The organism is Xenorhabdus beddingii (assembly GCF_002127545.1).
Taxonomy (GTDB): Bacteria; Pseudomonadota; Gammaproteobacteria; order Enterobacterales; family Enterobacteriaceae; genus Xenorhabdus; species Xenorhabdus beddingii.
This window is the reverse complement of sequence record NZ_MUBK01000013.1, coordinates 1-57,671: the sequence shown is the minus strand read 5'-3', so window position 1 is coordinate 57,671 and position 57,671 is coordinate 1. Positions and strand designations below refer to the sequence as shown.

General features: G+C 41.9%; 47 protein-coding genes. 23 read left to right on the top strand and 24 right to left on the bottom strand.

All coding sequences use genetic code 11. The features are described 5' to 3' along the window. Positions 1 to 138 precede the first annotated feature (138 nt). The 5 genes from oppA (at position 139) to oppF (ending at position 5,748) form a co-directional block, all read left to right on the top strand. A complete protein-coding gene (gene oppA, locus Xbed_RS09410; RefSeq protein ID WP_086112678.1) occupies positions 139 to 1,782 on the top strand; it encodes an oligopeptide ABC transporter substrate-binding protein OppA in 1,644 nt (547 codons plus the stop codon). An 86-nt stretch (positions 1,783 to 1,868) separates the two neighbouring features. After that, complete coding sequence (gene oppB, locus Xbed_RS09405) at positions 1,869 to 2,789, top strand: oligopeptide ABC transporter permease OppB (RefSeq protein WP_086112677.1); 921 nt, start codon at positions 1,869 to 1,871, stop codon at positions 2,787 to 2,789. A gap of 14 nt (positions 2,790 to 2,803) precedes the next feature. After that, complete coding sequence (gene oppC / locus Xbed_RS09400; protein WP_086112676.1) at positions 2,804 to 3,712, top strand: oligopeptide ABC transporter permease OppC; 909 nt, start codon at positions 2,804 to 2,806, stop codon at positions 3,710 to 3,712. Positions 3,713 to 3,721: 9 nt separating this feature from the next. After that, positions 3,722 to 4,750 carry an ABC transporter ATP-binding protein gene (oppD, locus tag Xbed_RS09395; RefSeq protein WP_086112675.1) on the top strand — a complete coding sequence of 343 codons (1,029 nt, stop codon included), beginning with the start codon at positions 3,722 to 3,724 and terminating at the stop codon, positions 4,748 to 4,750. Continuing rightward, positions 4,747 to 5,748, top strand: coding sequence for a murein tripeptide/oligopeptide ABC transporter ATP binding protein OppF (gene oppF, locus Xbed_RS09390; RefSeq protein WP_086112674.1), 1,002 nt, complete (start codon positions 4,747 to 4,749; stop codon positions 5,746 to 5,748). The genes oppD and oppF overlap by 4 nt, the downstream gene beginning before the upstream one ends. A 147-nt stretch (positions 5,749 to 5,895) precedes the next feature. Here the strand turns inward: oppF and Xbed_RS09385 are convergent, their stop codons facing one another. Both Xbed_RS09385 and cls read right to left on the bottom strand, forming a co-directional pair. Further along, positions 5,896 to 6,225 carry an HI1450 family dsDNA-mimic protein gene (locus Xbed_RS09385; protein ID WP_208612220.1) on the bottom strand — a complete coding sequence of 110 codons (330 nt, stop codon included), beginning with the start codon at positions 6,223 to 6,225 and terminating at the stop codon, positions 5,896 to 5,898. Positions 6,226 to 6,327: 102 nt separating this feature from the next. Continuing rightward, complete coding sequence (cls, locus tag Xbed_RS09380) at positions 6,328 to 7,788, bottom strand: cardiolipin synthase (protein ID WP_086112672.1); 1,461 nt, start codon at positions 7,786 to 7,788, stop codon at positions 6,328 to 6,330. A 354-nt stretch (positions 7,789 to 8,142) separates the two neighbouring features. Here cls and Xbed_RS09375 point away from each other — a divergent pair, with 354 nt between their 5' ends. From Xbed_RS09375 to Xbed_RS09365, 3 genes are all read left to right on the top strand, one after another. Continuing rightward, the gene (locus Xbed_RS09375) at positions 8,143 to 10,764 is read left to right on the top strand and encodes a YdbH family protein (protein ID WP_086112671.1); all 2,622 of its coding nucleotides are present in this window, start codon (positions 8,143 to 8,145) and stop codon (positions 10,762 to 10,764) included. An 89-nt stretch (positions 10,765 to 10,853) separates the two neighbouring features. Beyond that, positions 10,854 to 11,039 carry a YnbE family lipoprotein gene (locus Xbed_RS09370; protein WP_244182455.1) on the top strand — a complete coding sequence of 62 codons (186 nt, stop codon included), beginning with the start codon at positions 10,854 to 10,856 and terminating at the stop codon, positions 11,037 to 11,039. 10 nt (positions 11,040 to 11,049) lie between these two features. After that, on the top strand, positions 11,050 to 11,370 hold the full coding sequence (locus Xbed_RS09365) for a YdbL family probable chaperone protein (RefSeq protein WP_086112669.1): 321 nt from the start codon (positions 11,050 to 11,052) through the stop codon (positions 11,368 to 11,370). A 61-nt stretch (positions 11,371 to 11,431) separates the two neighbouring features. Here Xbed_RS09365 and Xbed_RS09360 read toward each other — a convergent pair whose 3' ends face one another. Continuing rightward, complete coding sequence (locus Xbed_RS09360; RefSeq protein ID WP_086112668.1) at positions 11,432 to 12,067, bottom strand: FMN-dependent NADH-azoreductase; 636 nt, start codon at positions 12,065 to 12,067, stop codon at positions 11,432 to 11,434. Between the two features lie 282 nt (positions 12,068 to 12,349). Here Xbed_RS09360 and hrpA point away from each other — a divergent pair, with 282 nt between their 5' ends. Continuing rightward, complete coding sequence (gene hrpA, locus Xbed_RS09355) at positions 12,350 to 16,264, top strand: ATP-dependent RNA helicase HrpA (protein WP_086112667.1); 3,915 nt, start codon at positions 12,350 to 12,352, stop codon at positions 16,262 to 16,264. A gap of 233 nt (positions 16,265 to 16,497) precedes the next feature. Here hrpA and Xbed_RS09350 read toward each other — a convergent pair whose 3' ends face one another. From Xbed_RS09350 to ydgH, 7 genes are all read right to left on the bottom strand, one after another. Beyond that, complete coding sequence (locus Xbed_RS09350) at positions 16,498 to 17,499, bottom strand: fimbrial protein (RefSeq protein WP_086112666.1); 1,002 nt, start codon at positions 17,497 to 17,499, stop codon at positions 16,498 to 16,500. A 53-nt stretch (positions 17,500 to 17,552) separates the two neighbouring features. Beyond that, positions 17,553 to 20,120 (bottom strand): fimbria/pilus outer membrane usher protein, encoded by a 2,568-nt coding sequence (locus tag Xbed_RS09345; RefSeq protein WP_086112665.1) that lies wholly within the window; start codon positions 20,118 to 20,120, stop codon positions 17,553 to 17,555. Between the two features lie 85 nt (positions 20,121 to 20,205). Further along, positions 20,206 to 20,871, bottom strand: coding sequence for a fimbrial biogenesis chaperone (locus tag Xbed_RS09340; protein WP_422641349.1), 666 nt, complete (start codon positions 20,869 to 20,871; stop codon positions 20,206 to 20,208). A gap of 155 nt (positions 20,872 to 21,026) precedes the next feature. Continuing rightward, positions 21,027 to 21,551: a fimbrial protein gene (locus Xbed_RS09335; protein WP_086112663.1), complete on the bottom strand. Its 525-nt coding sequence runs from the start codon at positions 21,549 to 21,551 to the stop codon at positions 21,027 to 21,029. Positions 21,552 to 22,483: 932 nt separating this feature from the next. Beyond that, a complete protein-coding gene (locus tag Xbed_RS09330) occupies positions 22,484 to 23,875 on the bottom strand; it encodes a basic amino acid/polyamine antiporter (RefSeq protein WP_086112715.1) in 1,392 nt (463 codons plus the stop codon). A 271-nt stretch (positions 23,876 to 24,146) separates the two neighbouring features. After that, the gene (locus Xbed_RS09325) at positions 24,147 to 25,250 is read right to left on the bottom strand and encodes an SGNH/GDSL hydrolase family protein (protein WP_086112662.1); all 1,104 of its coding nucleotides are present in this window, start codon (positions 25,248 to 25,250) and stop codon (positions 24,147 to 24,149) included. A 269-nt stretch (positions 25,251 to 25,519) separates the two neighbouring features. Then, the gene (gene ydgH / locus Xbed_RS09320; protein ID WP_086112661.1) at positions 25,520 to 26,473 is read right to left on the bottom strand and encodes a DUF1471 family protein YdgH; all 954 of its coding nucleotides are present in this window, start codon (positions 26,471 to 26,473) and stop codon (positions 25,520 to 25,522) included. Between the two features lie 389 nt (positions 26,474 to 26,862). On the opposite strand from ydgH, the gene pntA reads away from it, so the two are divergent. Continuing rightward, positions 26,863 to 28,413, top strand: a complete 1,551-nt coding sequence (gene pntA / locus Xbed_RS09315) for a Re/Si-specific NAD(P)(+) transhydrogenase subunit alpha (protein WP_086112660.1) — start codon at positions 26,863 to 26,865, stop codon at positions 28,411 to 28,413. 10 nt (positions 28,414 to 28,423) lie between these two features. Next, entirely contained in the window at positions 28,424 to 29,812 is a 1,389-nt protein-coding gene (gene pntB / locus Xbed_RS09310; RefSeq protein ID WP_086112659.1) for a Re/Si-specific NAD(P)(+) transhydrogenase subunit beta, read from the top strand. A 259-nt stretch (positions 29,813 to 30,071) separates the two neighbouring features. On the opposite strand, the gene Xbed_RS09305 is transcribed toward pntB, so the two are convergent. Continuing rightward, positions 30,072 to 30,380, bottom strand: a complete 309-nt coding sequence (locus Xbed_RS09305; RefSeq protein WP_086112658.1) for a hypothetical protein — start codon at positions 30,378 to 30,380, stop codon at positions 30,072 to 30,074. A gap of 239 nt (positions 30,381 to 30,619) precedes the next feature. Between Xbed_RS09305 and Xbed_RS09300 the strand changes: the two genes are divergently transcribed. From Xbed_RS09300 to Xbed_RS09285, 4 genes are all read left to right on the top strand, one after another. Next, complete coding sequence (locus tag Xbed_RS09300; RefSeq protein WP_086112657.1) at positions 30,620 to 31,216, top strand: GNAT family N-acetyltransferase; 597 nt, start codon at positions 30,620 to 30,622, stop codon at positions 31,214 to 31,216. Positions 31,217 to 31,546: 330 nt separating this feature from the next. Next, the gene (locus Xbed_RS09295) at positions 31,547 to 32,368 is read left to right on the top strand and encodes an intradiol ring-cleavage dioxygenase (RefSeq protein WP_086112656.1); all 822 of its coding nucleotides are present in this window, start codon (positions 31,547 to 31,549) and stop codon (positions 32,366 to 32,368) included. Between the two features lie 55 nt (positions 32,369 to 32,423). Then, positions 32,424 to 32,603 carry a type 1 glutamine amidotransferase family protein gene (locus Xbed_RS09290; RefSeq protein WP_086112655.1) on the top strand — a complete coding sequence of 60 codons (180 nt, stop codon included), beginning with the start codon at positions 32,424 to 32,426 and terminating at the stop codon, positions 32,601 to 32,603. A gap of 612 nt (positions 32,604 to 33,215) precedes the next feature. Continuing rightward, positions 33,216 to 34,133 (top strand): tyrosine-type recombinase/integrase, encoded by a 918-nt coding sequence (locus Xbed_RS09285; protein ID WP_422641348.1) that lies wholly within the window; start codon positions 33,216 to 33,218, stop codon positions 34,131 to 34,133. A gap of 97 nt (positions 34,134 to 34,230) precedes the next feature. On the opposite strand, the gene uspE is transcribed toward Xbed_RS09285, so the two are convergent. Both uspE and Xbed_RS09275 read right to left on the bottom strand, forming a co-directional pair. Then, entirely contained in the window at positions 34,231 to 35,175 is a 945-nt protein-coding gene (uspE, locus tag Xbed_RS09280; protein WP_086112653.1) for a universal stress protein UspE, read from the bottom strand. A 127-nt stretch (positions 35,176 to 35,302) separates the two neighbouring features. Continuing rightward, positions 35,303 to 36,058: an FNR family transcription factor gene (locus tag Xbed_RS09275; RefSeq protein WP_086112652.1), complete on the bottom strand. Its 756-nt coding sequence runs from the start codon at positions 36,056 to 36,058 to the stop codon at positions 35,303 to 35,305. A gap of 224 nt (positions 36,059 to 36,282) precedes the next feature. Between Xbed_RS09275 and Xbed_RS09270 the strand changes: the two genes are divergently transcribed. Beyond that, positions 36,283 to 37,221: a DmsC/YnfH family molybdoenzyme membrane anchor subunit gene (locus Xbed_RS09270; RefSeq protein ID WP_086112651.1), complete on the top strand. Its 939-nt coding sequence runs from the start codon at positions 36,283 to 36,285 to the stop codon at positions 37,219 to 37,221. Positions 37,222 to 37,609: 388 nt separating this feature from the next. Then, positions 37,610 to 39,559: a pyridoxal phosphate-dependent decarboxylase family protein gene (locus Xbed_RS09265; RefSeq protein WP_086112650.1), complete on the top strand. Its 1,950-nt coding sequence runs from the start codon at positions 37,610 to 37,612 to the stop codon at positions 39,557 to 39,559. A gap of 100 nt (positions 39,560 to 39,659) precedes the next feature. On the opposite strand, the gene Xbed_RS09260 is transcribed toward Xbed_RS09265, so the two are convergent. Together Xbed_RS09260 and Xbed_RS09255 are read right to left on the bottom strand one after the other, a co-directional pair. Next, on the bottom strand, positions 39,660 to 40,439 hold the full coding sequence (locus Xbed_RS09260) for a class I SAM-dependent methyltransferase (protein WP_167371890.1): 780 nt from the start codon (positions 40,437 to 40,439) through the stop codon (positions 39,660 to 39,662). 196 nt (positions 40,440 to 40,635) lie between these two features. After that, a complete protein-coding gene (locus Xbed_RS09255) occupies positions 40,636 to 41,253 on the bottom strand; it encodes a LysE family translocator (protein WP_086112648.1) in 618 nt (205 codons plus the stop codon). A 121-nt stretch (positions 41,254 to 41,374) separates the two neighbouring features. Here Xbed_RS09255 and Xbed_RS09250 point away from each other — a divergent pair, with 121 nt between their 5' ends. Further along, positions 41,375 to 42,307: a LysR family transcriptional regulator gene (locus Xbed_RS09250; protein ID WP_086112647.1), complete on the top strand. Its 933-nt coding sequence runs from the start codon at positions 41,375 to 41,377 to the stop codon at positions 42,305 to 42,307. 360 nt (positions 42,308 to 42,667) lie between these two features. Then, complete coding sequence (locus tag Xbed_RS09245; RefSeq protein WP_086112646.1) at positions 42,668 to 43,414, top strand: class I SAM-dependent methyltransferase; 747 nt, start codon at positions 42,668 to 42,670, stop codon at positions 43,412 to 43,414. A 154-nt stretch (positions 43,415 to 43,568) separates the two neighbouring features. Here the strand turns inward: Xbed_RS09245 and Xbed_RS09240 are convergent, their stop codons facing one another. The 3 genes from Xbed_RS09240 to Xbed_RS09230 all read right to left on the bottom strand — a co-directional run bounded on the left by Xbed_RS09240 (position 43,569) and on the right by Xbed_RS09230 (position 48,511). After that, positions 43,569 to 43,886, bottom strand: a complete 318-nt coding sequence (locus tag Xbed_RS09240; protein ID WP_086112645.1) for a hypothetical protein — start codon at positions 43,884 to 43,886, stop codon at positions 43,569 to 43,571. Positions 43,887 to 44,031: 145 nt separating this feature from the next. Continuing rightward, the gene (locus Xbed_RS09235) at positions 44,032 to 47,088 is read right to left on the bottom strand and encodes an autotransporter domain-containing protein (RefSeq protein WP_086112644.1); all 3,057 of its coding nucleotides are present in this window, start codon (positions 47,086 to 47,088) and stop codon (positions 44,032 to 44,034) included. Positions 47,089 to 47,728: 640 nt separating this feature from the next. Continuing rightward, positions 47,729 to 48,511 (bottom strand): helix-turn-helix transcriptional regulator, encoded by a 783-nt coding sequence (locus Xbed_RS09230; protein WP_086112643.1) that lies wholly within the window; start codon positions 48,509 to 48,511, stop codon positions 47,729 to 47,731. Positions 48,512 to 48,616: 105 nt separating this feature from the next. On the opposite strand from Xbed_RS09230, the gene Xbed_RS09225 reads away from it, so the two are divergent. The 3 genes from Xbed_RS09225 to Xbed_RS09215 are packed head-to-tail and all read left to right on the top strand — an operon-like array spanning position 48,617 to position 50,956. Further along, entirely contained in the window at positions 48,617 to 50,029 is a 1,413-nt protein-coding gene (locus Xbed_RS09225) for an MFS transporter (RefSeq protein ID WP_086112642.1), read from the top strand. A gap of 24 nt (positions 50,030 to 50,053) precedes the next feature. After that, positions 50,054 to 50,479 carry an N-acetyltransferase gene (locus Xbed_RS09220; RefSeq protein WP_208612219.1) on the top strand — a complete coding sequence of 142 codons (426 nt, stop codon included), beginning with the start codon at positions 50,054 to 50,056 and terminating at the stop codon, positions 50,477 to 50,479. A 39-nt stretch (positions 50,480 to 50,518) separates the two neighbouring features. Next, positions 50,519 to 50,956: a GNAT family N-acetyltransferase gene (locus tag Xbed_RS09215; protein WP_086112641.1), complete on the top strand. Its 438-nt coding sequence runs from the start codon at positions 50,519 to 50,521 to the stop codon at positions 50,954 to 50,956. Between the two features lie 267 nt (positions 50,957 to 51,223). On the opposite strand, the gene Xbed_RS09210 is transcribed toward Xbed_RS09215, so the two are convergent. Continuing rightward, positions 51,224 to 51,820: an NADPH-dependent FMN reductase gene (locus tag Xbed_RS09210; protein ID WP_086112640.1), complete on the bottom strand. Its 597-nt coding sequence runs from the start codon at positions 51,818 to 51,820 to the stop codon at positions 51,224 to 51,226. Positions 51,821 to 51,850: 30 nt separating this feature from the next. Beyond that, complete coding sequence (locus Xbed_RS09205) at positions 51,851 to 52,738, bottom strand: EamA family transporter (protein ID WP_086112639.1); 888 nt, start codon at positions 52,736 to 52,738, stop codon at positions 51,851 to 51,853. 177 nt (positions 52,739 to 52,915) lie between these two features. Here Xbed_RS09205 and Xbed_RS09200 point away from each other — a divergent pair, with 177 nt between their 5' ends. After that, positions 52,916 to 53,413 (top strand): MarR family winged helix-turn-helix transcriptional regulator, encoded by a 498-nt coding sequence (locus Xbed_RS09200; protein ID WP_086112638.1) that lies wholly within the window; start codon positions 52,916 to 52,918, stop codon positions 53,411 to 53,413. Positions 53,414 to 53,484: 71 nt separating this feature from the next. Here Xbed_RS09200 and Xbed_RS09195 read toward each other — a convergent pair whose 3' ends face one another. From Xbed_RS09195 to Xbed_RS19715, 4 genes are all read right to left on the bottom strand, one after another. Continuing rightward, positions 53,485 to 55,485: a TonB-dependent copper receptor gene (locus Xbed_RS09195; protein WP_086112637.1), complete on the bottom strand. Its 2,001-nt coding sequence runs from the start codon at positions 55,483 to 55,485 to the stop codon at positions 53,485 to 53,487. A gap of 111 nt (positions 55,486 to 55,596) precedes the next feature. Continuing rightward, positions 55,597 to 56,049, bottom strand: a complete 453-nt coding sequence (locus Xbed_RS09190; protein WP_244182453.1) for a DUF2946 domain-containing protein — start codon at positions 56,047 to 56,049, stop codon at positions 55,597 to 55,599. A 193-nt stretch (positions 56,050 to 56,242) separates the two neighbouring features. After that, on the bottom strand, positions 56,243 to 56,647 hold the full coding sequence (locus Xbed_RS09185) for a hypothetical protein (protein ID WP_086112635.1): 405 nt from the start codon (positions 56,645 to 56,647) through the stop codon (positions 56,243 to 56,245). Between the two features lie 47 nt (positions 56,648 to 56,694). Further along, positions 56,695 to 57,671, bottom strand: a 977-nt coding sequence (locus Xbed_RS19715) for a hypothetical protein (RefSeq protein ID WP_167371889.1), incomplete at its 5' end; no start/stop codon positions are given.

Genomic DNA, 57,671 nt, shown 5'->3' with positions numbered 1-57,671 from the left:
ACTGTAAAACATAGTGTCTTGCTGTAAACAAAATTGTCTTGCTGTAAATAAAATAGTTATTTTGGATACGTATAATCACCATCCCAATGTGTGGATATGACTGTAAGGTCAGATGATATCAATTGGAGTAAAAATAACATGATAAACACAACAAAGAAAAAACTGGCTACCGGCATTACGATAGCTTTAAGTATGATGATGGGGGGGCAGGTCTTTGCAGCGCAAGTACCGGCGGGTGTGCAACTTGCAGACCCTGCAAAACAGGTGTTGGTCCGCAATAATGGTTCTGAACCTCAATCATTGGACCCGCATAAAACCGAAGGTGTACCAGAATCTAACATTGCTCGTGATTTATTTGAAACTCTGGTGATCAATGAGCCTGACGGGAAAATTATACCGGGTGTTGCAGAAAGCTGGGACAATAAGGATTTTAAAGTTTGGACATTCCATTTGCGTAAAGATGCAAAATGGTCAAATGGTGACCCGGTCACCGCACAGGATTTTGTTTACAGTTTTCGCCGGTTAGTCGATCCCAATACAGCATCGCCTTACGCAAGTTATATGCAATATGCTCATCTTGCTAATGTTGATGATGTCATCAAAGGCAAGCAAAAACCTGAAACTTTGGGGGTGAAGGCATTAGATGACCACACATTACAGTTAACGCTCAGTGAAGCCGTTCCTTATTTAGTCAGGTTGTTTGTTCATACCAGTACTTCCCCCGTCCATCGCGCAACCGTAGAAAAATATGGCGATAGATGGACACAACCCCAGAACTTTGTCGGTAATGGTGCTTATAAACCGAAAAGTTGGGTGATCAATGAACGCCTGGTTCTCGAACGTAATCCTCAGTATTGGGATGATAAAAATACTGTCATTAATCAAATCACTCTCTTGCCAATTTCCTCTGAAATTACGGATGTTAACCGTTATCGCGCGGGCGAGATTGAGATGACTTATAACAACTTACCCGTTGAATTATTCCAAAAACTGAAAAAAGAGATCCCTGATCAGTTAGTTTTTAATCCGAAATTGTGCATTTATTACTATGAAATTAATAACGAAAAACCCCCCTTTAATGATCCAAGGGTACGTACCGCGCTGAAACTGGGGATGGATCAGGATATTATGACGAATAAGGTGAAAAATCAGGGTGATATACCCGCTTATGGTTATACCCCACCTTATATCGCCGATTTTAAAGATGAAAAACCAGACTGGTATGCCAAACTCAATCAGCAACAGCGCAACGAAGAAGCAAAAAAACTTTTGGCTGAAGCTGGATTCACCAAAGATAACCCTTTGAAATTCAAACTATTATACAACACTTCCGATTTGCATAAAAAATTGGCTATCGCTGCCGCTTCTATTTGGAAAAAGAACATCGGTGTTGATGTTTCACTCGAAAATCAGGAGTGGAAAACGTACCTCGATTCCCGCCACCAAGCCAACTATGACGTTGCCCGCGCCGGATGGTGCGCTGATTATAACGAAGCCACTACCTTCCTGAACCCCATGTTATCCGATAGCAGTAACAATACGGCTCACTATAAGAGCAAAGAATTTGATGCGTTAATGAAACAGTCACTCGAAGTCAACAACGATGAAGAACGCGCTGAGATTTATGCCAAGGCCAATGCGCAATTGGATAAAGATTCTGTGATCGTCCCAATCTTTTACTATACCAATTCTCTTTTAGTCAAACCTTATGTGGGGGGTTATACCGGCAAAGATCCTCTGGATAATTACCATACAAAAAATCTGTACATAATAAAACATTAGGAATCAGCAGATGGCGCAATGAATTGGCGCCATCTGCGTGTTAGGTCATTAAAAGCCACGGTTTGGCTAAACAATAGGAACGGGCAATGCTGAAATTTATTTTACGCCGCTGCTTAGAGGCGATCCCGACACTTTTTATACTGATTACTATTTCGTTTTTTATGATGCGGCTTGCGCCGGGTAGCCCATTTACAGGGGAAAGGAAGTTACCGCCAGAAGTGATGGCAAATATTGAAGCGAAATATCATCTTAATGATCCTATCTATAAACAATATTTCAATTACTTAATCCAACTCTCTAAAGGGGATTTTGGCCCTTCATTCAAATATAAAGACTACAGTGTCAATGATCTGGTTGCAGAGGCTCTGCCTGTTTCTGCTAAATTGGGATTGGCTGCTTTTGTCATGGCGGTCGTATTTGGTGTCAGTGCAGGAGTGATTGCGGCATTGAACCAGAATACCAAATGGGACTACACCGTGATGGGATTTGCCATGACGGGGGTGGTGATCCCCAGTTTCGTGGTTGCTCCCTTATTAGTGTTGATATTCGCCATTACATTAAAATGGTTGCCGGGGGGAGGCTGGAATGGCGGGGCACCTAAATATATGCTTTTGCCCATGGTTGCGCTTTCCCTTTCTTATATTGCCAGTATATCCCGTATTACCCGCGGTTCGATGATAGAAGTATTGCATTCCAACTTTATTCGTACAGCACGAGCCAAGGGTTTGCCATTACGCAAAATTATCTTTCGTCATGCGTTAAAACCGGCGCTATTACCTGTTATTTCTTATATGGGACCTGCATTCGTCGGCATTATTACCGGTTCAATGGTGATCGAAACTATTTTCGGCTTACCGGGTCTGGGACAATTGTTTGTGAATGGCGCATTAAACCGTGATTACTCACTGGTATTGAGTTTGACGATTCTGGTGGGGAGCTTGACCATTATGTTTAATGCGATTGTTGATGTGCTGTATGCCGTCATTGACCCCAAAATTCGTTACTAAGACTGGAGCGCGCCATGTTACTGAACAAAAAAAATAGCGAAGCTCTGGAAAGTTTTTCTGAGCAGCTAGAAATTGAAGGTCGTAGTTTGTGGCAAGATGCACGCCGCCGTTTTATACATAACAAAGCGGCAATTACCAGTTTATGTCTTCTGTTATTGATCACATTATTCGTGATTTTAGCCCCGATGCTATCCCAATTTACTTACGATGACACAGATTGGAATATGATGACGATGCCACCGGATTTTGAAGCCAAACACTATTTTGGCACCGATTCATCAGGACGCGACCTGCTGGTACGTGTTGCCATTGGCGGGCGCATCTCATTGATGGTCGGGATTGCCGCTGCCTTGATCGCTGTGTTGTTTGGCACTCTCTACGGTGCGACGTCAGGCTATCTTGGCGGCAAAATTGACATGATCATGATGCGTTTATTGGAAATCCTTAACTCTTTCCCTTTCATGTTCTTTGTTATCCTGCTGGTGACTTTCTTCGGTCAAAACATCCTGTTAATTTTCGTTGCGATCGGCATGGTGTCGTGGCTGGACATGGCACGTATCGTCCGTGGTCAGACATTGAGCTTAAAACGCAAGGAATTCATTGAGGCCGCGTTGGTTTGTGGTGTTTCCAGCCGCCATATCGTCTTGCGTCATATCGTGCCAAACGTATTGGGTGTTGTTGTGGTTTATGCCTCATTGCTCGTACCCAGTATGATCTTGTTTGAATCTTTCTTGAGTTTCCTTGGGCTGGGAACGCAGGAACCACTCAGTAGTTGGGGAGCGTTGTTAAGTGATGGCGCCAATTCGATGGAAGTGGCCCCGTGGTTACTGTTATTTCCGGCAGGCTTTCTGGTCATGACCTTGTTTTGTTTTAATTTTATTGGTGACGGTCTGCGGGATGCCCTCGATCCGAAAGACCGTTAAGGAGAGCCTATGAATCGCGTAGAAACTTCAAAAAATACTGAATCACGATCATCAGTAAAATCATCATCAGCAAACCTATTATCAGTGAAAGACTTGGATGTGATATTCAGCACTCCTGATGGCAATGTGACTGCCGTGAATAAACTGAATTTTGAATTACAGGCGGGAGAAACACTGGGGATCGTAGGAGAATCTGGCTCTGGTAAATCTCAGACGGCATTTGCGCTAATGGGATTATTGGCCAGCAATGGTTCTGTCAGTGGTTCCGCTAACTTTAATGGGCGAGAAATTCTCAACCTGCAAGAAAAAGAGTTGAACAGGATGCGGGCGGAAGAGATCTCGATGATATTTCAAGATCCCATGACTTCCCTGAATCCTTATATGCGGGTCGGTGAGCAACTTACTGAAGTACTGATGCTGCATAAACGTATGAGCAAAAGCGAAGCTGTTGAAGAGTCCATTCGCATGTTGGATGCTGTTAAGATGCCAGAGGCACGCAAGCGAATGCGAATGTATCCGTATGAATTCTCTGGTGGAATGCGTCAGCGAGTGATGATAGCCATGGCACTGTTGTGTCAGCCTAAGTTATTGATTGCAGATGAACCGACAACGGCATTGGATGTGACGGTTCAGGCACAGATCATGACATTGCTTAATGAACTGAAGAGTGAGTTCAATACCGCCATTATCATGATTACCCATGACTTGGGGGTGGTGGCGGGTATTTGTGACAAAGTATTGGTGATGTATGCGGGAAGAACGATGGAATATGGTACAGCGCGTGACCTGTTTTATCATCCGACGCACCCATATTCCATCGGGCTATTGAACGCCGTTCCCCGCTTGGATGGAAACGAATCATCACTGTCAACCATTCAAGGTAACCCTCCCAACTTATTGCGTTTGCCGAAAGGATGTCCATTTCAGCCTCGTTGCCAGTTTGCCACTGAGCGTTGTGTTCACGAAGAGCCGCAACTGGAAAGATTTGACCTTGGGCGCTTGCGTGCCTGCTTTAAACGCCAGGAGGAATTAGTATGAGCACAATCGCTGAAAAACGAGTCCTATTGGAAGTTGATGACCTCAAAGTTTACTTTGATATCAAAGACGGAAAACAGTGGTTCTGGCAGCCGGCCAAGACCTTAAAAGCGGTGGATGGTGTGACCCTGAGGTTATACGAAGGTGAAACACTGGGCGTCGTGGGGGAATCTGGCTGTGGGAAGTCGACACTTGCCAGAGCGGTTATTGGGTTGGTGAAAGCCTCTGGTGGTGCGGTTACGTGGCTTGGGCAGAACTTGCTGGAGATGGGTGACAAACAATGGCGGGAGGTTCGCAACGATATCCAGATGATTTTTCAAGACCCCTTGGCATCACTGAACCCGCGTATGACCATTGGTGACATTATCGCTGAACCGTTGAAAACGTATTATCCCAAAATGAAGGAGGGGGAAATAAAAGAAAAAGTTAAACAGATGATGATGCGGGTAGGATTATTGCCCAATCTGATTAACCGATATCCTCATGAATTTTCAGGCGGACAATGTCAACGTATCGGCATTGCCCGTGCCTTGATCCTGGAGCCTAAATTAGTGATTTGTGATGAACCTGTTTCAGCACTGGATGTTTCCATTCAGGCACAAGTCGTTAATTTATTGCAGGAATTACAGCGGGAAATGGGGCTTTCCCTGATATTTATTGCGCATGACCTCTCTATAGTGAAACACATATCAGATCGCGTATTGGTGATGTATTTGGGGAATGCTGTAGAATTAGGGACTTACGACGAGGTTTACCATAACCCGTTGCACCCTTACACCAAGGCATTGATGTCAGCGGTGCCGATCCCTGATCCAGACAAAGAACGCAACAAACAAATTGAATTATTGGAAGGGGAACTCCCTTCACCGATTGATCCTCCATCCGGATGTGTGTTTCGCACTCGCTGCCCAATGGCAGATGCTGAATGTGCCCATACTCGCCCATTGCTTGAAGGTAGCTTTAAACATGCGGTTTCCTGTCTTAAAGTCGATCCGCTATAGTGAGTGATTAGAGTACTTGGGTTGTTAATATATTGTTAAAATACATTGATTAAAACATATAAAGTGACACGGTCACGGATAAAAAGAATGCCCTCATGATGAGGGCATTCTTTTGGCCAGTAAAATATTCGCAGGGGCGATAGGCTGTTATTTTTTCCATAGGATATGGTAAATAGGGTGCGATTTTTCCCGGCAAATCAAAATGCGGGCAAAAACATCATCAATTTCGGCATCGTCTGATTCTGCCAAACCGATAATGACTTCTGAGAAAAAATCCGGGTTCAAATTAAAATCAACATGCTCAGACCAAATATCTGAAAGCTCCAGTAATTCAGCACCACCCCGTTCTTCAAATTGCAAATTAAACAATAGACTATCAGCCGGATCGAGATGGGTGAGGGCTTGTTCCAGAAAAATATCGTAGGCTCTTTCAAGCGCCTCATCTTCAGTCATTCGGTTGTTAACATCCAATGGCATAGAATGTATCGATTGATTTTCCATGATGGTATTTTCCGAGATTAATAACAGGGCAAAATTAAAACATGTTCGCTATTGAATGCATACTTTTTCTGTCACGAATTATAACAGAGGACTGAAAAAGTAGCATACACGTTCAAGAATACGACTCCAGACCGGGCGTTTTTCCCATTCATGGTTTGCAAGCAGGGTTGAGCGCATAATATAGTCCTGCTGAACCAAGGTTAAATCATTTCCGAAGTGTTCATCATCAATCACCACCGTGATTTCAAAGTTCAACCATAAGCTGCGCATATCCAAATTAACTGAGCCGACCATACTGAGCTGTCCATCTACCAAAACACTCTTGGCATGTAATAGCCCATCTTCAAATTGATAAATTTTTACACCCGCTTCCAATAGTTCAGCAAAAAATGCCCGGCTGGCCCAACGAACAAGAAAGGAATTGTTCTGACTGGGGATGATAATACTGACATCAACTCCGCGCATGGCTGCGGTACAAATTGCGTGCATCAAATCATCACTGGGAACAAAATAGGGTGTAGTCAGAATAAGTTGCTCGCGGGCCGAAAAAATCGCGGTCATTAAGGATTGTTGGATTAACTCATCAGGAAATCCCGGCCCGGAAGCAATCACTTGAGCGGTATGCCCGCTGGCCTGTTCAAAAGGGATGAGGGCGCTGTCTGGTGGCGTCGGAAGATGGCATTGCCCTGTTTCCATTTCCCAGTCAAAAGCGTAGATAATGCCGAGCGTTGTCGTGACCGGGCCTTCCATTCTTACCATAATATCAACCCATTGCCCGACCCCTGCATCCTGTTTAAAAAAGCGGGGGTCAACCATATTCATGCTTCCAGTGTATGAAATATAATTATCGATAAGAATAATTTTTCTATGTTGACGTAAGTCCATACGGCGCAAGAACAAGCGGAAGATATTCACTTTTAGCGATTCGACAAATTCAATACCTGCTTTCCGCATAATATCAGGATATGGGCTGCGGAAAAATTGCCAGCTTCCTGCTGAATCCACCATAATGCGACACTTAACGCCGCGTTTGGCAGCACGCATCAGGGCATCGGTGACCTGATCAACCAATCCGCCGGATTGCCAGATATAAAATACCATCTCAATATTATATTTGGCATTTTCAATATCATTAATAATGGCTTTCAGGGAATGATCATAAGACGTCATTAATTGCATTTTGTTACCCCTGACGCCTTTGATTTGTTGGCGGCGTTCGCACAGTTGAAATAGCGGCGTGGCAACTTCGCTATTTTCATCGGTGAAAATATGGGGGGATTTTTTTAACTCTGCAAGCCATTTGGCGACGGATGAACGCATTTGTTTGGCTTGTTCCACTCTGCGTTTGCCAAGATGCAATTCGCCAAATGACAGATAGGCGACAATTCCCACCAAAGGGAGAATATAAATGATGAGTACCCAGGTCATTGCTGATGTCACGGGGCGACGTTTCATCAAAACACGAATGGTGATACCCGCAATAATCAGCCAGTATAAGAAAATCGCCAGCCAGCTAAGTACAGAATAAAAGGTTGTCATACGTGGCAATCAATCCTGTTTATTTAAGTATTTCTACTGTTATTACCACAAGTTTCTAGAAATTTGGGCAAACTATCAACTTAATACTATTAATTTAACAAAACCATAATTTAACAAAACCATAATTTAACAAAACCATAATTTAACAAAACCATAAGTTAACAAAGAACCCTAATTTAACAGCGAACCCATTTAACAATGAGCTGATAAAGAGGGTTATCGAGGTTATTGTCTTTTATTGATATGCCGAGCTTTTTATGGTTTCGTAATCTACCTTTTATCTTAGAACTGATTCTAATTTATTCTATTTAATGGTGTAAAATCAGTTAATGTACCTATGTATTAGACGTTTTTATGACAAGAATATTCAAAGTGTTTGCAGTAACGATAACTGTACTGATGTTACTGATCGTGTCGGGGTGGTCTACATTGCCGCGCTGGTTACCGCTGGTTGCCAGCCATTGGCTGCCGCAAGGGGTCACTCTTTCTTTGAGTCAACCGAAATGGAGAAAAAACGCACTATGGTTGGATAATCTGTCATTAAAGGCAAAGGCGTGTGAATGGATAAACATATCTGGGGTATCCATAGCGTATTCTCCTCGAGAAAATACTGAAAACCGTGACTGGAATATTCATGTTGCCAATATTGACTCTCAAAGCCAGTGCCTGGCTCAATTGCCTGTTACGGAAAAACAGGTAACTCCATTATCTGTACAGGAAATATTATCTTCCATACCCTCGGTGAGTCTTGTTGTTGATCGCCTTGCTGTCATGCCGTGGCAGGAATTTGCGGGCAGGTTCCAATTTGATTCCTCATCCCAAGCACAAAGAGTCTCTTATCAAAGTGAGAAGTTAAAACTGAATGCACACATTGCAGATAGACAATCGCTCATTGTTAATCAGTTTTTTGTGAAATTGCCGGAACAGGAAATTAACCTGAATGGGGATCTGACCTTGCCGTTAGATATGAGGGCGCTCCCCGGGCAAGGTCAGCTAACCGCCCATCTATCACTGAGCCAATATCCAGAACCATTGCAGCTTGCATTGAAATGGAAAGGACAAAGTGGAGTGTTTTCCGTTATTGAAGCCAAAAAGCAACAAATCCTGGCGGAATTACCTTGGTCATTTGATGCGTCTCAGTTTTTGATCAGTAATGGTAAATGGCAATGGTCGGGAGCCAGCCAACCCTTATCCGGAGGGGTAAATATCAGATTGGATCAATGGAAAAAAGGCTTGGCTGGTCTGTCTGTCAGTGGACGGATCAATTTAGTGACTCAAAATGATCGAGGTAAAGGCAATGTGGTTTTGTCTGTACAACCCACGCCCATCAGCATGACTCATGCCCATATTCCATTTCAGTTAACAGGACAAGTGAATAGCGGACACATGATCATGGCAATGTCATTGCCTGCTGTTGTGACGGGGCCTCTAGTCGCACCTAAAATGACTTTCCAGTCAGGCGCGTTGTTTCGCGCCTGGGGAAAGGTGAGTGAAACTTTTACGGTCAAAGAAGCACGTTTACCTTTGGCCGGCACTCACTTGACTCGTGATGGCTTTACGGGTCGCCTACAGGCGATTGTGAAAGCGCAAGATAGTTATTGGGGAGAATTTAAATTACATCTGGATGGGTATGCAGAGGATTTCATTCCTGATCAGGGACACTGGAAATGGCGTTATTGGGGTAATGGACATCTGCCACCACTGCAAGCCAAATGGGATATTGCGGGGGCAGGAAACTGGAAGCAATCACAGATAACGGTGGATGTTTTAAACACGGGCTTTGACCGCATCGAATATGGTCTTGTGCAGATGAAAGCCCCACGCTTAAAACTGACCAAGCCATTAATCTGGCAGCGTGCGGCAAAAGAACCGACATTAATGGGGAATTTTCAGCTATCCGCGCAAAAAACCGAATTTCGATCGGGGGGTTTTCTACCCCCATTTAATTTCGATGCCGCCGTGATCGGCCAATCACCGGATAATTTTATGCTGAATGGTGAATTGCGTTCCAAAGGTATTGGCTCGATTCCATTTTATGCTCGCTGGGATGGTGAACGATTGAGGGGAGAAGCCCGTTGGCCGCAGCAATCTTTATTGGCTTTCCAATCTTTGATTCCCCCTGATCTGGGGGTAACGGTGCGTAGCGGTAATATTTATGCTCAAGCGGCTTTTTCAGCGGCGAAAGGGCAAGGGTTACGTGCTGGTGGCCACTGGGTTGTGAGAGATGCAAATATGTGGCTGAAAAATGGCAAAGTTGATGGTCTGGATTTTATTTTGCCGTGGCGTTTGCAGGAACATACTTGGCAGTTGGGATTAACATCACCTGTCCGGTTACGCATCAAAGCCATTAAAGGGCTGTTTGAGATGCAGAATGTGACTGCTGACTTGCTGGGTTTTTATCCTCCATCCGAAACTCAGCCGCTGGCACTGACCAACGTGAATGTTGACATGCTGGATGGTAAGTTGGAGATGAATAAGTTACAGCTTCCACAAAAAGACGCGGCCGTATTGCGCTTTAACACGTTGAATCTGAGTAAATTATTTGGCGTACTCAACGTCAAGCAAATGGCCATGTCAGGAAGGATCAGTGGTGAATTGCCGATCTTATTAAATGATGAACATTGGATTATTCAGCGTGGATGGGTATCTAATGAGGGCTACCTGACATTGCGATTGGATAAGGACACGGTTGATTCCATAGGAAAAAACGACTTATCCGCCGGTATGGCAATGGATTGGTTGCGTTATTTAGAAATCAGCCGTTCGAAAGCCTATGTGACCCTCAATAATTTGGGAATTTTAACCTTGCATTCCGAAATCAGTGGAGTCAATCCTGTGGTAGATGGAAAACGTGAGATCAGGCTTAACTACCGCCATGAGGAGAATATTTTTCAGTTATGGCGCAGTCTGCGTTTTGGCAGTAATCTGGAAGAATGGTTACAGAAAAATATCTCTGTAATGAATGAATTCGATTAGGGATACAAACTTATTGGCTTTAGGTTTTTCCTGTAAAATGGGAGTAATAAATGACAACAAAAGTTGGATGCAGATTACCGATTGTCAGGATGGGCATGACATTGGTGAGTATCATGTTAATCAACATTGCATTGGCTGGCTGTGTCAGGCTGGAAGTGGCGACACCCGATAAGCCCATCAATATCAATATGAACGTGAAAATTGAGCATGAAATTCATATTAAGGTCGATCGACAAATTGAAGATATGCTCAAAAATAACTCTAATTTATTCTAAGGGCTAGAATATGAAAAAAGCAGGGGTGATCTTTCTTTTGAGCCTGTTATTTAGCTCATTTGCTATGGGCATGACATTGAATGAAGCAAAACAACAAGGGCTGGTGGGTGAAACATTCAGTGGTTATCTGGCACCCGTAAAAAATACTCAGAACGCTCAAGCCGTGGTTAAAAAAATTAACCATGAGCGGGAAAAAAGATACGCTGAAATTGCCGCTCAAAATAACATGACAACGGATCAGGTCGCGAAAATCGCGGGTGAAAAATTGGTGAGCCGGGTAGCCTCAGGAGAGTATGTTCTTGGTATCAATGGCAATTGGGTGAAGAAATAAGCGCGCCGTTTGGCGCACTTATTCTTTATCAATCCAGTTTTTATCAACCTACGGATCTTTATTAAGCAACCGCTTTTTCGTGTTCCGTTTGTGCTATTTTTTCTATGACATTATTTATCGCATCACGGGCGTCTTGATGTGCCTGACTTGTGGATTCGGCACCGAGTGCCAGACCTTCAGCAAATACAAATTCTACGTCGGTCATACCGATAAATCCGAGAAAAACACGCAAGTAGGGTACTACCATATCGGTTGGACCATTCTTATGAACACCACCACGGCTACTCAATACAATAACCTGTTTACCTTTTAATAAACCTACCGGGCCTTTTTCGGTATATTGAAAAGTCAGTCCGGCGCGGGCAATCAGGTCAAAATAGGCTTTTAGCTGGGTAGGGATTGTGAAATTATACATCGGGGCAGTGATGACAATAACATCGTGTGTTTTTAATTCTGCAATCAATTCGTCTGACAGGGCCAATACTGCTTTTTGGCGTTCGGTCAACTCACCGCCTGAACGCAAGGCTTCGGCCAATTCTCCATCCAGTACCGGGACTGGGCTTTCAGCCAGATCACGTACAGTTATGTTGCTTTCTGAGTGGTTAGCGAGCCATTTTTCGGCAAAATAATCTGCCATTTTATTGCTTTGAGAATATTGCGCCAAAATGCTGGATTTCAGAACCAGTACCTTACTCATTTTTACGTCCTTAGTTATCTATAATGCTATAACTTTGTTCATGGTATCGACTGAGGTTTATTTTATATAGAGACTGGCTCAGTCAATAGCTCAATATTTTGAGGTAAGCATTCAAATTCATTGAATGTCATAACGCTGCAAATTGGCGGGATGAAGGATATATATGGAGTACATGGAATTGCATAAGATATGTTACACTTCTAATATTTAAATCATAAGAAACAATCCTCTTAGCCTGCAAAGTCAGCGCTACTCAGTTAAAACGTCACAAGGATTTATCACGTGGAATCACCTTTGACAGCACCATTTGCTGAATTATTCGCTGAACTTGATCACACATCGCTGCGCGATCAGTTCCGTTTGAGAAAACGCCTGCATGGGGCAGCAAAAATCAAGAGTCCAACCTCCTTGCAGGCGGTGGCGCAATCCATTTCTGCGGATATTGCTACTGCAAAACAGAAAATCATTCATCGTCAGGCATCACGCCCTTCGGTTCAATATCCTGAAAACCTGCCAGTCAGCCAGAAGAAAGACGATATCTATAAAGCGATCCGCGATCATCAGGTCGTTATCATTGCCGGGGAAACCGGTTCAGGTAAAACGACTCAGATCCCCAAAATCTGCCTTGAGCTGGGCAGAGGCATCAAAGGACTAATCGGCCATACCCAACCCCGTCGTTTGGCGGCACGTTCAGTCGCCAACCGCATTGCGGATGAATTGGAAACACCGCTTGGTTCAACGGTCGGTTATAAAGTCCGTTTTAATGATCAGGTCAGTGAAAATACGTTGGTCAAGTTGATGACCGACGGTATTTTGTTGGCGGAATTACAGCAAGATCGTTTGTTATTGCAATATGATACGTTAATTATCGATGAAGCCCACGAACGCAGCCTTAATATCGATTTTATTCTTGGATATTTGCGCCAGTTATTACCAAAACGTCCAGACCTGAAAGTTATTATCACTTCTGCAACCATTGATCCTGAACGTTTCTCTCGTCATTTCAACAACGCCCCCATTATTGAAGTATCGGGTCGGACTTATCCGGTGGAAGTACGTTATCGGCCAGTAGCCGGTGATGACAATGACCGGGATCAGCTTGAAGCCATCATTGACGCTGTGGATGAGTTGGGACGAGAAAGCTCAGGGGACATACTGGTTTTCATGAGCGGTGAACGTGAAATCCGGGATACGGCGGATGCGCTCAGTAAGCAAAATTTCCGCCATACCGAAATTCTGCCACTTTTCGCACGATTGTCTAACAGTGAACAAAACCGGATATTTCAGTCCCATGTCGGTCGGCGGATCATCTTGGCAACTAACGTAGCGGAAACATCGCTGACTGTACCCGGCATCAAATATGTGATCGATACCGGTTTTGCCCGCATCAGCCGATACAGTTATCGGACCAAAGTGCAGCGTTTACCGATAGAGCCTATTTCCCAGGCCTCTGCCAATCAGAGAAAAGGGCGCTGTGGCCGTGTTTCAGACGGGATTTGTATTCGCCTCTATTCAGAAGATGACTTTCTATCACGTCCTGAATTTACCGATCCTGAAATTCTGCGCACCAATCTGGCTTCGGTTATTTTGCAGATGACCTCTATTGGGTTGGGGGATGTCAGTGCATTCCCATTTGTTGAAGCCCCGGACAAACGGAATATTCAAGATGGTGTTCGTCTTTTGGAAGAGCTGGGTGCCATTGACCCTGAATCCCTGTCAGAAGGAAATTACCGACTGACAGACATGGGAAGGCAATTGGCACAGTTGCCCATCGATCCTCGTTTGGCCCGCATGGTATTGGAAGCCAAGGCGCATGGCTGTGTCCGTGAAGTCATGGTGATTACGTCAGCATTGTCGATTCAGGACCCACGGGAAAGGCCACTGGAAAAACAGCAAGCATCTGATGAAAAACACCGTCGCTTTGCGGATAAAGATTCAGATTTCATTGCCTTCCTGAAATTGTGGGATTTTCTGGTGGAACAGCAGAAAGCGCTTTCCAGCTCCCAATTCCGCAAACTTTGCCGCCAAGATTACCTGAACTATCTTCGTGTCAGAGAATGGCAGGATGTTTACACTCAACTGCGGCAAGTTGTTAAAGAAATTGGCCTACCGATTAATAGTCAGGAAGCGGATTATAGAAGCATTCATGTTGCTTTGCTGACAGGTTTATTATCCCATATCGGGCAAAAAGACGCAGATAAACAGGAATATACGGGTGCGCGTAATGCCCGCTTTTCTGTTTTCCCGGGTTCCGGGCTATTCAAAAAACCCCCCAAATGGGGAATGGTGGCTGAATTAGTGGAAACCAGCCGGTTGTGGGGGCGTGTTGCTGCCCGTATCGAACCTGAATGGATAGAGCCGTTGGCCGCCCATTTAATTAAGCATCATTACAGCGAACCACACTGGCAAAAATCGCAGGGGGCAGTGATGGCATCGGAAAAAGTCACCCTGTATGGTTTGCCAATAGTGGCAAGTCGCTTGGTGAATTACAGCCAGATTGATCCCTTGTTATGCCGCGAATTGTTTATCCGCCATGCACTGGTGGAAGGGGATTGGCAGACACGTCACTCATTTTTCCGCGCGAATCTGAAATTGCGCGAAGAAATTGAAGAGCTGGAGCATAAATCCCGTCGCCGGGATATTCTGGTGGATGACGAGACATTATTCAGTTTCTATGATCAGCGAATAGGCAAAGACGTTGTTTCCTCCCGTCATTTTGATCGCTGGTGGAAAACAACAAGTCAAGATCAGCCGGAATTGCTCAACTTTGAAAAGAGCATGTTGATTAAGGGCGATGCCAATAAAGTCAGTGCATTGGATTATCCGAATTATTGGTATCAGGATAACTTGAAATTCCGTTTGAGTTATCAATTTGAACCGGGAACTGATGCCGATGGTGTGACTGTGCATATTCCGTTACCGGTATTGAATCAGGTCAGGGATGAAGGATTTGACTGGCAAATTCCGGGTGTTCGTCATGAATTGGTTGTTGCGTTGATTAAATCACTGCCAAAACCCATACGTCGTAACTTTGTACCGGCACCTAACTATGCACAAGCATTTTTGGAGCGGGTCACACAACCTCAGGCTACTTTACTGGATTGTCTTGAAAAAGAATTACGTCGGATGACGGGCGTGACAGTTCCACGTGATGCTTGGCAATTAGAGCAAGTTCCTGATCATCTGAAAATCACGTTCCGTATTGTGGGCGATAAAAAATCTGGCGAGAAAAATAAACTGTTAGCGGAAGGCAAAGACCTTTCAGCACTGAAACTAAAATTGAAAGAAAAAGTGCAGGAAACACTGTCAGCGGTTGCAGACGATGGTATAGAACAAAGCGGGCTGCATATCTGGAGTTTTGGCGAATTGCCTGAACGCTATGAGCAGAAACGCGGTAGCTATTCCGTTAAGGCATTTCCGGCACTGGTGGATGAAAAAGACAGTATCGGCATTAAACTGTTTGAAACGGAGTCTGAGCAGCAAAATGCCATGTGGCAAGGAACATGCCGTCTGTTATTGCTGAATATTCCATCACCCATTAAGTACTTGCATGAGAAATTGCCGAACAAATCCAAATTGGGTCTGTACTTCAATCCATATGGAAAAGTGTTGGATTTGATTGATGATTGTATTTCCTGTGGTGTTGATCGATTGATCGCAGAAAATGGCGGGCCAGCCTGGAATGAACAGGCATTTTCTGGTTTGCAGGATAAAGTGCGTGCCGATCTGAATGAGGCGGTGGTTGATATTGCTCAACAAGTAGAACAGATCCTGACCATGGTCTTTAACATCAATAAGCGTCTAAAAGGGCGGGTAGATATTGCTCTCGCACTTGCGTTATCGGATATTAAAGAACAAATTTCCGGCTTGGTTTTTAATGGATTCGTGACGTCCCATGGTTGGAAACGTCTGGCGGATGTTCTGCGCTATTTGAATGGGATCGAACGCCGATTGGAAAAATTGGCGGTGGACCCTCACAAGGATAGGGCGCACATGAGCAAGATTGAACATATTCAACGGCAATGGCAACAATGGCAGGCAAAATTATCTATTCAGCAGAAACAATTGTCTGAAGTCAAAGAAGTGCGTTGGATGATTGAAGAGCTGAGGATTAGCTTGTTTGCCCAGCAATTGGGTACGGCGTATCCCATATCAGACAAGCGTATTTTGCAAGCCATGGACAATATCGCATTGTGATATCCCTATGTACATATAGGGGAGGGGCGGTTGTCGTTAACCGCCTCCTTACACTTGTTGCTTTATATAAAATGCCACCTCTGTTTTTGTAGTTACAACATACCTATTTAGGTTGTAGGTTGCTAGTCACTACATATTACGAATTTAGTTACAACATACTGCTATCTCAACAAACCAGAGAATCACCAGCACAATATTATTGTGCTGGTGATCCCATCCAAATAACATTTCATCTAGTAATAGGTAATAGTAATGGTTGCAGTAGCATCCGCTTTCCCTGGGGTAATATTCGCTTCTGTCTGGATATATCGTGCAGCCAATGGAATGGTGATATCACCGCCTGACTGGGTAGAACCAGATACAACCGGCTCGCCCATTGATACAAGACGGTTTAGATATGATATTTGCAAGCCGATTCCTTTTGCCGTGACGTTGTCACTACGATCCAATGCCCAGATATTTCTGTTATTCCAGTTTTCCGGAGTTCCATCCAGCGTTAATCTGGCATTCACATCAGCATCGCAATTTATTTTGAGATCAAAATTTCGCGTTCCTGCTGTACTGTTAATGCCGCGAAAGTCGCTTTTCTTAACCTCGCCCATATTGACTGAAATCACCTTTTGGGTGAGAGAGCAACCTTTGGTCATGATATAGGTATCTGATAAATAGAAAGTATTAACAAGGATGCGGTGACCCAATTTGGCACGAGTCAGTCTTACTGGTCCGATGACACCTGAGCCGGTTGTTGGCGCAATCTTGATTAACTGTACTGTTAAATAACCCCACGATTGACCGCAATATTGTTTTCCCCAGTGAACGTGTGATGGGCGAGGGCAACTGACGGGATAGATTGCGGTTCTGGGCAGCCACTCAATACCATATCCCGGTGCCCAGGTATTAATACGAATACCCACCCCCGGAACACCCGATTCATAAATGGCATCATAGTTATAGCTTGCAGGTTTAAGAGCGGGTTTTCCCCATATTGCAGGTAGATGGGCATTACAAATGGCTATATTTCCTTTTTCATCCACTTGATCCAGACGTATTTCTTTAATCGTCGTCCCGATAGGATGGTGTCGGGGAACGGTAACCGTTCCGAAAGAAACGCGAGTCGTGCCGCCGGGCACAAAGCCCGGTGAATATTGACAAGAATAGTCAGCTAAACTCTCAAAGCTACTCATCGTGCCGATGAAAAATAGACTTGCCAATAAGACTTTTAATTTGTTGGCCATAAAATGATTTCCATTATTTTCTAATTATATATCAAATACATGTATTGACATTGCTATTCGCAAGAGGCTTCAACCTGATACAAACCTGAAGCAGGGACTTCATCAGGGAGCTGATAATTGACACGACACTCTTGTATTTCTTTGTGTCCCCACTTAACCCATATCTGACCCGATTCAGGAATACCACTGAGATAAACCTGTCCATCATTGCTGACAATGGCGCTGTTGGGGTTATCAATATCATGCTGTTTTTCCAATGTTGCCATGGCACCAAATGGGATTTCTTTGCCTTGATGGGAAAGGCTCATCAAAACGCGATAACCGATGCGAGTCTGGAAATTGGCCAGCGTCAGAGAACCCTGAGTTGGGATAATTGTTTGCGTATTGATATCAATATCAACGTTGTCCCCCAGTGAATAAGTATCCAGCGCAATGCGGTTTCTCCGATAGCTACTGACATAAGGCACAATGGCATAGCCTTTCCAGTCGGTTTTGATGCCGGTCTGGTTTTGCACTTTGACGCCTGAAGCACCATTGGCGCGCACTAATACCAAGGTATCACCTAAAGATTGGGAAAGAGTGATGCCATAAGGATGGGCAACGATCCCGCCATTTAAACCATAATTCAGTTGCCTGGAATATTTATCGTAATTGTAACCGGCGTTGATTTGACCATAGGTTCCTTTATATTCTGCTCCGATATTTCCGCCTACGCCTTTATTATGATTGGTATAATTTTGCTGAATGTTATAAGTCAGTTGGTTATCTTCAAGCGCGGTGCCATTTAAACTGATTTGATGAGAGGTGTCACTGTGTTTGCTGTTGGACATGTTATAGCTTACCCAGCTATTTTTTAGCCAATGCTCAAGGGGGATCTGAACGTTGAATGAGACAATCTGTTCATTATGAGCCGAGCCGGGAAAAGCGCTGTAAGAATAATTTAAGGTATAATTGATTGAATTATAACTTGTGTTATAGCCAGCACTGATATTCCTTTCGTAACCTTTTTGCTGCCAATAATCCTGTTGGAAAGCCGATAAATAAATGGCTCCCCAATCGCCGAGAGGCTGATTAATATGTAGCTGCAATTTACTGCGCCTATTGGTGCCATTGTGGGTTATCCCATTAATTGCAGAATCTAACTCGTTCGCTTCTTTAAAATCGTAAAAATTTCGTGTCGAGTAACGATAACCCGTGAGAGTGAAGTTAGTCTTCGTCTGGGGAAGATCTTTGGCATATTGGAAGCGATAAGATTGACCATAAGCACGGGAACCTGACATTAAATGGGTTTTGGCATAAGTCGCATCAAAAGAAAAAGAACCCCAATCAGAGAGACTATAGCCTGTACCCAAGGCGATGGCATGATAATCTTTTGCAATTGTGGTTCCACCATAGGCAGTCACACGGTTGGAAATACCATAAATTACCGAACCCTGCATGAAGTAGGGTTCTTTGCCATGAGGGGAACTAGATTGATATTTTCCCAAAGTCAGCGAGTGGCGCAGATTATTTTCCCGTAACATTACGGGTACGGTAGAGAACGTTTGCACAGAACGATGTTCTCTCCCATCGGCTTCCTTGACAATGACCTCCATATCTCCGGTTGACGTTGTTGGATAGAGATCATTGATGACAAAAGGTCCGGGAGAAACGTAAGATTCATAGATAATGTAACCATTTTGTTTGATGGTCACCTGAGCATTGCTTTGGGCAATTCCCCTAATCGTCGGTGCAAATCCTTTTAAGCTATCAGGCAACATATTGTCATCGGAAGACAATTGTATTCCACGAAACTGGAAGCTATCAAAGATAGGTGAGGGCGTGTAACTATCACCTAATGTTAATTGGCTTTTTAGTGTATGAATATCCCGCTGAAGGTACGTATTGATGTTTTGCCATTTTCTATTCTGACTGCTGTAAGTGGAATAATTCCGCAAACGCCACGCTTCCCAATTGGCGCCCGTTCTGAGGTTGAGAAAATGGTTTTTTGTGGAGCCGGGCTGATTATCCTGCCAGTTCATGGAACCATTATAACTATAGTTGACTGACAGGGAGGTTAATCCCTGATCCCACAAATGAGGCGGAACAGACTCTTTCGCCTGACTATTCATGATCGCTTGGGGAATACTGATATCCAGCCGCTGGAGTTTGAAATCAAAAGCTGTCGATGCTGATGGAATATATTGACCCAGATCAGTTAATTCCGTGTCTTGCGGCAGATTAAGCAATTTGGGAACTGACTCAATATTGACGCCCATGCTTTTGAGTTGTTGTATTGTCAGCCTGGGAGATAGCTTATTATTTACGGCAATAAAATCGATATTTCCGGTATCTACTTTTTCCCGATTAAGATAAATATCTACCCAATAAAGGCCGGGAGGTTGTTGATCATCTTGAGTGAAAATGGATAGATCAATATTTTCAGGAAAGCCCGAATGGGTTTCCAACGCATTAATGTTGAAATACTCTTCAGCGTAAGATTTATTGTTATACACAAAAATAGATGTGGTTAACAATGCACAGAGAGGCGCCTTAATATATAGACCACTCAAGCCGGGCTTGATAAATAACGACCAATTATCAGAAATGTTTTTTTGAAGATAATGACGATAGTTACCCATGATAATTTTCTAATTTTGATATACCCTCCATCATCCAAGCGGTTTCTTGAAATTTATTGGGTATATAGATTGTATAATTTTTAAATTACAGTTCGCGTTTTTCTTCTGGCGTTATGCTGCCAAAATCATTAATCGTTTTCCAAGTGACCCGATTGATGTTTTTGATAGGCACGTCCCAGCTCACTTGATCAAAAGGTGGGATCATCCCTGCGGATTCAATTTGATAATTTTTCACGCCATTACCGACAGCTAGCTCAGAAAAAGAGATGTAGTAAGGTGTTGGATTTTCTACAATAAATTTGTTCCCCTCGGTTTTGAATTTCAGTGCCTGATAAGCAAGGTTGACATTGCCTGCTAAGTTGGCAGGGCGATAGAATAACTTAAACCGAGATTTTACCGTGATTTGCAATTGGTTTTGTTCTGATTTGGTTGTCGCAGGAATAGATTTGATATTGAGCCAGAACAAAGATTCTCTGTCATCGGGTAAATTATTTCCGGTTTTAACAATTCGTAAAATATTCTCATTCCCGGCCGTTAACTTGAAAAGCGGGGGAGTGATAATAAACGGAACTTTAGTCTCATCATGTTCATTTTCATTCTGAACCCATGATTGGATAAGATAAGAAATATCGGTTTCCGGATTATTAATGGAAATCGAGGCTTCTTTTTTGTCACTAGTATAAACAACTCGAGTACCTCCAATGACAACACCCGCAAGAGAAGCATTAGTGCTGAAAATGTAGATAAACATAAGAAAAAAAATTCGAAGGTATTTCAAAGTGGTTGCTCCAAACAATATTATTTTTATATTTTTTAATGAATGAATATAGCCGATGACTATATTCATTCATTTTTTAACATTAAGATTGGTTTTATCTTTTTTCGGCTTCCTTGCCATATATTCCTTTAGTTATAGGTAATGGTGAAGTTAGCGACTGCGTCACCCGCACCTGGAGACACTTGCGAAGCTGTTGCGATATATTTGGCAACGAATTTCAGTTCATTAATTTTTTGAGCTGTCAATGCTTGTTCGCGTGAGCTTTGAGTGATAGGAATAATGTCATTGCTGTTATCTTCATACAGCGCGATGGCAACACCTTTGGCCGAATTTTCAGCACCACTCAATGCTAAATAGTCTCTATTTCCCTTATCCGTTTGACCATCAAATTTGACCTGCGCTGTTTTGTACTCTTTTGGGCAATCGGTTAATTTGATACTAAAGCGGGTAGGGGAAGAAGTGCTGCCAGCATTAGTGAATGTACTGGAGCTAATCGTTCCCATATTTACGGTTTGATCAGTTGAGTTTGAATCAATCTTACACGCAGTTGCAGTAATTTTTCCCGTAAATTTGATTTGCCCGTCGGCAGCATGGGCGGCAGACATAAGTACAGATGAAACAAATAGAGATGAAATAATTAACTTGGTTTTCATGTTTTAATACATCCCACCTCTGCCGAATTCATATATACGACAGAGAGATAGATTATTGAGTTAACGTTAAAGCCGTACCTTAATAAAAATACAGCAAATGGATTACTTAGTTTAGTTAGAACTACACCTAAGAGATAACAAAAAAACAGTAGTTCACATTTCCTTATCAGCAGATAAGGCGAAGAATATAGTAGCGAACAATTATAAAAGGTCAAAATAATAACTCGACTAAGGTCATTATTCGGAGTTTTTGTCCCGTTTAGTTGAGGTTAATAGAATTGTTATCGCAAAACATAGTATTTCTCCAGCGAGAATGAACTTTTATTCTATTTTATAAATTTAATTATTAGTTAGTGATGCTCTGTAAAAATAAATGTAATAAAAAATAAAGAAAATGGTTCATTTTTCCTTGTTACTTAATTTAATTAAATATTGTATTTTTGTGAACGACATTTAATTATCTGAGATTTACCCTGAAGATTTAAGACAAATCGAGCTGAATTTCCTAACTTATCCTAAATTAAAATAATAACATTCAGTAAAAATTACTTTGCTCTATAGTAATCTCTAGTGGCTTATTTTTAGGCTATTCCCATAAGCATAACAAATGCGTAACACATAAAACAGAATAAATATTTATGAATGAGGCCTGTTTGATCTCTATTTTTCTCATTTAGTTACAACATACACTTTAAATAAAAACAAAATACTTATGCAACCAATTAACAAAAAAACGTAACACCTTGCTATATATAAAAACAGCTAAAAAGCCTAATGCAGCATCGGAAAAATGCCCCTGCGGAATAGATGAAAATTAATATAAATACTGTGGTAAAAAAGGGGAGGTTTAACTTCTCCCCTTATAATAAAGTTTGTAATCGAAATGGGTTATATTAACTTATAATCAATGGCATGGATTTTTTGTTATTTTGTTAATGCGTTAATAACCATGTGGCGGGGATCATTGTCAAAAACAACACTATAATAGCCAGCTTTTCCATGACGTTGAGTGGATGACTTCCCTTATTTTGCCTGCGTGCATACAAAAAAACCAATAATCCAGGGGTGTATAGCACAACTGAAAGTAGTAGATTTATTAAGCCAGAAGCATAAAGCAACCATAATCCATAAGTACAAGCACCAATGGCAATAGACAATAACGCACGGCTGCTACGTTTAAAGGAGACTTTTACTAAAAATGCACCCACTAAAAAGTAGGGGACAAGGATCATCTCTGATGCAATTGAAAGCAATGTGTTGTAATTACTGCCACTTAGCCAAATTAAAATCAAAGAAACCTGAACCGCACCATTAGTAATCCAAAGTGAGGATTCTGGTGCTTTCTTATCGTTCTGTTTATTAAATACCTTGGGAAATGAGCCGTGCAAGGAAGCAATAAATGGCACTTCTGCTGCCATGATTGTCCAGCTCAGATAAGCACCGCAGACAGAAATGATTAAACCGGCAATAATCACAATTTCACCCGCAGAACCCATTAACCCTACCATGAGGTTTGCCATCGAAGGGTTACGGATAGCCGCTAATTCAGGTCTTGTGACTAATCCCAGCGAAAGTAAGGTAACCAGTACGTAAACACCCAGTGCTGAAATAACAGCAAGTACGGTGGCAATGCCAATATCTTTACGCTTTCTGGCACGGGCTGAAACAACAACTGCACCTTCAACGCCAATAAAAACCCATAAAGTAATTAGCATCGTGTCTTTAACTTGCTGCCAGACAGGAACACCCATTTCAACACCAGTGAAATCAAAAGAGAACACATCCATTTTGAACGCAATGACAGCCAGGATGATAAACATGCCCAATGGCAATAGTTTTGCCATTGTAGCTAATTGGTTGATTCCCGCAGCAGTTTGTACTCCACGAAGTACCAGCCCGTGAACAAACCAAAGTAAGATGGATTCACCTATCAGTGATTGCCATGTGTTTCCATCACCGAAAATCACTGAATGTTCGCTATCGGTAAAAAAACTTAACGCAGCAAAGACGATGACCAAATACGAAACATTAGCAATAATGGCACAGAACCAATACCCCCACGCAGAACAGAACCCAACTAACTCACCAAATCCTTCCCTTGCATACGTAAAAATACCACTGTCCAAATCAGGACGAAGACGCGAAAGCAAAAGCAAGGAAGTGGCCAAAAAGAGAATACCTATGCCAGTTATTCCCCAACCAATCATTAATGCAGCAGGACTACCCACTTGTGCCATGTTTTGCGGCAAGCTGAATACGCCTGCTCCAACCATGGAGCTGAGTACCAGTGCTGTCAAAGACGTGAGGCCTAATTTCTTTTCCAAAGATACGTTCCTAAAAATAATATAATCGACACGATTAGCCAGAACACTTGTTCTGAATATCGAACACATATTGGACATTTATTGCATCCATGCTATGGATTGCAGGGAAGATTCAGTAGATAAATCTAAAAAACAAGGCGATTCTACGGAGTGAAAGGATTGTATGCAATGGGTGACTATGCAAAAAAATATAAATTTTATGCATAAAATAATGTAAAGGAGTAAGAAAATAGGCGTCAGAAAATGCGACAGAACCAATTATTTCAATTTCCTAAATCAATTCGAGGAATTTTTGAATTTTTGCGGCCAGCACCCTATGTCCCGCATCGTTAGGATGCAAGCCATCCGGTGCCGAGCAGCAAGAGGCAGTGAAATAGAACTCATTACCCTCAGTTGTATAAACAGGAAGATTACTTTTATGATACAGATCCAGACAGGGAAGAGAATAATGGTCAGCGTATCTCTTAATCATATTGGCTAACTGCTCTAGCGTGTAGCCAACAGCATTCGGCACAGCATTACTCCCCCAGTTGTCTTCTCTCGGTAACGGAGTGAATACCGCAATACGTTTCTGATAGAATTTCTTAATCAATCCGAGTAAACAGGTGTTAATGCAACCGGAAATGGTCGACGTCCCCATATCCAAAAATTTACCTAAAACCTTAGTGTTCTTGACTTGTCCCCAGTCATTCGTACCGAAGAACACGGTTAGAAAATCAGGTGATTGTATAATTGTATTTGCAACGTCATAACGGTCGTAATACCCTGTTGCACTAATACCGTAATTGTAAACAGTCATCCCCCCAACACTCTCTGATACATAATCTTGATAATTTTTTTTCGTCCTGAAATTATGTTCAGTGATACTATCTCCTATCACAACCCATTTTTGTGATTTCAGAGGGGAAGAAAGTTTTTCAATTGATTTCCTTACATCAGAATCAATAATAGGAATTCTTTCAATATGACGTACACTGTCAACCTTAACAAACACCGTTGAGGAAATGTCGAAGAGGTCACTAGGAATAACGACATTCATAAAGGCGAACGCTGCAGTACTGTCGTCAGCCACTGTAAAAAACCTTGTATTCCCTGTTCCAGTTAGCGTTACTAGCCCTAACACTTTACCGGTTAATTGGTCATTTTCTTTCAATGTGATAGCAAAACAATGACCTCTGAAATCTTGACAGTTTATTTCATATGTTTGCCCAGGAACTACAGGAAAATAGGTAATAACAGTATCGGGAGCTGTTAGAATTTGGCCAATAGTATTTCCTACAGTATTAACATAAAACCCCGACTTGTTATTTATACTGTCATAAAGTTTTACACCAACCCCTTGTTCTAACGCAACGATTCTCGTAAGATCACTCATTTCTGTTACGCTCCTGTTTTTCTATTGTTTTTACATGCTACGGGCAATAAGCGTTAGCAGGTCAACAGCTCACAGGAATTCAGCGCAAACTCCTTCCTACGCACTTAGTAGCGAGAGTATCAGACCCCCCTACGTTATAAAAGGGTTGTTGTTAAATTAATGCAGACTGGCCGGCATTAATTGCACTGCCGGTTTCTTAGGCCGCCAACAGATAAAAGGCACAAATAAAATATTGTGCCTTTTTCATGAATGGATAAATAACGTTTTGATTACTTGAATAAATCTGCACTGATCGTAACGTTACCACCATTAGACTGCCACTCTCTGGTGACATGGTAGTACTTCGCTCCTTTCTCGGCTGCACGTTTAGCAACCTGATAAGAAACTTCAGGAGCCGTCGTGTAATAGCCAGAGAAAGTGATGGAATCAAAAGGCACCATCTGTGCTGCGGATGCCTTATTCAGTTCCTGAATTTTTGTGCCATTAGGCAAGGTGACCGTGTAACGACCGCCTTTTGATGTCTGGGTTTCAAAAAAGCGACCCACCACACTGCTTGTTGAAGTTGAAGAAGCAACGCCCGGGATCTCTACTTTCTTGGCTTGATCGCCGCCTTGCGCCAGAGCCTGACGAGCGGCGTCAGAATCAGCCGGAATGACGGCATCATTAGATTGAACTTTGCGTTTTGGTGCGTCTTCTTTATAGACATAGGCGGTGACGATTTGGTTTCCACCATTATTGGGGGTAATGTCACGAACAACAAAGAAGTATGCGGCATTTTTCTTTTTAGCTTCTTTGGCGATGGCTTCTTTCATGTCAGGATCAGTCGGGAAATAGCCATTCACCGTAACAGTATCAAAAGGTTCCAAAGAAATAGCTTCAGTTTTAGGTAATTCTTTGATACCACGATAGATGCGATAATTAGGTGTTTTAACTACTTTTTCTGCATCCTTATGATATAAGTCGGCCACAACACGCAAATTACCACGTCCATTGAGATCGTCGAGACTTTGGATGTAAAAACTTTCAGCGCCTTTTTTATCTGCCTGACGAGAAACTGCATCAGCAGCTTCATAAATTGCATTAAAACGACCTGTAACTGCGATTCGCTCAAAAGGTTTGAGCTCTGCGGCTTGTTCTGGAGTCAACTCTTTAGCCGCATGTGCAGCAGTCATCGTAGATAATGAGAGCACCGCAGTCGCGATGATCGTTGTTTTCAGCTTCATAAAAAATCCTTTCGCCTTGCGCATTAAAATATTTATAACGTGCTGAACATTGTTATGTATCACATAGATCGCAATTATTACATGTAATAATGCTCATTGTCGCAAGAATTTATACTTTCTAAATAAACTATCATCAGTTTTTAGTCTATGACACTGGTAATTTTAATAAATAGAGTGAGTTATATGAGATAAGTTATCATTTCGCTCGAAAAGCCATTTTGTTTTTCTGACATTCTTATGATAAATCATTGACATTATTTTCATTGCGTTACTATTTTATATTCTATTGATAGGTTTTGCTGATGGCAGAAATAAAATCAATCTAATCGTTAAATAGGCTTCAATAAGGTAATAATCGGCAATATTTCATTCTTAAAGAAGGAAACATTATGCATATTGGTGTACCAAAAGAGCGACTTTCGAATGAAGCCCGCGTTGCTGCCACACCCTCAACGGTAGAGCAATTACGCAAGTTGGGATTCAACGTCACAGTTGAGGCAGGAGCAGGGCGGCTTGCTAGTTTTGATGATATTGCTTATCAAAAAGCGGGGGCTGATATTGCAGAACATCATCAAGTTTGGCAATCAGATATCATTTTGAAAGTGAATGCCCCCACAGATAGTGAAATTACCTTGATGAAAGAAGGTACTACGTTGGTCAGTTTTATCTGGCCAGCACAAAATCCGGAATTAATGGCAAAGTTGTCAGAACGTAAAGTTACCGTTATGGCCATGGATTCTGTTCCCCGGATTTCCCGAGCACAATCGTTGGATGCCCTTAGCTCAATGGCGAATATTGCCGGTTATCGTGCCATTATTGAAGCCGCCCATGAATTTGGTCGTTTTTTCACAGGGCAAATTACAGCAGCAGGTAAAGTTCCACCAGCTAAAGTCATGATTATTGGGGCGGGTGTTGCAGGATTGTCTGCAATTGGTACAGCAGGTAGCCTCGGTGCGATTGTCCGTGCTTTTGATACACGCCCGGAAGTTAAGGAACAGGTACAAAGCATGGGGGCTGAATTTTTGGAATTGAATTTCAAAGAAGAAGCCGGCGGAAGCGATGGTTATGCGAAAGTCATGTCAGAAACCTTTATCAAGGCAGAAATGGAATTATTTTCTGCACAGGCAAAAGAAGTTGATATTATCGTCACCACCGCCTTAATTCCGGGAAAACCTGCACCGCGTCTGATTACTAAAGAAATGGTTGATTCCATGAAACCTGGCAGCGTTATTGTCGATTTGGCTGCCCAGAATGGGGGTAACTGTGAATACACCAAGGCCGATGAGCTTGTCATAACATCTAATGGGGTGAAAATTATAGGCTATACTGATTTGCCCAGCCGACTGCCTACTCAATCATCACAACTCTATGGAACAAACCTGGTCAATTTGTTGAAGCTATTATGTAAAAAGAAATCGTGTAAAGAGAAAAATGGAGAAATCATCATTGATTTTGATGATGTCGTTGTTCGAGGTATCACTGTCATTAAAGAGGGTGAAATCACCTGGCCCGCTCCTCCCATCCAAGTTTCAGCCCAACCCACCACAGCCAAACCAGCATCAGTCAAAAAAGAGGAAAAACCAGCAGAAAAACCTAACTCTCCGTGGCTGAAATATGGGGCATTCGCGCTGGCGATAATCCTGTATGGCTGCTTGGCACATGTTGCCCCAAAAGAATTTTTATCTCATTTTACCGTGTTTGCGCTGTCTTGCATTGTAGGTTACTACGTTGTCTGGAACGTCAGCCACTCATTACATACACCACTCATGTCGGTCACCAATGCGATTTCAGGGATCATTGTCGTTGGAGCCGTATTGCAAATGGGTGAAGGGGGATGGGTGAGTTTCCTCTCATTCATCGCAGTGTTAATCGCCAGCATTAATATCTTCGGTGGCTTCACTGTCACTCAACGTATGCTGAAAATGTTTCGTAAAGGATAAGGGGTAACTTATGTCGAACGGAGTAGTTACAGCGGCATATATTGTTGCTGCCATTTTATTCATTTTCAGTCTTGCGGGGCTTTCTCGCCATGAAAGCGCCAAACGGGGCAACATTCTTGGCATCGTGGGTATGGCCATTGCGTTGATCGCCACTATCTTGGGACCGGATGCCGGCAAAATCGGCTGGATTATCCTGGCCATGATCATTGGCGCCGTCATTGGCATTCGTCTCGCCAAAAAAGTGGAAATGACAGAAATGCCGGAATTAGTCGCTATCCTGCATAGTTTTGTTGGCTTGGCGGCGGTTTTGGTTGGGTTCAACAGCTTCATTACCCATGACATTTTTGCCACCCCCATTATGGAACACATTCATCTGACAGAAGTTTTCCTTGGGGTCTTTATTGGTGCGGTCACTTTTACCGGCTCAATTGTGGCATTTGGTAAATTACGTGGAAAGATCTCTTCCAAGCCATTGATGTTGCCACACCGACACAAACTTAATCTGGCCGCTTTGATCGTATCTTTGATCCTCATGTTCACTTTTATAAAAACAGACAGTGTTGGCTGGCAAGTTTTCACTTTATTGATGATGACAATCATCGCTCTTGCTTTTGGCTGGCATTTAGTCGCCTCCATTGGCGGAGCAGATATGCCCGTCGTTATTTCCATGCTGAACTCATATTCAGGTTGGGCTGCTGCTGCTGCGGGGTTCATGCTCAGTAATGATTTGCTGATTGTGACAGGAGCTTTAGTCGGTTCTTCGGGGGCTATCCTTTCTTATATTATGTGTAAGGCGATGAACCGTTCCTTTATCAGTGTCATCGCGGGCGGTTTCGGTACAGATGGCGTTTCATTTGGTGATGAACAGGAGATGGGGGAATATCGGGAAACAACGGCGGAAGACGTTGCTGAACTGCTGAAAAATTCCACTTCAGTGATCATCACGCCAGGCTACGGCATGGCCGTTGCTCAGGCACAGTATCCGGTTCACGACATCACAGCAAAATTACGTGAAAAGGGGATAAATGTTCGTTTTGGTATTCATCCTGTTGCCGGACGTTTGCCGGGTCACATGAACGTATTGCTTGCTGAAGCCAAGGTTCCTTACGATGTTGTTTTGGAACTGGATGAAATTAATGAAGACTTTTCTGACACAGATACCGTTTTAGTCATCGGGGCTAATGACACAGTAAATCCCGCAGCTCAGGAAGATCCTTCAAGTCCTATTGCGGGAATGCCGGTGTTGGAAGTTTGGAAAGCACAAAACGTTATCGTGTTTAAACGTTCGATGAACACAGGATATGCCGGGGTGCAAAATCCATTATTCTTTAAAGAAAATACCCAGATGTTGTTTGGTGATGCCAAAATGAGTGTCGAAGCCATTCTTCGCGCTTTATAGCTGCATAAATATAAGACGAGCTTATTTCCAAGAGCTTCATGTAACGTGAGGCTCTTTTTATCATTTCAATAATGAGGCTGGGCGATAAATCCCTCTTCCAGTCCATGAACTTCCATGCTTTCCGGCAAAGACTCCAACAGTTACCTGACGGGACACAACCTGACTCGTCAAATTCGGGCTATTAAATTTGATAGATGATGCATTTAAAATGCAAATTTTAATTCTAAGCCAGAACAGCCGAAAAATTTATCAATCCTGATTAATCTTCTTTTTTAATCGTTAATCCAAATAAAGAATTTTCGACAACGGGAACAACAGTAATATCGAATTTGTCTGGTTCTGGAAAATAATCAACATCCATCAATGCGATAAACCTTGACGTGAATAGATTAGCTTCTTCAATATCGTCTGAGTAAATCACCATTCCAAACTCATTTTCATCCAGTGTCGCGAACCGGCGATTACGTGTGTTAAACAAAACATAACCGACAACATTGGGATCTTTTTCAATAACCCCTAACATATCGAGTGTGTTCTGTAACTTTTTTATTTGCTTCTTTTTCATCATGTTTCTGCCATCGCTGATATATATTTAAGGGGCATAAAAGGAATTTATCACGAAACCAGTCCAGCATAAATAGTGTTCTTTTTATGCGTTCAAGTTTGTAGCCAAAAATGTGATCCTTGGCAGGGTAAGTGGCTTTACTTTCTTAATCTTACATATACTATTTACTGTAATTAAATAAATATAGTAATTTTCTGCCAGTTTCTGCACGAGTACGTGATTAATATCTCCGGAGAATAAATATGATCGTCCTTGAGTCTAAAAAAATATCAGAAACACAACTGATGCGTTGCGTACAGACACTGACACGCGCCTTTGATGGATACCCCTTAATGCATCATTTCCTCGCTGAAGAGGATCACCGGCAGAGAGTACAACGCTATCAGGAGACTTTCCTAAGAAAAGTAGGCATGACAGTAGGACACGTATGGGCTACCGATGATGGAACGGCCGTGTCAATATGGACGGCCCCCGACATTGAAAATTCAGAGGCAGTCTTTGCTCCTCTGTCCATCGAATTCGAAAAGATCGCGGGTACGAGAGCAAACGTAATGCAGGCATCTGAAGTAGTCATGGCGAAAGAACGCCCCAAATTTCCATGTTGGTTCTTGGGTGCGGTTGCCGTGGACCCAGATTTTCAGGGGAAGGGGCTGAGTCGTGCAGTGATTGAGCCAGGCATCGAGAGGGCAGAACGCGAGGGATTGCCAGTGTTCCTTGAGACTTCCGATGACAAAAACGTAAAGTTCTATGAACGTTTGGGATTCGAGGTGACAGCGGCATACCCACTCCCATTCGATGGTCCTGTAACGTATGCGATGATAAGGCAGGGAAGATCATAATAACCTCACCCAAAGAGTGCATCATCTCAATAGACAGGTAGGTTTACCTTGGCCTACCACTTCTTTCAAAATATCATCCTTTCCTGATTGAAATGTGTGTTTAGTACGGTATTGGTAGATCAGGTCAATTTTATTTTTTATAAACAACAAGTGGGTAGGAACAATAAAGTTTATTACTAGTGGATAAAACTTATAATTCCTTAAAGCAGATACCAGTGTCATATTGCAAACCCAAGCCGCTACACTTATCTGAATCCGCAATTAAACTATGGCTCACTTATTCACTATACAACAAATCATATTACTCAATGGCATATAAGGAACCACATTATGAAAAATGGAAGAAGACTTTTTCTGAAACAAGCGAGTGTTACTGGTGCCGTATTTTCATTATTACCTCTGATGCCAGCAGGAGCTTTCGCCTCTTCACAGAGTCAGTCAAAGAAAGAAGAGGGTATTGATATAGGCGTTTGCGAGATGACTCCGGAGGAAATGTCAGGTCCATATTTTATAAATAACAAATTGGTGAGAAGGAATATAACAGAGGATGAATCAGGAATCCCTCTTTTATTGACAATGAAAATAATTGATTCTGTAACCTGTAAACCTTTAGATGATATCCTTATTGATATATGGCATTGTAATGCAATGGGAAAATATTCAGGTTGGAAATACATGAATCCAGACCTCGAAGCGCCATCTGGTGATATAGGAACAATTTCCAGAACGGATGAAAGCACATTTCTTCGTGGGGTACAAAGAACAGACAAAGAAGGCATAGTCAGATTTACCACCATCTTCCCCGGATTCTATGCCGGAAGAGCGATACATATCCATCTATCAGCAAGGAATGCGAATGTACAAAAAAGACAGGAAGATAAATTCTATTTTGTAGGTCAACTCTATTTCCCTGAGGATATCTCTAAAGAAATAATGATTAATGATATGTATTCTCCAAGGGATATTAATAGACTAAAAAATGAAGACGATTCCATTTTTTCAGGGGTAAAAAATAGAGCTGCAATTTTGACCATAGAGAAAATAGGTGATAACACATTGGATGGGTTACATGGCAAGATAGTTTTATCTATTAATAAAAACAATGTGTCTGAGAAAATCACCCCTAAAGACTTGGCTAAATACACTGTATAAACAGCTTACTGTCACTTTGGTGTTGTGCTGTCAAATTTAAAGAGGAATTTTATGCATGACTAGAGAAACAATTCATCTCGCGATTTACGACACCATGGCTGATTGGGAGGTAGGCTATGTAGTCGCACATTTAAACTCACCAGAATTCCAGAAAATGCCTGCCAGGTTTGAGGTAAAAACCGTAGGCAGTTCACTAGCTCCGATTATCAGAGAACATAGTGATGAAAAGGCTTAGCACAATGTGGCGTTAACTTCACTCTAAATAGTCTGTTTCTTTACAGTTGCCGAACAGCTTACTGCACCTGTCGGACTGACGGCAACTCGAAGAAATTATACGCTCTAAACAGCTCGTAGCTTCTAACCCCGCATCCAACTGTTAGTTATAGCAAGCAGCCTTATAATCAAAAAATTACCCCCAAATGATACATTCAGAAAATTCACTAGGTACAAACCTTCAGATCCATGTTGAAAATATTATCGTTAATATTCAATATTTTAAATAAACCATCGACTTTAAAAAGCCTCTACTTATTAAAAGAAACATTTGAAAAAGTAAGATTAATCAAATAAAATGGTGTGAGTGATTAGCCGTAATTTTTACGGAGCTTAACCATTAAAACACGCTTAAATTGCGTAAAAAATAAACCATATGGAATTGGAGTAGAGAAATGGGAGTGCTGTTTCGTTCAAGCCTTATCTATGAATTATGTTTTTGGCGAACTGTAGACATTGACGTCGGGAGGCAATTTTGAGCCACGGTAATCAAAATAAAGATAAGCACGAAAATAGCGGTGATGAAAAATCACCACTTGTGCTGGCCCATCCGCAACAAGGGCAAGGTATGCTGATGTCATTATCAGCTCCGGGAACACAAATATATGAAAATCCCGCAATTGCCTATCTTGTCAGTCTCGGATCAAAACGTAGCCGCCAAACCATGAAATCCTTTTTGAATATCGTGGCAAAAATGTTGGGATATCAGAATGTACAGGACTGTAATTGGAGCGCACTTCGCCGTCATCATGTTCAGGCGATTATGGAAATGCTTTCAGATTCGGGTAAAGCACCAGCAACAATTAATACTTATCTTTCTGCTTTGAAAGGAGTCGCGTTGGAAGCATGGACAATGAAACAACTCGATACCGACAATTTCCAGCATATAAAACAGGTGCGTTCTGTCAGAGGAAACCGATTACCAAAAGGCAGGGCGCTCGAACGCTACGAACTAAAAGATCTCTTTTTTACCTGCGAAAACGATATGAGCACAAAAGGTTTGCGTGATGCCGCTATCATTGGTGTGCTTGTCGGTTGTGGACTTAGGCGATCAGAAATTGTTTCTTTAGATATAAAACATATTATCCGTCGAGAGCAAGCATTAAGAGTGATGGGAAAAGGTAATAAAGAACGTTTATCTTATATGCCAGAAGGAACATGGGAACGTTTAAACCGTTGGATAGATGAAGTACGCGGAGATCATTCCGGCCCACTTTTTACCCGCATTCGCCGCCATGATGATGTAACCGATAGCCGTTTGTCAGATCAAGCAATCTATCACATTCTTGAAACACGCAGAATAGAGAGCGGGCTGGAAAAATTTGCCCCCCATGATCTACGACGAACATTTGCATCAGCCATGCTGGATAATGGTGAAGATATCGTCACTGTAAAAGATGCGATGGGGCATTCTAGTATCACCACAACTCAGAAATATGATCGGCGTGGAGATGAACGCCTCAAGAACGCTGCCCGAAATCTGAATTTCTGACGGGATCCCGTGGTGATTGCCCGAAGCATATTTCGGGCAATCTATCCACTTATCTATCAACAAGCCTTTGTCACTTATCGAATACTTTTTGAACCTGCTACTCTTCATCTATCTTGATCGGACAAACAAATCCATCAGGTTTTATAGCTAACAGATCACATTTAAGTTGGTTGATAACCTGTTCTGCGGTATTACCAAGAAACGCAGCCGATAACCCAGTTCGGCCAAGAATACCTAAAACAACGACACCGGCATTTAATTCATCACACACTTCTGGAATGATCTTTTCAGGAATTCCCTCATGCACATGTGTATGTGGCTCATCAATATAAAATTTTTGCCGCAGCGCTTTCATCGCAATCAAATGTTGACCACGTAACGCTTGGTTATAAACACTGGGATCAAAATTGGGGAGTTCAGTTGCAATATTTAATGGTGCAACAGGATAAGCGCTAACAAGATGAATCAAAGGTTCTTTGACAATTCTATTGGCAAGGTCCTGGGTTTCCTGTACCAATTTCAAATTCAATTCACTATGGTAAGTTTCTTCATTGGACAAATTGACAGCAACAACAACAGAGCCATTTTCTGGCCATACTTGATCTTTTACCATCCAGACTGGGCAAGGGCACTTGCGCAGCAGATGTAAGTCAAGCGGGGTAAAAATCATGGATTCCAATCGGGAATGTTGATGTGCCATTTTCAACAATAAATCATGATTTCCAGTGATAACTTCTTGAATGATGGCTTCATAAGGACGATTATGCCAAACCACTTTAATCTCAATATCAATCCCTGATTCAAGATAATAGTGGGCTTGTTGCTTTATCCAAGCGACTCGTTGACCAATCACACCTTTTCGCATAGCGTTCCTTTCTTCCGGAGAAAGGAGCGTGGTCATTTCATATGAAAGGTCGTAAATAGGTAAAAATGCTTTAATGCGACCGCCATTGCGTTGCACGATATAGACTGCACGCCTTAATGCGGGTTGATCATCCTGATTGGGATCAATTGCAACTAAGAGGTTTTGGTAGTTTGCCATATTGAGTTCCTCGCAGAGTCTGGATGCCTCTTTAATACAGAAGATAAACCAAGATGGATAACTATAACAGGATAAAAGAGCGCCAGATCAGCAAAATATAGTGATCTGGCTTAAAGTTTAGATAATGTCAGGCAACATTGGCGGGAGCTTTACCGGCTAATTCGGTCAATTTCTCCATATTTTCAACGGCAATATATTTACCTTTGACCGCCAAAATACCATTCTTCTGAAAACGACCCAGCAGGCGACTAATGGTTTCAACCGTCAAACCTAAGTAATTACCAATGTCGCCACGTGTCATCGTCAGGCGGAACTCGCGAGGTGAAAACCCGCGTTGTGCAAAGCGGCGTGACAAATTATAGACAAATGCGGCCAATCTCTCTTCTGCGTTCTTTTTGGACAACAGCAAGATCATTTCTTGATCCCCTTTGATTTCGCCACTCATCAGGCGCATCATCTGTTGGCGGAGATTAGGCATTTTCCCAGAAAGGTCATCCAGCGTTTCAAATGGGATTTCACATACCATTGATGTTTCCAGAGCTTGAGCAAAACTTGGGTGTTCAGTGTTGATGATGGCATCAAATCCAACTAAATCCCCGGCAAGATGGAAACCCGTAATTTGTTCGTCACCTTCTTCAGTAATGGTATAACTTTTAATGGTTCCAGAACGGATGGCATAGAGTGATCTTAATGTATCACCCGCCTTGAACAAGGTTTGCCCTTTCTGGATGGGTTTCTTACGCTCGATGATATTATCAAGCTGATCAAGCTCATGTTCATTTAAGGTGAAAGGAATACAGAGTTGGCTAATGCTACAATCCTGACAGTGGATTGCGCAACCACCAGATTGAATCCGACGAATAATACGTTTTTCCGGGATCATAGGGAATGCTCGTTAGATGTGATTAATATAGGTAAATTTAACATATTTAGGTTGTTCTGGTAAGGGCTAGATACTCCCATTAATCACGGTATGTATCATCACTAATGAAAAAAGATGAAATTCTTTTGGATTAACGCTGAATTTGCGTAAAGTTTTAGCCATTCGATATAATATCTCAATAAAGTTGGATTTATATATATAATATATGGAAATAATACGCGTCGATGTTGTTTGGTTACAGACAAATGGAATGGAATAGGATTGACATGAGTGAGTGGTTGTTGATTATATTTACAATGATAGTACAAAGCTCTGTGGGGCTGGTACTGATGAGTGTACTTTATATTTACTGGTTTAAGCACGAACTAAACACATGGTCGCATTCGGTGACCCTCCTTGTGCAAAAAATAGTATTAAGAGCATTACTCGTAAGCAGCGTACTGGCAGGGATAGGGCTGATAGCTTCTTTAAATATCTTGGGATATCCATTTAGTGTTTATCACTCCTTACGCAATGTTATGCAGAAGTGGATAAACATAGAAACGACTTTTGCCGCTATCTACTTTGGGTTGCTCGCATTATATACAATTTACGTTGTGGTTAGAAAACGAGCGCATGTTTATATTATGCTGGCAATTGGCATTGTTGGTTTAATCAATATCCATTATATGGCGATTATTTACGTCAATAGCGCCATGATTACGTGGACAAACGTTAATACTTATTTTTTGTTTTATGGTGCCGTGTTTACGTTAGGGCCTGCATTGGCAGTATCATTTATCGGCTATCCACTCAGGAAATCCATTCGAGGTGCACTCCCGGTTAAACTGGTAATGGCAGCCCTGTTTGTTGTTTTTATCAGTGTGACGGTACGGTTAATTGAACATCCCGCCTATATGGAGTGGCTGGCAGGGGTTGCAATGATGAATGACAACATCATCTTCCCACATCAAACTGAACTGAATATCAAAAGTGCTTTTGGGCTAAAAATGCTCTCATGGTGCTTATCTATTATTGCAATGGCAAGCTGGACTTATGCTTTATGGAAAGGGAAAGATAATCTATTGATTAATAACTATTATTCTATCCTTATGGGTTCGACATTCATATTCATTGCTGAAGTGGTTAACCAATATACATTTTTTATTATGTGCAACGTATAACAGAGACTTCATACTACTTCAATTAATCATTCTGCTCTTTATGTTCCACATAGCAGGATTTGTGACAATGTCACGAATTTTGCTATGTGTGAATATTGCCATTAATATAGTTTTTATTAGTAACATTTTTAACTATAAATCATGAGGTGTTCTCTCATTTATTTGGGGTAGCGCACAAATTTAAAGTTAATTAGTAACTTATTATTAATATTCTCAGAACTATGTTTTATATCTATGGAAATAGATTTAGTTAGCCTATGTGCAGAATGTTTTTTATGCGCCGCACGAAAATCAGACAAATTTATTTTCAATTAGTTATTGTGGGTGTTTTATCATCATCACAATAGATTCGTTATTAGCATAGAAAATAAAAAAAGGTTGAGTAATTATGACTAAGCCACTTCATCCTAATTTAAATGTAGATGCGTTATTTTTAGGACCAAAATCAGAGAATGCTGTTTTTTTTAGAGAGATGATGGACTATGCAGTTAACGAACATATGTACTGGCGTTCAGGTTTTCATCCTGAAGATTCAGCTTCGGTCACCTCCGTTGATCGCTATGAACATAATTATAGAGAAACCCTTTATCGGACAGAGGGCATTTTAAATCAACTGTCAGCAAAACTAAAAAATACATCAATTCCTTTCTTTTCCCCCCGTTACCTTGGTCATATCAGCAGTGATACCTTGATGGTTTCTAATCTTGCTTACGTTATGGCCATGATGTACAACCCGAATAACTGTAGTTATGAAGCATCCCCGACAACAACAGAACTGGAACTGGAATCGGGATTGGATCTCTGTCGCATGTTTGGTTATAACCCCCAGCAATCTTGGGGGCATATTACTTCCGGTGGTACAGTCGCCAACTATGAAGGATTGTGGGTAGCCAGGAATTTAAAAACATTACCTTTTGCTGCATTTCAACATCCTAAAGCAAAAGATCTGGTCAACCATAAATCACCCAATCAATTGAAAAATATGCCAACGGCTGAAATTCTGGATTTAATCAGCGAACTGCAACAACGTGGAATTTTTGAAGAAATACGCGATATGACGTGTCGAGGCACCGGAGTTAAACCAGAAATATTAGGAAAACTCTTGGTTCCACAATCCAAACATTACTCTTGGATGAAAGCGGCGGATATTTTCGGGATTGGTCAGGAAAATATTATTCCATTGCCTGTTAATGAAAACTACCAAATTGACATTGCTCAAATGCGGAAAATCACCTTTGAATTAATTGAGCAAGGTGAATCAATTTTGGCGATGATTGCGGTGGTGGGAACCACTGAAGTTGGGGCGATAGATCGGATTGATGAAGTTATTGCATTGAGAAAAGAGTGTGAAGAACGTTATGGCGAGTCTTTTTATCTCCATGTTGATGCGGCTTATGCGGGATACGCTTGCGCCATGCTGCTTGATGAGCAGGGCGAATTTATCGAATATGATGACCTGGCCAGTTGTCACCGTTCGATAGGAATTATGCCGGAAAATATCAGTTGGCCGAAACCAGAAGTTTATAAAAGTTTCAGGGCATTAAAGGAAGCCGATTCGATTACCGTTGATCCGCATAAAGTCGGTTTTATTCAATACGCAGCGGGGGCGATTTGTATGAAAGACAAACGCATTCTCGATTTAATTTCCTCCCATGCAGCTTATGTTTTTGAAGAAAACGCGGATAAAACCACTCCCGCCGCCAGAAATAGAGGGATCCTTGGTTCATCGATTATGGAAGGTTCAAAATCAGGAGCAACGGCGGCAGCACTTTGGGCTGCCCATCGCTTATTGCCTTTAAATATAAGTGGTTATGGGAAAGTCATTGCTGCGGGTATCGTCACGGCACAAAGATTGTTGGATAAACTGACAAATTTGCCACCGATAGCCGTCGGCAAGCATCAATTTGAAGTTCATATTATGCCATCCCCAGATTTTCATATGATCAATTTTACATTCAAAGAAGTGGGTAATGAAAACCTGAATAGCCATAATGCCCTCAATAAGCGGCTCTATGAACTTTGCTCATATTCCACAGGACGCGCTTATGCCAATGATTTCCTCACATCATCAACCATACTCAATTACAAAGAGTATGGTGATACGCCAAGGCACTACGCAGAACAATGTGGTTTTAGCCGTAGTGAATGGGAAAAAGTTCGCCGTATTTATGTGTTACGGGCTGCGGTAATGACTTATTGTTTACGTGATGAAGAACACTTCAACGAATTCTGGGAACAGCTTCAATCTATTTTTGTTAAGAAACTAAACCAACTGGTTGACGAAGAAGAGAAAAAAGCCCGGTTAGAATTAGGGCTTGATGCACCATTGATGGGTTAGTTGGTATCATATTGAATATTAATCAAAAAGAGCTTATTTTTATAGGCTCTTTTTATTATTACAAATCGATATTCTTTATCTACCATCTATTTGATATTTCTTATTTTATGCCTATCCAAACAGTCCAGAAATCTTTCTCAACAATATCAGTTTTAGAACCGAGGAATTTTTTAATATGGTTGATAAGATGAGTAATTTCTTCATTGCTTAATTCATGCATAATAGAGCGGCCCTTACGTAGCTGAAAGTCTGTCGCCAATTGTGAAAAATCTTTATACGTGGTGCATTTCTCCAAAAGAGAAATCGTCTTAATTTGTTTAAATCCTACGGTTTTTAGACCGTGACTGACTTCAATATTATTCGGCCTGCGCTGCATTTCAAAATGATGCAGGTGAGGATAAACGTCAAGAATATAACCACGGATATTTTCTGGTGAACCCGGTAGCTGGACATCTTGCATCGTTTTGTCCTGTAGGATATATACGCCTCCAGAACGCAATAAACGATGGGCTTCAGCAAAACATGCTGTTCTGTTTTCTGGACTGATATGGTGAATAAGCGCTCTTTCAAAAACAATATCCTGACTATTATTAGGTAAACCTGTGCAAAGGGCATCACCTTGTTTAATAATGATATTCGGAATTCCGGCGGTGTTTTCTGCCGTATCAGCCAGCATCTGCTGTGAAGAATCAACACAAGTGACTTTCTTCGCGCCCATTTTTACCCATGCCAGCGAATAAATACCTCCACCGCAACCAATATCTGCGATCTCTTTATCTCCAGGGTCCACCAGCTTTTGGATTAAATCAAACCAGTCCTGCTGAACGTCACGACCAACATAGGTATGTCTGTTTTCTTCTGCATTAAAGTTGATTGGCATAATAAAGAACCTCATGGCTGCTTATGTTATACCCGTCATACTTCAAGTTGCCTCTTTGTTGGCTACGCTCACTCACCCCGGTCACCGTTCTTATAAACATAGAGTTAGCTATGCTCCCGGGGATGAGATCCCTTGCCGCCGCGATGCAACTCGAATTATTTTGGGTATATACAATTAACTGATTTATGGTCGCTTTCTATCCATTAACCATAGGCATTGCACCTAAAGAAACGCCCAGTCCTATTAAGATAACACCGATGATTCGATTGAGCATCGTTTGTTTTTCTAACATCGCCGCCCTAAGTTTACGATGAGAAAAGAAGATGGCAACACTGATAAACCAAATAAGGTGCATAAGAGACATAAAAATCCCATAGCCTATTTGTAAACCCAGGCTGGTTGACGGGGAAACAATCTGGGTAAATGTACTCACAACAAAGAGTGTTGACTTAGGGTTCAATACATTCGTTAAAAAACCCGTTCTGAATGAGTCAATTGAGACATTTTTTGTTGAGTTCATCTCAATATCAATTTTCGTTTTTGACATGAGTGTCTTATAACCAATGTAGATAAGGTAAATGGCCCCTGCAATTTTTATTGCCAGTAATATATTGGGAGAATGGGCGATCAAAATCCCCATGCCAAGAATGGTATAAGCAACATGTACCAATATGCCTGATGCGATCCCGAATGCGGCTAATATGCCTGCGTGTCGCCCATGAAGATAGCTATTACGGGTGATCATCGCAAAATCAGCGCCTGGGCTGATAACAGCAAGAATGGTAATAACGGCTACAGCAATTAACTCTGTCATTTTGTTCTCTAATTATCGGTTGTCATTTTTCAATAACTTATTATCTTGATTCTTTTGACTAAAGAATAACGATTAATTTACGCTGGAATGATTGAAAAAAAATCAACGATAAAGGGTTCTAATGAAAAATCTCCCATCACTAAACGCATTGCGGGCGTTTGAAGCGGCTGCCCGTTACCAAAATTTAGTTAAAGCGGCTGAAGAGTTGTTTGTGACGCAGGGAGCAGTAAGCCGTCAAATTCGGCAATTAGAGACAGATTTGGGTATTGCATTATTTGAGCGCAGAAATAGGGGGCTTTTTCTAACACCCGCCGGCGAAAGACTTAAACAAGTCTGCCAACAAGTTTTCGGGCTACTGACATTAACCATTGATGGACTCCAGAAGACATCGCAAACAACGCCGCTGGTTGTTTCTTGTGAACCTACTATTATGATGAAGTGGCTGATCCCCAAATTGATGGCCTTTAAATCAAGTCATCCTGAGATTGAAATCCACCTGGTCTCTGGTGGTGGTCATATCGATTTTTCACGAAACTCAGCGAACTTGGCTATCCGTCGCAATGATTTTCTCTGGAATAAGCGTTACGCTGCTGAACTATTGGGAAAAGAGTGGATAGCGCCTATCTGTTTACCTGATGCAGAAAACAGTGTCATTGCAAACCAACCCCTCACGTTACTGCATACACATACCCGCCCTGAAGCCTGGAATGATTGGATGTCAGGGGCTAAGCACGTTATCCAAAAGCATCATGAACATTGGTTCGAACACTTTTATATTCTACTGGAAGCCGTGATGGCCGGACATGGGGTGGGGATAAGCTCGATATACATGGTCGAGCAAGAGTTAAGCCATCAACGAATAAGTGCACCTTACGGTTTTATTCCAGATGGCTCTGCTTATTATCTGATATCGCCCGATTCTTTTGAAGCCAATGAACCTCAGACCCTTTTTCTTGAATGGTTAAAAAAAGAGTTCCGGGAAACGCATTTAAAACTCTCCGGATTTTGTCGCCCCCGCTTTAATGACTCTGAGCAGGTGACAGTGTCACTATAAGATCCCGCAGTGACAATCCAATGCCTACCATTATAGCCAGAGACCAGCCAGGCAGATTGATTCGTTGTCGTTTTAAATGCTTCTGCCAATGGCTTGAGCATCGGCGATAACATAAATTCTGTCGCACCAATGAAAAATACCGCAAATGACAATATCGGCAGAATCGCTGGTGAAATGACCGATGAAACAGTATTTGGTGGCATATTCAAGCCTCCTTTATAAAAAACAGGATCAAAAGAGTGGACTGATAAGAATTTGATTGATTGAGATTTCAGCAGGAATATTTAAGATTGATGGAATGATATAGAAAGCAATAAGATACTCAGGAGAGGCTTAAAATGATACTAAGGTTTATTCAATATGGCAATTGATCAACTCTATCAGGATAGCACATTAGCCCAGTTTTATGATTTCGATAACGAATGGACACCGGGTTATGACTACTATATTGCACTGGCCAAAGATGCCCATTCCATTTTAGATCTGGGTTGTGGTACAGGAATGCTGACCAATAAAATAGCCCTGACTTATCCCGATAAGGTGGTATTTGGCAGTGATATTGCCGGCTCCATGCTGGATATTGCCCACTCTAAACCCGCCGGTTCGCTGATTACGTGGATTCAATCTGATGCTAAAAAACTGGCATTGTCTCAGAAATTCGATTTAATCATTTTGTCCGGCCATGTTTTTCAAGTGTTTTTGACTCATCAAGATCGGGTATCTGTGCTTACACGTATCTATGAACATCTGGAAGAAGGCGGGCGCTGTATTTTTGATAGCCGCAACCCTTTGGCAAAAGAGTGGCTGACCTGGACAAAAACGCTATCTAAACGTGAATTTATCCATCCCGCATTAGGCTCTATTTTGGCATGGAATGATTTTCGAATTGACGATAATATCGTTACTTACGGCACTTATTACCAAATTCTAAGCAATAAACAGGAATATCAGGCATTTTCAACCATTGCATTTGCCAGTTTTTCTGATATTCAGCAGGCGCTTGCTGAAACAAACCTAATCGCGATTGACGTACTGGGTAACTGGCAAGGAGATAATTATAATGATCTGGCAGAAGAAATGATTTTTATCGTTCAGAAAAATCAGTGAGAAATTTAAGATATGGAAAAATGAGAAATCATTCCCCATAATAATTACAATAATCAAAAAAATATAATATAGTAAATATATCACCCAGAGTGATGAAGTTGGTTAAATTTACCTTAATGATAATTAATATTCTAAACATTAAAAAATCAATAATCTATCCTTTATGTTTCCTTAAAAACATAAAGGATTTATACTTTAACTTTGGAGAAGAAAAAAACAACGCAAAGAACAAGGCAATAAAAACAGTTGGTATAACACTTAAGTAGTTGACATCATTAATAAATATAACCACAAAAACAAAAGATAAAAATATAATTATCAAGCCTAGCATCAAACCATAAAACCCATTGCTTAGAATAATGATTTCTTTTCTTATATCGTGGCAAGCTCTCTGAGAAGCTGATTTTATTAGCTTAATTTCATTTAATGTAAAACCATATTCAATCATGAGTTCCTCTGTGATTTTTTCCATATTGAATTACCTCTGATTTCTTAAGCATCACATAATTATACAAATAATAAAAAGCATATACAAATGCCTTAAAAATTAAAACTCACTGCCGGCCATGGCCAACAGTGAGTTTTTGCTATTGAAAATAGGTGTAATTATTACTGAATCAGAAGCGCCACTTGGCATTCAGGAACACGCCGTTATCCTTATGGCTGCCCGATAGAATACCGTTATACCCCAGTGACAATGTGGTGTTTTCATTAATGCCTAATTCTGTACCTGCTTTGATGACACCGGCATCACGTGCTGCTGAGACGCTGTTGACAGTAAACGTCGCATGACTATTGCTAAAGCGTAATTGGGTGTCACGATCTAGATTGCCAAATTGATGTTGCCAACCCAACTCTCCATATACGCCCACAGCCAGACCATTTTCAGTCTGCCATTTTTGATCGACACGTAAACCTAACGTCGAGAAGGTCGTATTTTTCGATTGTTTGTTACCACTCAGTGCAGCGGCACCACCATGCTCACTGATGCCTTCATTGTGGAAATTAACATAAGATAAGTTGGCGAAGGGTTCCAGATTCAACCAAGAGGTATTGATTCCATAAGCCGCTTCCGTAAACAGTTGACCTGTCTGAGCGCCATATTTGGCTTTCAGATTATCGAACTGGCTACTAAAGGCCACTGAACGTTCTGTATCGAAACGATGCCAACTATAAGCAGCACCCGCACGCAACGCCAGGGCATCAATTTGCTTGCTACCATATAGCGCCAGATGGAAATTGTCACTGCGTGCTGAAGTACTATGACCTCCCTTCAGAGAAGAGCGGGTATAACCCGTGGCTACGCCAAACCGCCAATCGTTGGCCAGTTCTTTATCCGCACCCAGTAACACACCATAGTTGGATACACGATAACCATTGACTTCACTGTTATCACTAGCACGTTGCCAGTTACCCATGGTCTGCGCCCAGACACCGTTTTCATCCGCTTTGATATCTTGTCCGCTGGTGCCACCCTCAGCCTGACGCAAACGGGTATTCAGCGTATCACGCAGATAGCGGCTATTGTTGATTTGTGCTGCGGCAATATCAGCATGAATCTGTCCAGAAGAAAGTTGTTGAAATGCTTGGCGGGCTTGATCCGCCGTATCAGACATCAAAATACTTTCATAAACCGGGTGGCCCAGATCCAGCTCATCGGCAGCATTGGCTACAGCGCGTTCGTTAGCGGTCATACCCAGACTGGCGAATGGGGTGGAATTGCGTTTTATATCCAACATCACTCGATCAGAGGGGTAACTCAGCTCAGTACCAACGAACAAATAGTTTGGTACTACGGAGGTAAATTGCCCGTTGATGCCCCGCTTTGCCTGCAGGATATTGTATTGCTGACCAAGCAAGCTACTCACTTCTGGCTTCGATAACAAGTTACTGCTGTTTTCCAGCATCACCTGTACTTCACCCCCTTTCAGCGTTGCCAGACCATTGCTGACAATGCGATCACTATGGCCTTTGCTATTGGGTGTCACCTCTACCAGATAACGTGAACCGTTTTGGAAGGTAACATCGCGATCAACACTCAGCGTACCCTTTGAGCTTAAATCGCCCGGTGCAATACTTGCTCCGGTGTTGGCCATAATCGAACCGACAGTCCCTGATCCACCGAGAATTGCGCCATCATGCACTGTGACATCAGAGTCTATGGAACCAGTGACTTGTAAACGCCCTTGTTCTACCCAAGTCGGGCCTTTATAGGTACTGTTTTTGCCGGCAAGATCAAGAATACCATTACCGATTTTCGTCAATCCGCCGTGACCGGAAATATCATTGCTCCAACTGTCATAAGCACACTCAATACTGTCACATCTCCGTTCTACGCTAGTACCTTTTTCAACCAACCCGCCGATACCGGGAATATTGGCGATAAATTGGGTTTCCGTATAGGAACCGGGAATGTAGTAGGTTTTGGGAATATCTTTTTCAGTAATGAACATTTTGGGGCCATCAATGGCATCCTTCAGGTTCAACATTCCCCAGCCATACTCATTATCTACGCCGGGAGCGCCTAAGTCAGTCGCCGTGGTTTTGAGGACGTCAGAGATTTGTCCCGCAGTCATGTAGGGGAAACGCTGCATCAAGACGGCTGCAGCTCCAGCAACATGAGGAGACGCCATGGATGTTCCCGTATACTCATCATAGGTCGGATCAATGGTCAGCTCACCATTTTTGAAAGCCTCCTCATCGATTTTTCCATTAACGTTGGAAACGAAATCCCCCGTGCTGCTGTAGATTTTTGTGCCGGGTGCGGACAAGCAATAGCTGGCAGTATATCCGCAACTCGTTGATGAGACGTTAATCTTATTTTCTCTGGTCAGATTGGCAACGCTGAGATAGTTTTTTAATGCGTCAGGGAAGAAATACGGCATACCCGCATGTAACCAGGTGACGTTATAGTTATTTGCATTTCCCGCCGCAAAAACAACTAATTTGCCATGACGGGCCGCACGTAATAGACCCGCAGTTCTGGTTGTATAGTCATCGAGTTCAGGAATGGGAAAACGGCTTAACCGGTCCAGTTCATCTTTAATCGGTGTAACATAATTAATCACATCCTGAATTTTGATTTCAACGTAATCGACCGTCCCATCCGGTCTTCGTTTAGGCTTACCGTACTCATCAGTATGATAGCGAGGACGAACACCCCAACTGTTATTGATGACACGTACATTACTTTGGATCATGGCTTCTGTACGGTTATAGTCATTCTGTAAATATTTTCCGGTGATTAAACCCGCATCAAATGCCACGCCGTGCATTTCCTTGCCATCCCGGTTGGCCGCAATAATTCCCGAAACATGGTTACCGTGGGCACCGAAACTGATCATTCTGGTGTCGGAATCTTCATCGTAGTTCCAAGTGTCCTCTGGACTAAGAATTTTCAATTTTCCGGCGAACTCAGGATGGTTGGTTACAGCTTCATCCAATACACCCACATTAATGCCTTTACCCGTGTAACCACGGGCATAAGCATATTGAGCACCAATCGCCGCCAATCCCCATTGATGATTAAATTCCTCTGATAGCCAACTGTCTGGAGCGTTCTTCTTACCCTGTTCCTGATATTCAGTAGCTGCCATAGAAGCGCTAACAGGTAATGTTCCAAAAAATAATGTCATCCACAAAAAGATCGGTCGTGCCGAATTGTTTTTTTTCATAAGAGAGATTCCATTTTTCAAAAAGTGGCAACTTTCAATTCGCGGTTTGGCAGATTGCTCCTTGAAAAGTTTTTATTAATAAAACCGATGATTAAACTGCAACAGGCAGGCGCGACCTTATATCCCTATCTTTTTAATTATCTATAGGAATATACCGACCATAATATTCTTCGCCCACGAGCTGCTATAGCATAATAATTAAAACCAAAATGCAAGCGAAAGATTAACTTTTTTATTACTATTTTATAACAAAAATGAAAAATCACATTTATGACTTAATTTACAAGGTATTGTGAAATGCGGGGAAAGAGATTAACCCAAAGAATTGTGTTAATGATATGTAATTTCTTTGTTTAATGTGAGTGATTGTTATATTTTCAAAAGGGTATAATTTATCGCGATTTTCTTCCTGATAACCCGTTTGAAATGGGTCTGTTTTTTAAAATCTTCTGAGGATAAGATGATTCCATACTTCAAAAAAACACTTTATATAAATAAAATATTACATTTTATATATAAATATTACTTCCCCAGAAAATTTAATCCCAATTAAATATATCAACTAACAAATAATAGGTTATTTCATTCAAATATTGATTGCATGTCGATTCCCGCATTTATGCCATTCTGGCTGAATTGATCAATTTTTCACATAAACAATCAAGCGCAAGTGTTTCTCTACATCAGTAATCATGGAGGTGTAATCGAAAACGGTGGCCTGTCCATTGACATTCAGTTCTCGTACACCATTGCAAGGTTCATAGATTTCGTGCTTATGCCACATACGATAAAAATCAGGTGAGATTTTCAGCAATTTATTCACCAGTTCTTGAATATAATTGTCTTTAGCAGCAAGAGCATGGTCGCGTCTAAAACTGGACAGCAAACGATAGGCATCCCGTTCCCAATCGGGCAATAGCTCACGATAATGCTCATTGGTAAACAATAACCACAAAAAATTGCGTTGCTTATCTTCCACCTGACTGAAATAAAAGCATTCATCTGCGGGTTGATTAAAGGCTAAAACATCCCAATGCAAATTCAGCACATAAGTTAGGTGAGGGGACAAATCATCCATAAGCCGTTGGATGAGTGGAGAAACGACACACCAAGTTTGCCCGGTTTCGATAGGTTCACGCATGTGTGTGAGTAAATATAGGTGCCTTCGTTCGGCCGTATTCAATTTTAAAACGTTAGCCAGATTATCCAAAAAAGAGGCTGACACGCCGATTTCCCGTCCCTGTTCCAACCATGTATACCAAGTGACCCCAACACCTGCCAACGCTGCCACTTCTTCGCGTCTTAACCCTGGGGTACGGCGACGTCTAACGTGAGGTAATCCAACGGATTCAGGACTGATACTTTCTCTTTTAGTACGTAAGAAATTGGCTAACTCGCTACGGGATCTTTTCAGTTTTGTCATTGTTTTCAATCCATTACTATTAGTAATAGTATAAGTTGTTAAATTGTAACAGGGTAATGAAGCGATTAACATCTGCTTATATCAAACATTGTGAGGCTCCACGTCATGTCTAAAAAGGATTACTTATCCCTATCAGTTTTGTTGTCGGCTGGATTTATGACTATCTTTGATCTTTTCGTTGTTAATATCGCCATTGCCAATATTCAATCACAATTACAGGCCACTTTATTTCAGGTTACGCTGGTCATTGTGGCCTATGAAATGGGGTTTGGCTTGCTACTGATTACTGGAGGGCGCTTAGGTGATCTATTTGGGCGGCGGCGATTGTTTCAGTTAGGTATGTTAGCTTTTACTCTGACGTCATGGCTTTGTGGTCTTGCGCCCAGCGCAACGCTTTTGATTTTTGCCCGGTTTTTACAGGGATTGTCAGCAGCGCTGCTATTTCCACAGATTTACGCCAGTATCCGTGTCAGTTTTGACGGAGATAACAGTCGTCGGGCGTTTGGTTTATTGGGAATGACTTTAGGTTTTGCCGCAATTGCCGGGCAAACCTTAGGTGGCTGGATGATTTCTGCCAATCTATGGGATTTACAATGGCGTTCTATCTTTCTAATTAATGTGCCAATTGGCATATTGGCTTTAGTTTTTTCAGGTTATATCAATGAAAGTCTCGCACAAGAAAAACCTGAGTTAGATTTGGTTGGGGTGGCACTTTCTAGCATCGGTATTTTCGCTTTACTGCTGCCACTTTTGATTGGGCCAACCTTTGGCTGGCCAATATGGTGTCTGGGGTTACTTTTTCTGGCTTGTTTGGTGTTACTACAGTTTTTACGCCATGAAAAATATTACGCAGCCCAAGGGAAAACACCTCTCTTCAATTTTGATTTATTGAAAAACAAGCCATTCAGTTTAGGTTGTTTATTGGTGTTATTTGTTTACTCCACTTCCAGTTCATTTTTTCTGGTTTTCGCCTTATTTTTACAAAACGGTTTAGGCTTCTCTCCATTAGATGCCGGATTAATTTTTGCGCCTGCAAGTGTAGGGTTTGTTTTATCTTCACTCAATGCGCCTTATTGGGTTAAACGCTTTGGCAGCAAAGCCATCGTGATCGGTTCGCTGCTCTATACACTCTCTTTCATTGCTCTTATTGTGGCCATTGCGATGTGTTCCCCAGTAACGTTATCAATGACCACGTTATTATTTGGGATCGTACCCATTTTGATACTTCTCGGATATGGACAAGGTTTTGTCATGACACCATTGCTCAATATTGTTTTGTCTTTTGTGAACATCCGATTTGCGGGTATGGCATCAGGAATAATTGCTACTTTGCAACAGGTTGGGGCTGCCTTTGGGGTTGCTATAGTCAGTGTTTTAGTTCAGTGGCATTTTAATAATGTGGATGTTCTCACTGTTAGCACATACCAAAATGCCTTTGTTCACAGTATGTTCTACAATATTGCAGCCACTTTTATTACATTTTGTTTGTTGAAACTATTACATCGAAAAGAGTTATAGAGTATTTCACGGGGATATCAACAAGTGATCAGATCATTTACAGCAGCAGATATGGATGCGGTTCTGTCCATTTGGTTAGCGGCTTCCATTAAAGCCCACGATTTTGTGGCGGCTGAATTCTGGCAATCACAAGTGAAGAATATGCGAGATATTTATCTCCCGGCTTCAGAGGTACATGTTTACGTACAGGATACTCATGTCGTCGCGTTTTATGCGCTTCACGAAAACAATCTGGCTGCTGTTTTTGTCTCACCAGACAAGCAGGGGCAGGGAATTGGCAAGGCATTAGTTAATGATGCGAAAAAACGCAGAAAGGAATTGACATTATCGGTCTATCAGAAAAACCTGGCCAGTTATCATTTCTACTTATCGCAAGGATTTCACGTTATCCGCGAAGAAGTGGATGAGAACACGGGATGTCGGGAATATTTTATGTGTTTAAGACGGTAAATCAGCAATATTAGCCACTATATTGGATTGGAGCAGTGTATGTTAATCACCTTAACTGACGTAAATAAAAATAATTATGAAGCTGTCTGCGAACTATCAGTAACTGATGACCAACTTGATTATATTGCAGAAAATGTGTGGTCCCTTGCCCAATCCAAATTTTACCCTTTATATCAAACACGCGCAATTTGTCTGGATGGGGAGCCTGTTGGTTTTTTCATGTGGGTACCAGATGCTGACCAAAGAATAACGATTTGGCGGTTTATGGTAGATAAAAACCATCAAAACAAGGGTATTGGGCGTAAAGCACTATCGCTGGCGATTGATGAAATCAGGCGCACAGATCAGTTGGAAGCAATAGGAATCAGTTATGATCCGAATAATCTCGTTGCAAAAAATCTTTATGCCAGCTTTGGTTTCGTTGAGGTTGGCATGGATGAGGAAGTTGAAGAAATGCTGGCTGTTATCAAAATTTAGGGTTTTACGGCGCATCTGGATAAGATTCAAAGCGGATCAAACTGTCTTTTTGTTCTTATTGGTCAAAGTCAAAGCGAATTGTGTTTTATCATTGAACAAAAGTGCCAAAAATACGGGGCACTGTGTTTTTATACAGATTTAGTGAAAATAGACACATTATTGGGTAAAAATAGGAAAAATATGTCATGGAGCTTGATATCCATATTCTCGGCTCGCAAACTTGAGCCGAGGTTGATCCATCAAAATATTTCGTCTCTTGGCTTCCCACTACATCCCATACGGATAATTTTGACTTTCTTCACCTATATCTTCGCGTACTTGTTTCAGTGCCTGAGTATAGGATTTAAGGAGTTTCAACGTATAATTGGCACGCCCTTCAAATTCAGCATCGTTGCAAGTCAGATCGCTTGAAATTAAATTCTCTCCCTGACGGAAAATCAAATGATCAGGCAAGAAACACACATGATTATTTTTAAACCCTGTCATGCGTAATTCACAGAGAGGATAAACGCCATTAATCCCAACAGATACACTCGTCAATAATGCTGGCTTATGGCCCAATTCTGTCACAGAACAATATAATAAAAAGTTCTTCAATGCCGGGGTCGCCATTCCATGCCATTCCGGAGTCACAAAGATAAATGCTTCGCTCTCTATCAGATGCCGGGCAATCGCCTGCCAAGGATGAGATTCTGCGGAGATATCCGTTGTATAACCATCGTGCAAGGGTAATTCTACATTGGAGAGATCTAAGTTCTGTATATCGGTAAAACCGTGTTCACGACTCAACTTCTGTAAATAACAAGCAACACGTTGGCTGTGAGAATCGGGGCGTTGGCTGCCTGAGATTATAGTCAGTTTCATTGATTTTCCTGTTACTTTTTTATTGGTGACTTAAATTATAGGGTTCTCGTTTTTTTCTATCTGATTCCGGGGAACTGAAAGCCAAACAGAAATAATAATGGTGCATGCCCCAAGCATTTGGAGCAAGGAAAATGTTTGTTTTAAAAATAAATAACCCAAAAAACACGCTGACAATGCGCTGAGAAATCCTAAAAAAGAGAGGGTGACTACCGGTAATTTTTCAATTCCCCGAAACCAAATAATATAAGCGAAAACAGCACCCACCAGACACAAATAACCATAGCCAAGCAGGTTTGTCATTGTGAGATGTTGCGGCACCCCTTCTGTATAAATAGCGATGGGCAATAACATCAATCCTCCAAGGGTTAATTGCCAACCCGTAAAACTGAGTAACGATAAGTGAGTGGGGCGATCCCAGTATTTAGTGAGTACAACACCTAAGGCCATACAGCCACATCCCGCAAAACCTGCAATAACGCCTTGCCAATTAAGGCTGGTGGTTGAATTCAATACCAATAAACTGATCCCAATAACGCCCAAGATTGCAGAAATAATGTGTTTTGCCGTAAGGGAAGTTTTCAATAGATAAGCACTTAATAAGATCACAAAAATGGGTTGGCAAGCCATTATTAATGACGCCGTTCCACCAGGTAGATAGCCTGCGGCAACAAAGAGAAAATAGAAAAAAGCACCGATATTGAGTAGTCCCAATATTGCAATACGTAACCACCAAATCCCTTGGGGAAAAGTACGACAAATCAGCAGTAATAAGAGACCGGCAGGTAATGCCCTGACGGTAGAAGCCAACAACGGCATATTAGGTGGCAGCATTTCCGTTGTGGTGATGTAGGTACTGCCCCAAACGATTGGAGCCAATGCAGTCAGTAAAATATTCCGGACAACTCTAATTTCTAACATGAATCTTTCCTTCTAATTTATCCATTTCTTCACCCTGCATATCAATATGTTGCCAGTTATAAGCATTGATATACCACCACATAAAGTATCTTTACGTAAAGATAAATCAAAATAATAGCTTAATCGATTTTTATCAAGTATCTTTTTGCCAAACTAAAATGAATAGGATAAAAAAGCATGAAGTACGATCACGTCGACCGATTACTGATACAGTGGGAACAGCAGCGTCCAGACCTTGATCCATCGTCAATGGGCGTCATTGGCCGGCTATTTCGGGTAAGTAAAATCATTGAGCAGCGTTTGCAACAGGCTTTCAAAGAACACGGTCTGAGTGCCATTGAGTTTGATATCCTTGCGACACTCCGTCGTAATAACGTTCCGATTACTCCGACAGAAATGTACCAATCCGTTATGCTAACTTCTGGCGCAATGAGTACGCGGATTGAGCATATGGTACAACGCGGATTGATTGAGCGTATTGCCAATAAAGAAGATCGGCGTAGCTGCAAGGTTTTGCTGACTTCGGAAGGAAGGGCATTAATCGATAAAGCGGTGGAAAGTCATGTGGAAAATCAAAAAGCGATTCTCGAACCGTTGACAAAAACGGAACAAGAACAACTGGCAGCACTGCTGCGGCATTGGTTGCTGACCAATGAAAATGAATCAACCTGCTGAGATAACGCTATTTTCGCAAGATCCGCCCTGACATAAAAGCCAGGGCGAGATAGGTCTAAAAATAAAAGATATTAGAACTTAACATTAACTCTTGCCCAATAAGTCCGTCCAGGCTCGTTTACTGCTGTGTTGCCGGAATAACCAAAGTCCTGATTCCCCGCTAAGTTAAGGTGTTCGCTGTAAGTCTTATCAAAAATGTTGTCAACCCCCGCGCTGATCTGAACATTTTGGGTCACCTTATAGGTTGTATTTGCAGACAGAATGGCAAAACCTTTGCTGCGATCGAAATCTTTGCCTACCACATTACCTTCATTGATTGCCACTCGATGCTGACTGTTTACCAGACGCAACAGACCACTGCTGCTCCAATCGCCATGTTCCCAGCTCAGGCCAAAACGCGCTTCCAAAGGTGGGGTCTGCGGCAGTGGACGACGATGGGTCGTATTTTGCGCCCAGGAATAGGCCAAACTTGCATCCGTTTTCCAATGATCGTTTAACTGATAAGCGATGCCCGTTTCTCCGCCCATAATGGTTGCATTAATATTGTTGGCTGAGTTTTTGCCGTTATAGTTAAATAGAATGAAATCATTAACCTTGCCCACATATGCCGATACCCAGCCTTTCAGGGATTGGTCGTTATATTGTGCACCGATATCCAACTGGGTGGTTTTCTCCGCTTTCACATCCATGAACGCATTTTCACCTGCCCTACCTGAAAACAGTTCCCAGTAATCAGGAAAACGCTCGGTATAACCCACCCCAGCATAGAACATAACAGGCATGTCTTTCAGGTTATGTTCAAACCGAATAAAACCGGCGGGAAGGGTATCTTTGCGTTCTTGTTGGGTGCCGTATTTGTATACCATCACGCGATCCAAACGGGCACCGCCGATAACCTTGCTCTGTTCCGTGGTATCCCAGGTTAATTCACTGAAAATGCCATAATCATTGAAACGGGCATTCTTACTCCAACCAACTCTTTTCGCTTTATCCTTACTGCGATCGGTGTTGGAACGATGGGTATTGGTTTGCATATCAACACCACTTTGCAATTTGAAATCGTCCCAAATCCAGGTTCCCATCATGCGGCCACCCATAGTCAGGCGATCGGGTTCTGAGATTGCTTTCATTTTTGAACTGCGTAGGGAATAGGTATCCATCACATGATCGGTGTAGTTGTAATAGAAATGGGTTTCGAACTTGTCAAATACCTCGCCGATATTGGACTTTTCAAAACGAACCCCAAAACTTTTACGCTTGAATTGGGAGCCGTCCATCATGCGAGTGGCATAACGCGCTTCACCATCACCTTGTCCGGCACTCAGTTCCAGCAGGGTATTTTCATCAGGCGTCCATCCCAATGCGACATCGGTATTCCATTTGTCCCAACGAGAAGGTACTCGATGACCATCACCATCTTTATAATCATTGGCGCGGGACTTATTGCCAATCAAACGAATATAACCCAATTCATTGCCCAAGCTGAGGTCAACATTCCCATCCAAACGCCCATTGGAGCCGACAACTGTGCTGGCATTGCCTTTAGCACCAGGTTGTTCAAACTGGGGGCGGGTACGTTCAAAACGAATGGTCCCCGCTGAGTTACCTGATCCCCACAGTACCGTTTGTGGGCCTTTAACGAGACTCAAAACATCATAATTCTCGGGTGAAATATACGAGCTGGGGGCATCCATACGACCACCGCAAGAACCCAGAATTTCACCGTCATCAATCAGCATTCGCAAGCGAGAGCCAAACATGCCCCGGAATACAGGATCGCCGTTAGTCCCTCCATTACGGATTTGAGAAAAACCGGGGATCGTTTTCAGATAATCAGCACCATCACTGGCTGGTATTGGCTGACGAGGGGTTTTTAGTGAAGAAACCACCTCAAGGGGGGAAATGGCCGGAGCCGTGACAATAATGACAGATTCTTTGCCATTGACGTCATGGGTCTTTTTTATTTCGTTGGCATGATCTGCGCTGGCAGCCAAACCACAGGTGGGTAGGGTGAGTGCGAGAGTCAAAGCCGTTGTCAAAGGTGATATACGGAACAATTGTGTTGCAGACATAAAAAATAACCCTTAATTAGCCACAAATCCTGTTCTTGGATTTTGTTTTAAGTAATACCGACTTGCCGTAAAAATTACGTAACGCAAGGAAAATAAAATCATTTATTCCAATTAAGCCGATTCATTAAGGGGTGGGGCGCGGGGCTGTGACTCGCCGTAGAACAGCCGAATGATTGGGCCAGAGAAGCACGATGCTGGTGGCGTTCGGGACACGATGAGTGTCAGTAAAATGAAAGGAACAAAACCAGTCGCCAATAACGGCAGGTTAATCAGAAGCTGACAGTAACCACAGGCAATATCATCCATCAATCCCATATGGACATGATCAGCACCATGATTCATGCTATGTGATGCCGCTTGAGGGTGACTGTTTTTGTGATGAATATTCTTGCCGTTATCTTGCATGTCAGACATCGACATACAATGATTCATTTCACTTTTTATGCCATCACGATGGTGCTCCAGGGTTTTTGACACCACTGGCGCAATGAACAGCATCAAAATCGCCAGCAAGGCGATAAAGGCAGATGTTCGGTTTTGTGATAGACGAAAAAGAAATGACAAGTTGATGATCCAGATCAGTTCCTACGATTGGGCGCTAATCTTACTGTATTTTGGCTGAGGATTGTTAAAATATTTTTTGGACAACGAATTAGCATTAACTTATTGATGATAATTAAGAAGTTATAACACCGGAATAGCAGTTATTACTCTACTCCGGTGTTTTTATTTTGAACAGTAAAGCATAAAAAGTCATTTATGGTAATCCATAACCCAAAGGTACTCCTGCACCCTCTCCAAGCCATATTCCATTAATCCAAGTCCCATTGCACCACATCTCTATTTTCTGACCGGTAAGCAAAGCTGCTTGCGCTATAGAAAAAAAGGCGGGGCCAGCTGGGTCGGAATAATTTACATCAGTAAGTATAATTTTTCCAGGTTGATCTTGTTTACCCTCATCTCGAAATACTAATGCTATATGATCATCTTTACTATTACTATGATAGTAACCTATAGATATCGCTGTAATGTAGCCTACATAAGCACGTTGATTCTTGCATTGAAGATCCGTCATTGTCCATGCATGCACTATTGGGGTCATAAAAAGTGATAACGATGAGATTAAGGAAACAACCGTTATTTTCTGTAAGATTTTTCTCATTTTGGGTAACTCCTTTATATTTATGTTTCTTCATTGTTACTCGACTTTTAATTGTCGGATGTGTTAGAGGTAATTCTTTTTGTGTTAAGTATTGTCATCATTTGTGCAGTTAATGGAAATGTTATCTTTCGTGGATTACACATCTGATAAAACTCTTTCATTTCTTCAGACTGTTCTATCATTGCGCCACCACCTAAACATATTCTGGCAACAATCTCCTCCTGAGGGGAAATAACGACGTTGTTTATATTAAAATCTTCTTCCTCGTTAATAAGCCGCAACAATTCTTCAATATAATCAAATGTATTGTAGTGCTGCATTAGCCTGGGAGTTAGACTATCATTCCGCGATATAAAGGATATTTCCGGGGAATACCAGGCTATTGTATTACCACCTATATGAACATTAGTATCGTCCGGAGCAAAACCAAGAGCATAACCCAAGTGACGGACGAGCAATATATACATATATCTTTTTATTATGTCTCCTGTATTATGTACATCACCAAATATTGTACTAATCATCCTAATGCGATCATCATTCATTCCCACAAGGAAATTATCAATATATATTCCATGGCTAACGACCGCGTTATCTGATGTGTGGTTTCTCATGGCCTCAGAATTGGCATGTTCGGAATTTGGGATATATGATATAGCGGGCTCACGATCTTGACGTGATCCGAATAGATTCATATTTGAGGAATAACCAATGACAAAATTTGATTCTCCTTGATTTGTATGTCTAATGGTTAAACCTGGATATATGTTAGGAATAATCCTTCGCCAATAGTTCACTGCCGATTCAATTTCACTCGTATAATCAATGGAATAGGATTGACCATCATATTCAACTCTAACAACTGCACCTCCTGGAGAAATTGAATAACGTATTTCCCCATTATAAGCTTCAACTGGGTTATAGTGCTGGATTAACACAATAAGTGCAATGTGCGCCCCGTATAGGCTTCGATGGGGGTTAGCCCATTTAAAACCTTTCTTGGTGTCATATTTAATCTTAATTC

Coding starts and splice junctions, on each gene's coding strand:
- oppA (WP_086112678.1), top strand. CDS start 139: ATGATAAACACAACAAAGAAAAAACTGGCTACCGGCATTACGATAGCT.
- oppB (WP_086112677.1), top strand. CDS start 1,869: ATGCTGAAATTTATTTTACGCCGCTGCTTAGAGGCGATCCCGACACTT.
- oppC (WP_086112676.1), top strand. CDS start 2,804: ATGTTACTGAACAAAAAAAATAGCGAAGCTCTGGAAAGTTTTTCTGAG.
- oppD (WP_086112675.1), top strand. CDS start 3,722: ATGAATCGCGTAGAAACTTCAAAAAATACTGAATCACGATCATCAGTA.
- oppF (WP_086112674.1), top strand. CDS start 4,747: ATGAGCACAATCGCTGAAAAACGAGTCCTATTGGAAGTTGATGACCTC.
- Xbed_RS09385 (WP_208612220.1), bottom strand. CDS start 6,225: ATGCCATTGGATGTTAACAACCGAATGACTGAAGATGAGGCGCTTGAA.
- cls (WP_086112672.1), bottom strand. CDS start 7,788: ATGACAACCTTTTATTCTGTACTTAGCTGGCTGGCGATTTTCTTATAC.
- Xbed_RS09375 (WP_086112671.1), top strand. CDS start 8,143: ATGACAAGAATATTCAAAGTGTTTGCAGTAACGATAACTGTACTGATG.
- Xbed_RS09370 (WP_244182455.1), top strand. CDS start 10,854: ATGGGCATGACATTGGTGAGTATCATGTTAATCAACATTGCATTGGCT.
- Xbed_RS09365 (WP_086112669.1), top strand. CDS start 11,050: ATGAAAAAAGCAGGGGTGATCTTTCTTTTGAGCCTGTTATTTAGCTCA.
- Xbed_RS09360 (WP_086112668.1), bottom strand. CDS start 12,067: ATGAGTAAGGTACTGGTTCTGAAATCCAGCATTTTGGCGCAATATTCT.
- Xbed_RS09350 (WP_086112666.1), bottom strand. CDS start 17,499: ATGGCCAACAAATTAAAAGTCTTATTGGCAAGTCTATTTTTCATCGGC.
- Xbed_RS09345 (WP_086112665.1), bottom strand. CDS start 20,120: ATGGGTAACTATCGTCATTATCTTCAAAAAAACATTTCTGATAATTGG.
- Xbed_RS09340 (WP_422641349.1), bottom strand. CDS start 20,871: ATGTTTATCTACATTTTCAGCACTAATGCTTCTCTTGCGGGTGTTGTC.
- Xbed_RS09335 (WP_086112663.1), bottom strand. CDS start 21,551: ATGAAAACCAAGTTAATTATTTCATCTCTATTTGTTTCATCTGTACTT.
- Xbed_RS09325 (WP_086112662.1), bottom strand. CDS start 25,250: ATGAGTGATCTTACGAGAATCGTTGCGTTAGAACAAGGGGTTGGTGTA.
- ydgH (WP_086112661.1), bottom strand. CDS start 26,473: ATGAAGCTGAAAACAACGATCATCGCGACTGCGGTGCTCTCATTATCT.
- pntA (WP_086112660.1), top strand. CDS start 26,863: ATGCATATTGGTGTACCAAAAGAGCGACTTTCGAATGAAGCCCGCGTT.
- pntB (WP_086112659.1), top strand. CDS start 28,424: ATGTCGAACGGAGTAGTTACAGCGGCATATATTGTTGCTGCCATTTTA.
- Xbed_RS09305 (WP_086112658.1), bottom strand. CDS start 30,380: ATGATGAAAAAGAAGCAAATAAAAAAGTTACAGAACACACTCGATATG.
- Xbed_RS09300 (WP_086112657.1), top strand. CDS start 30,620: ATGATCGTCCTTGAGTCTAAAAAAATATCAGAAACACAACTGATGCGT.
- Xbed_RS09295 (WP_086112656.1), top strand. CDS start 31,547: ATGAAAAATGGAAGAAGACTTTTTCTGAAACAAGCGAGTGTTACTGGT.
- Xbed_RS09290 (WP_086112655.1), top strand. CDS start 32,424: ATGACTAGAGAAACAATTCATCTCGCGATTTACGACACCATGGCTGAT.
- Xbed_RS09285 (WP_422641348.1), top strand. CDS start 33,216: ATGTCATTATCAGCTCCGGGAACACAAATATATGAAAATCCCGCAATT.
- uspE (WP_086112653.1), bottom strand. CDS start 35,175: ATGGCAAACTACCAAAACCTCTTAGTTGCAATTGATCCCAATCAGGAT.
- Xbed_RS09275 (WP_086112652.1), bottom strand. CDS start 36,058: ATGATCCCGGAAAAACGTATTATTCGTCGGATTCAATCTGGTGGTTGC.
- Xbed_RS09270 (WP_086112651.1), top strand. CDS start 36,283: ATGTTGTTTGGTTACAGACAAATGGAATGGAATAGGATTGACATGAGT.
- Xbed_RS09265 (WP_086112650.1), top strand. CDS start 37,610: ATGACTAAGCCACTTCATCCTAATTTAAATGTAGATGCGTTATTTTTA.
- Xbed_RS09260 (WP_167371890.1), bottom strand. CDS start 40,439: ATGCCAATCAACTTTAATGCAGAAGAAAACAGACATACCTATGTTGGT.
- Xbed_RS09255 (WP_086112648.1), bottom strand. CDS start 41,253: ATGACAGAGTTAATTGCTGTAGCCGTTATTACCATTCTTGCTGTTATC.
- Xbed_RS09250 (WP_086112647.1), top strand. CDS start 41,375: ATGAAAAATCTCCCATCACTAAACGCATTGCGGGCGTTTGAAGCGGCT.
- Xbed_RS09245 (WP_086112646.1), top strand. CDS start 42,668: ATGGCAATTGATCAACTCTATCAGGATAGCACATTAGCCCAGTTTTAT.
- Xbed_RS09240 (WP_086112645.1), bottom strand. CDS start 43,886: ATGGAAAAAATCACAGAGGAACTCATGATTGAATATGGTTTTACATTA.
- Xbed_RS09235 (WP_086112644.1), bottom strand. CDS start 47,088: ATGAAAAAAAACAATTCGGCACGACCGATCTTTTTGTGGATGACATTA.
- Xbed_RS09230 (WP_086112643.1), bottom strand. CDS start 48,511: ATGACAAAACTGAAAAGATCCCGTAGCGAGTTAGCCAATTTCTTACGT.
- Xbed_RS09225 (WP_086112642.1), top strand. CDS start 48,617: ATGTCTAAAAAGGATTACTTATCCCTATCAGTTTTGTTGTCGGCTGGA.
- Xbed_RS09215 (WP_086112641.1), top strand. CDS start 50,519: ATGTTAATCACCTTAACTGACGTAAATAAAAATAATTATGAAGCTGTC.
- Xbed_RS09210 (WP_086112640.1), bottom strand. CDS start 51,820: ATGAAACTGACTATAATCTCAGGCAGCCAACGCCCCGATTCTCACAGC.
- Xbed_RS09205 (WP_086112639.1), bottom strand. CDS start 52,738: ATGTTAGAAATTAGAGTTGTCCGGAATATTTTACTGACTGCATTGGCT.
- Xbed_RS09200 (WP_086112638.1), top strand. CDS start 52,916: ATGAAGTACGATCACGTCGACCGATTACTGATACAGTGGGAACAGCAG.
- Xbed_RS09195 (WP_086112637.1), bottom strand. CDS start 55,485: ATGTCTGCAACACAATTGTTCCGTATATCACCTTTGACAACGGCTTTG.
- Xbed_RS09185 (WP_086112635.1), bottom strand. CDS start 56,647: ATGAGAAAAATCTTACAGAAAATAACGGTTGTTTCCTTAATCTCATCG.